The 57671-nt window shown below is 56.2% G+C and carries 50 protein-coding genes, 1 pseudogene and 1 other annotated feature (2 of these 52 cut by a window edge); of the genes and pseudogenes, 36 read left to right on the forward strand and 15 right to left on the reverse strand.

Features of this window, described 5'->3' with window-relative positions; all coding sequences use genetic code 11:
- From creB to creD, 3 genes are all read left to right on the forward strand, one after another.
- A protein-coding gene (gene creB / locus AQ981_RS12985; RefSeq protein WP_058912162.1) for a two-component system response regulator CreB crosses the window boundary here: on the forward strand, positions 1 to 495 show its 3' portion. 198 nt of this gene lie to the left of the window's left edge; the window shows 495 of its 693 coding nt (coding positions 199-693); its start codon lies beyond the left edge, outside the window; the stop codon is at positions 493 to 495.
- Positions 495 to 1910 (forward strand): two-component system sensor histidine kinase CreC, encoded by a 1416-nt coding sequence (gene creC, locus AQ981_RS12990; RefSeq protein ID WP_058912163.1) that lies wholly within the window; start codon positions 495 to 497, stop codon positions 1908 to 1910. Before creB ends, creC begins: the two co-directional genes overlap by 1 nt.
- 84 nt (positions 1911 to 1994) lie before the next feature.
- Complete coding sequence (creD, locus tag AQ981_RS12995; protein WP_058912164.1) at positions 1995 to 3338, forward strand: cell envelope integrity protein CreD; 1344 nt, start codon at positions 1995 to 1997, stop codon at positions 3336 to 3338.
- 62 nt (positions 3339 to 3400) lie between these two features.
- Here creD and arcA read toward each other — a convergent pair whose 3' ends face one another.
- Complete coding sequence (arcA, locus tag AQ981_RS13000) at positions 3401 to 4117, reverse strand: two-component system response regulator ArcA (protein ID WP_058912165.1); 717 nt, start codon at positions 4115 to 4117, stop codon at positions 3401 to 3403.
- Positions 4118 to 4214: 97 nt separating this feature from the next.
- On the opposite strand from arcA, the pseudogene yjjY reads away from it, so the two are divergent.
- From yjjY to thrC, 6 genes and pseudogenes are all read left to right on the forward strand, one after another.
- A pseudogene (gene yjjY, locus AQ981_RS27290) lies at positions 4215 to 4357 on the forward strand (YjjY family protein).
- 398 nt (positions 4358 to 4755) lie between these two features.
- Positions 4756 to 5442 carry a tRNA/rRNA methyltransferase gene (locus tag AQ981_RS13005; protein ID WP_058912166.1) on the forward strand — a complete coding sequence of 229 codons (687 nt, stop codon included), beginning with the start codon at positions 4756 to 4758 and terminating at the stop codon, positions 5440 to 5442.
- 207 nt (positions 5443 to 5649) lie between these two features.
- Positions 5650 to 5718, forward strand: coding sequence for a thr operon leader peptide (thrL, locus tag AQ981_RS27295; protein WP_249226319.1), 69 nt, complete (start codon positions 5650 to 5652; stop codon positions 5716 to 5718).
- Positions 5654 to 5775, forward strand: a sequence feature (Thr leader region). Its footprint overlaps the gene before it by 65 nt.
- A gap of 26 nt (positions 5776 to 5801) precedes the next feature.
- Entirely contained in the window at positions 5802 to 8264 is a 2463-nt protein-coding gene (gene thrA, locus AQ981_RS13010) for a bifunctional aspartate kinase/homoserine dehydrogenase I (RefSeq protein WP_058912167.1), read from the forward strand.
- Between the two features lies 1 nt (position 8265).
- Positions 8266 to 9195 (forward strand): homoserine kinase, encoded by a 930-nt coding sequence (gene thrB, locus AQ981_RS13015; protein WP_058912168.1) that lies wholly within the window; start codon positions 8266 to 8268, stop codon positions 9193 to 9195.
- Between the two features lie 3 nt (positions 9196 to 9198).
- Positions 9199 to 10485: a threonine synthase gene (gene thrC / locus AQ981_RS13020; protein WP_058912169.1), complete on the forward strand. Its 1287-nt coding sequence runs from the start codon at positions 9199 to 9201 to the stop codon at positions 10483 to 10485.
- A gap of 153 nt (positions 10486 to 10638) precedes the next feature.
- Here thrC and yaaA read toward each other — a convergent pair whose 3' ends face one another.
- The gene (yaaA, locus tag AQ981_RS13025) at positions 10639 to 11412 is read right to left on the reverse strand and encodes a peroxide stress protein YaaA (RefSeq protein WP_058912170.1); all 774 of its coding nucleotides are present in this window, start codon (positions 11410 to 11412) and stop codon (positions 10639 to 10641) included.
- Between the two features lie 75 nt (positions 11413 to 11487).
- Positions 11488 to 12912 (reverse strand): alanine/glycine:cation symporter family protein, encoded by a 1425-nt coding sequence (locus tag AQ981_RS13030; protein ID WP_058912171.1) that lies wholly within the window; start codon positions 12910 to 12912, stop codon positions 11488 to 11490.
- A gap of 204 nt (positions 12913 to 13116) precedes the next feature.
- On the opposite strand from AQ981_RS13030, the gene tal reads away from it, so the two are divergent.
- Both tal and mog read left to right on the forward strand, forming a co-directional pair.
- On the forward strand, positions 13117 to 14070 hold the full coding sequence (tal, locus tag AQ981_RS13035; protein WP_058912172.1) for a transaldolase: 954 nt from the start codon (positions 13117 to 13119) through the stop codon (positions 14068 to 14070).
- Between the two features lie 224 nt (positions 14071 to 14294).
- Complete coding sequence (gene mog, locus AQ981_RS13040; protein WP_058912173.1) at positions 14295 to 14885, forward strand: molybdopterin adenylyltransferase; 591 nt, start codon at positions 14295 to 14297, stop codon at positions 14883 to 14885.
- 59 nt (positions 14886 to 14944) lie between these two features.
- Here the strand turns inward: mog and AQ981_RS13045 are convergent, their stop codons facing one another.
- Both AQ981_RS13045 and satP read right to left on the reverse strand, forming a co-directional pair.
- A complete protein-coding gene (locus AQ981_RS13045; protein WP_058912174.1) occupies positions 14945 to 16222 on the reverse strand; it encodes an NRAMP family divalent metal transporter in 1278 nt (425 codons plus the stop codon).
- Between the two features lie 272 nt (positions 16223 to 16494).
- Positions 16495 to 17055, reverse strand: a complete 561-nt coding sequence (gene satP, locus AQ981_RS13050) for an acetate uptake transporter (RefSeq protein WP_058912175.1) — start codon at positions 17053 to 17055, stop codon at positions 16495 to 16497.
- 460 nt (positions 17056 to 17515) lie between these two features.
- Here satP and dnaK point away from each other — a divergent pair, with 460 nt between their 5' ends.
- The 4 genes from dnaK to nhaR all read left to right on the forward strand — a co-directional run bounded on the left by dnaK (position 17516) and on the right by nhaR (position 23398).
- Entirely contained in the window at positions 17516 to 19429 is a 1914-nt protein-coding gene (gene dnaK, locus AQ981_RS13055; RefSeq protein WP_058912176.1) for a molecular chaperone DnaK, read from the forward strand.
- A 265-nt stretch (positions 19430 to 19694) separates the two neighbouring features.
- On the forward strand, positions 19695 to 20837 hold the full coding sequence (gene dnaJ, locus AQ981_RS13060) for a molecular chaperone DnaJ (protein ID WP_058912177.1): 1143 nt from the start codon (positions 19695 to 19697) through the stop codon (positions 20835 to 20837).
- Between the two features lie 428 nt (positions 20838 to 21265).
- A complete protein-coding gene (nhaA, locus tag AQ981_RS13065) occupies positions 21266 to 22438 on the forward strand; it encodes a Na+/H+ antiporter NhaA (RefSeq protein WP_058912178.1) in 1173 nt (390 codons plus the stop codon).
- A gap of 66 nt (positions 22439 to 22504) precedes the next feature.
- Positions 22505 to 23398 (forward strand): transcriptional activator NhaR, encoded by an 894-nt coding sequence (gene nhaR / locus AQ981_RS13070; protein ID WP_058912179.1) that lies wholly within the window; start codon positions 22505 to 22507, stop codon positions 23396 to 23398.
- Positions 23399 to 23465: 67 nt separating this feature from the next.
- Here nhaR and rpsT read toward each other — a convergent pair whose 3' ends face one another.
- Complete coding sequence (gene rpsT, locus AQ981_RS13075; RefSeq protein WP_058912180.1) at positions 23466 to 23729, reverse strand: 30S ribosomal protein S20; 264 nt, start codon at positions 23727 to 23729, stop codon at positions 23466 to 23468.
- A gap of 324 nt (positions 23730 to 24053) precedes the next feature.
- Here rpsT and ribF point away from each other — a divergent pair, with 324 nt between their 5' ends.
- From ribF to AQ981_RS13115, 8 genes are all read left to right on the forward strand, one after another.
- Complete coding sequence (gene ribF / locus AQ981_RS13080) at positions 24054 to 24992, forward strand: bifunctional riboflavin kinase/FAD synthetase (RefSeq protein ID WP_058912181.1); 939 nt, start codon at positions 24054 to 24056, stop codon at positions 24990 to 24992.
- A gap of 37 nt (positions 24993 to 25029) precedes the next feature.
- Positions 25030 to 27879: an isoleucine--tRNA ligase gene (gene ileS / locus AQ981_RS13085; protein ID WP_058912182.1), complete on the forward strand. Its 2850-nt coding sequence runs from the start codon at positions 25030 to 25032 to the stop codon at positions 27877 to 27879.
- Positions 27879 to 28382, forward strand: a complete 504-nt coding sequence (gene lspA, locus AQ981_RS13090; RefSeq protein WP_058912183.1) for a signal peptidase II — start codon at positions 27879 to 27881, stop codon at positions 28380 to 28382. The genes ileS and lspA overlap by 1 nt, the downstream gene beginning before the upstream one ends.
- Positions 28383 to 28385: 3 nt before the next feature.
- Positions 28386 to 28856, forward strand: coding sequence for an FKBP-type peptidyl-prolyl cis-trans isomerase (gene fkpB / locus AQ981_RS13095; protein ID WP_058912184.1), 471 nt, complete (start codon positions 28386 to 28388; stop codon positions 28854 to 28856).
- Positions 28837 to 29787 (forward strand): 4-hydroxy-3-methylbut-2-enyl diphosphate reductase, encoded by a 951-nt coding sequence (gene ispH, locus AQ981_RS13100; RefSeq protein WP_058912185.1) that lies wholly within the window; start codon positions 28837 to 28839, stop codon positions 29785 to 29787. Before fkpB ends, ispH begins: the two co-directional genes overlap by 20 nt.
- 72 nt (positions 29788 to 29859) lie before the next feature.
- Positions 29860 to 30777 (forward strand): ribonucleoside hydrolase RihC, encoded by a 918-nt coding sequence (gene rihC, locus AQ981_RS13105; RefSeq protein ID WP_058912186.1) that lies wholly within the window; start codon positions 29860 to 29862, stop codon positions 30775 to 30777.
- Positions 30778 to 30794: 17 nt separating this feature from the next.
- Positions 30795 to 31994 (forward strand): XAC2610-related protein, encoded by a 1200-nt coding sequence (locus AQ981_RS13110; protein WP_058912187.1) that lies wholly within the window; start codon positions 30795 to 30797, stop codon positions 31992 to 31994.
- A complete protein-coding gene (locus tag AQ981_RS13115; protein WP_058912188.1) occupies positions 31991 to 32701 on the forward strand; it encodes an SDR family NAD(P)-dependent oxidoreductase in 711 nt (236 codons plus the stop codon). Before AQ981_RS13110 ends, AQ981_RS13115 begins: the two co-directional genes overlap by 4 nt.
- 142 nt (positions 32702 to 32843) lie before the next feature.
- On the opposite strand, the gene citB is transcribed toward AQ981_RS13115, so the two are convergent.
- The 6 genes from citB to citS form a co-directional block, all read right to left on the reverse strand.
- Positions 32844 to 33542, reverse strand: a complete 699-nt coding sequence (citB, locus tag AQ981_RS13120; RefSeq protein ID WP_058912189.1) for a citrate response regulator transcription factor CitB — start codon at positions 33540 to 33542, stop codon at positions 32844 to 32846.
- A complete protein-coding gene (gene citA / locus AQ981_RS13125) occupies positions 33535 to 35163 on the reverse strand; it encodes a citrate sensor histidine kinase CitA (RefSeq protein ID WP_058912374.1) in 1629 nt (542 codons plus the stop codon). Before citA ends, citB begins: the two co-directional genes overlap by 8 nt.
- Positions 35164 to 35239: 76 nt before the next feature.
- Complete coding sequence (locus AQ981_RS13130; protein ID WP_058912190.1) at positions 35240 to 36541, reverse strand: oxaloacetate decarboxylase subunit beta; 1302 nt, start codon at positions 36539 to 36541, stop codon at positions 35240 to 35242.
- A 10-nt stretch (positions 36542 to 36551) separates the two neighbouring features.
- Positions 36552 to 38336, reverse strand: a complete 1785-nt coding sequence (oadA, locus tag AQ981_RS13135) for a sodium-extruding oxaloacetate decarboxylase subunit alpha (RefSeq protein WP_058912375.1) — start codon at positions 38334 to 38336, stop codon at positions 36552 to 36554.
- 26 nt (positions 38337 to 38362) lie between these two features.
- The gene (locus tag AQ981_RS13140; RefSeq protein ID WP_058912191.1) at positions 38363 to 38611 is read right to left on the reverse strand and encodes an oxaloacetate decarboxylase subunit gamma; all 249 of its coding nucleotides are present in this window, start codon (positions 38609 to 38611) and stop codon (positions 38363 to 38365) included.
- Between the two features lie 143 nt (positions 38612 to 38754).
- A complete protein-coding gene (citS, locus tag AQ981_RS13145; protein WP_058912192.1) occupies positions 38755 to 40095 on the reverse strand; it encodes a citrate/sodium symporter CitS in 1341 nt (446 codons plus the stop codon).
- A 262-nt stretch (positions 40096 to 40357) separates the two neighbouring features.
- On the opposite strand from citS, the gene citC reads away from it, so the two are divergent.
- The 7 genes from citC (at position 40358) to dapB (ending at position 46642) form a co-directional block, all read left to right on the forward strand.
- Entirely contained in the window at positions 40358 to 41389 is a 1032-nt protein-coding gene (gene citC / locus AQ981_RS13150) for a [citrate (pro-3S)-lyase] ligase (RefSeq protein WP_058912193.1), read from the forward strand.
- 32 nt (positions 41390 to 41421) lie between these two features.
- Positions 41422 to 41715 (forward strand): citrate lyase acyl carrier protein, encoded by a 294-nt coding sequence (gene citD / locus AQ981_RS13155; protein ID WP_058912194.1) that lies wholly within the window; start codon positions 41422 to 41424, stop codon positions 41713 to 41715.
- Entirely contained in the window at positions 41712 to 42581 is an 870-nt protein-coding gene (gene citE, locus AQ981_RS13160) for a citrate (pro-3S)-lyase subunit beta (protein ID WP_058912195.1), read from the forward strand. Before citD ends, citE begins: the two co-directional genes overlap by 4 nt.
- 10 nt (positions 42582 to 42591) lie before the next feature.
- Positions 42592 to 44112, forward strand: a complete 1521-nt coding sequence (citF, locus tag AQ981_RS13165) for a citrate lyase subunit alpha (protein ID WP_058912196.1) — start codon at positions 42592 to 42594, stop codon at positions 44110 to 44112.
- Entirely contained in the window at positions 44112 to 44705 is a 594-nt protein-coding gene (gene citX / locus AQ981_RS13170; protein WP_058912197.1) for a citrate lyase holo-[acyl-carrier protein] synthase, read from the forward strand. The genes citF and citX overlap by 1 nt, the downstream gene beginning before the upstream one ends.
- Complete coding sequence (gene citG, locus AQ981_RS13175) at positions 44644 to 45549, forward strand: triphosphoribosyl-dephospho-CoA synthase CitG (protein ID WP_058912198.1); 906 nt, start codon at positions 44644 to 44646, stop codon at positions 45547 to 45549. Before citX ends, citG begins: the two co-directional genes overlap by 62 nt.
- A 271-nt stretch (positions 45550 to 45820) precedes the next feature.
- Entirely contained in the window at positions 45821 to 46642 is an 822-nt protein-coding gene (dapB, locus tag AQ981_RS13180) for a 4-hydroxy-tetrahydrodipicolinate reductase (protein ID WP_058912199.1), read from the forward strand.
- Between the two features lie 38 nt (positions 46643 to 46680).
- Here the strand turns inward: dapB and AQ981_RS27655 are convergent, their stop codons facing one another.
- The gene (locus tag AQ981_RS27655; protein WP_154675939.1) at positions 46681 to 46911 is read right to left on the reverse strand and encodes a hypothetical protein; all 231 of its coding nucleotides are present in this window, start codon (positions 46909 to 46911) and stop codon (positions 46681 to 46683) included.
- Between the two features lie 197 nt (positions 46912 to 47108).
- Between AQ981_RS27655 and carA the strand changes: the two genes are divergently transcribed.
- From carA to kefC, 4 genes are all read left to right on the forward strand, one after another.
- Positions 47109 to 48257 carry a glutamine-hydrolyzing carbamoyl-phosphate synthase small subunit gene (gene carA, locus AQ981_RS13185; protein WP_058912200.1) on the forward strand — a complete coding sequence of 383 codons (1149 nt, stop codon included), beginning with the start codon at positions 47109 to 47111 and terminating at the stop codon, positions 48255 to 48257.
- Between the two features lie 17 nt (positions 48258 to 48274).
- The gene (carB, locus tag AQ981_RS13190) at positions 48275 to 51505 is read left to right on the forward strand and encodes a carbamoyl-phosphate synthase large subunit (RefSeq protein ID WP_058912201.1); all 3231 of its coding nucleotides are present in this window, start codon (positions 48275 to 48277) and stop codon (positions 51503 to 51505) included.
- A gap of 325 nt (positions 51506 to 51830) precedes the next feature.
- Complete coding sequence (gene kefF, locus AQ981_RS13195; RefSeq protein ID WP_058912202.1) at positions 51831 to 52370, forward strand: glutathione-regulated potassium-efflux system oxidoreductase KefF; 540 nt, start codon at positions 51831 to 51833, stop codon at positions 52368 to 52370.
- On the forward strand, positions 52357 to 54219 hold the full coding sequence (gene kefC, locus AQ981_RS13200) for a glutathione-regulated potassium-efflux system protein KefC (protein ID WP_058912203.1): 1863 nt from the start codon (positions 52357 to 52359) through the stop codon (positions 54217 to 54219). The genes kefF and kefC overlap by 14 nt, the downstream gene beginning before the upstream one ends.
- A 45-nt stretch (positions 54220 to 54264) precedes the next feature.
- Here the strand turns inward: kefC and AQ981_RS13205 are convergent, their stop codons facing one another.
- Positions 54265 to 54879: a LysE family transporter gene (locus tag AQ981_RS13205; protein WP_058912204.1), complete on the reverse strand. Its 615-nt coding sequence runs from the start codon at positions 54877 to 54879 to the stop codon at positions 54265 to 54267.
- A 206-nt stretch (positions 54880 to 55085) separates the two neighbouring features.
- Between AQ981_RS13205 and folA the strand changes: the two genes are divergently transcribed.
- Positions 55086 to 55565, forward strand: a complete 480-nt coding sequence (gene folA, locus AQ981_RS13210; protein WP_058912205.1) for a type 3 dihydrofolate reductase — start codon at positions 55086 to 55088, stop codon at positions 55563 to 55565.
- 4 nt (positions 55566 to 55569) lie between these two features.
- Here folA and AQ981_RS13215 read toward each other — a convergent pair whose 3' ends face one another.
- On the reverse strand, positions 55570 to 56496 hold the full coding sequence (locus tag AQ981_RS13215; RefSeq protein WP_058912206.1) for a LysR family transcriptional regulator: 927 nt from the start codon (positions 56494 to 56496) through the stop codon (positions 55570 to 55572).
- A 208-nt stretch (positions 56497 to 56704) separates the two neighbouring features.
- On the opposite strand from AQ981_RS13215, the gene AQ981_RS13220 reads away from it, so the two are divergent.
- Positions 56705 to 57671 carry the 5' portion of a CitMHS family transporter gene (locus AQ981_RS13220; RefSeq protein ID WP_058912207.1) on the forward strand. It continues 353 nt past the right edge of the window, so only the first 967 of its 1320 coding nucleotides appear in the window; its start codon is at positions 56705 to 56707; its stop codon lies beyond the right edge, outside the window.

Below are 57671 nucleotides of genomic sequence, written 5' to 3' on the forward strand. Positions count from 1 at the left end.
CGCCGGTTGCTGGCGAACTGGCCGGATCTGCCGGTGTTATTTCTGACCGCCCGCTCTGATGAACTCGATAAGCTGATTGGCCTGGAAATCGGCGCCGACGACTATGTGGCGAAACCCTTTTCACCGCGCGAGGTGGCGGCCCGGGTGCGAACCATTCTGCGCCGGATGCACAAAGGCCAGGCGGCGTCTGGCGATGTGGTGCGTTTCGGGCAATTCGTGCTTAACGAACCCTGTGCGCAAATCAGCTGGTGCGGGCAACCTCTGGCGCTAACGCGTTATGAGTTCCTGCTACTGAAGACATTACTGGTCGCCCGGGGGCGGGTATTTTCCCGCCAGCAATTAATGGACTTGATCTGGACCGACGCGCCGGAAAGCTTCGACCGGACGGTGGATACCCATATCAAAACCCTGCGCGCCAAGCTGCGGGTGGTCAATCCGGATATTTGCCCAATCAACACCCACCGCGGGCTGGGCTATAGCCTGGGAGCACGCTGATGCGGCTCGGTATGCGGCTGTTGCTGGGATACTTCCTGATAGTGGCGGTGGCCGCCTGGTTTGTGTTGTCTATTTTTGTCAAAGAAATTAAGCCCGGCGTGCGGCGCGCGACCGAGGGAACGCTGATCGACACCGCTATGTTGCTTGCCGAACTGGCGCGCGAGGATTTACTCAGCGGTAATGCTCGCCACGGTCAGCTTGCCGACGCCTTTTCACGTCTGCATCTGCGTCAAATCAATGCCGATATCGGCGGTATCAACAAAGTTCGCAACGAATACCGGGTGTACCTGACGGATGCCGCCGGTATGGTGGTATTTGATTCCGCCGGGCGGGCGCTGGGCCTGGATTATTCGCGCTGGAATGACGTCTGGCTGACGCTGCGCGGCCAGTACGGCGCCCGTAGCTCCCCGGAAGATCCGCGGGATCCGGAGAATACGGTGATGTATGTGGCGGCGCCGGTACTTAACGACGGGCGGATCATTGGCGTGCTGAGCGTGGGGAAACCGAATAATACCATGACGCCGGTCATTCGCCGCAGCGAGCGGCGTATTCTGCTGGCCGGAGCGGCGCTGCTCGGGATCGCACTGCTGATTGGCGGGCTGGTGGTGTGGTGGATTAACCGTTCGATACGCAAACTGGTCGACTATGCGGATGCGGTCACCAGCGACTATCCGCTGCCGTTACCGGAAATGGGCAGTAGCGAGCTGCGCAAGCTTACCCAGGCGCTGGAGAGTATGCGTATTAAGCTGGAAGGTAAGAACTATATTGAACAGTACGTGCTGGCGCTGACCCATGAACTGAAAAGCCCGCTGGCGGCGATTCGCGGCGCGGCGGAGATCCTGCGTGAAAATCCGCCCCCTGCGGTGGTGGCGCGCTTCACCGGCAATATCCTTCAGCAGAATAACCGCATGCAGACTCTGATAGAGAAACTGCTGGCGCATGCCAGGCTGGAAAACCGCGCTGAGATTGTGCCGACAGCCATGACGGCAGAGCTGCTATTCAGTACGCTGCTGGACAGTCGCCAGGCGCTGATCGCCGAGAAATCTTTGCATGTCGCCGCGGATGGCGGCGATGTGCCAGTGACCGGGGACGCCGCGCTGCTGGAGCAGGCGCTGGGTAATCTGCTGGATAACGCCATTGACTTTACCCCGCCGGGCGGCGAGATCGCCCTGAGCGCGGCGCTGGAACAGGGATATGTGGCGCTGCGGGTCTGCGATACCGGCAGCGGTATTCCCGATTATGCGTTACCCCACCTTTTTGAACGCTTCTACTCGCTGCCGCGCAGTAGCGGACATAAGAGCAGCGGCCTCGGGCTGGCGTTTGTCCGGGAAGTGGCTCGCCTTCACCATGGCGATATTGTGCTGCAAAACCGCGCCTGCGGAGGCGCCGAGGCGATTTTACGGCTCCCGGCCTGATTCACTTCACCCGCACTTCACATAACTTCATCGGCTTCACATACGCCTTTTCTATGCTGCCGGCACTGGAAAAGGAGAATATCTATGTTGAAGTCCCCTCTGTTATTAAAAATGGTTGCCCTGCTGGGCTGTATGCTGCTGTTACTGGTACCGCTGTCAATGCTGCGCGGCTTAATCAATGAGCGGGCCGACTATCGGGAAAGCGTCGATCAGTCGCTGAGCCAGAGTACCAGCGGTGCGCAAAAGCTGGTGGGGCCGCTGATCGCCATTCCGGTGACCCGCCTGACAACGGTGCTGGAGAATGATAAGACCGTCACCCGGGAGAGAACCTCGATTTATTACTGGTTGCCGGAATCACTGATCGTTCAGGGTAACCAGGATGTAGAGAATCGCAATATCGGCATTTATCAGGGACAAATCTGGAATAATGCGCTGGAGATGAAGGCACGCTTTGATACCAGTCGCCTGAAAGATATTCAGGGATTGCGGCGGGGCAAACCCTGGGTGACATTTGCGGTCAGCGACTCCCGGGGTATCGGGCATGTCGGCGCGCTGACCATTAACGGCCAGACGCTGGATATTGAGCCCGGTAGCGGCCTGTCGCAGGGGGACGCGGGTATTCACGCTATGCTGGCGGAAGAAGCGCTGGAGGCGAAGCAACTGGATGTCGCGCTGTCGATGACCCTGAAAGGCACCGGGGAGTTTGCTCTGGTGCCGGTTGGGCGCAATAGTGAACTGGCGCTGATCAGTAACTGGCCGCACCCCGGTTTTCTCGGCAACTTTTTGCCCGAAAAGCGGGATATTTCGCCATCGGGCTTTTCCGCGCAGTGGAAGAGTAGCTGGCTGGCGAATAACCTCGATAGCCGCTTTAGCGCCAGTAAGCTGCAGCAGCTTCCTGCGTTCAGCGTGATGACCGCGACCCCGGTGGATCAGTATCAACTGACCGACCGGGCGGTGAAATATGCGGTGTTGCTGATTGCATTAACCTATATGGCGTTTTTTGTCTTTGAAACCCTGACCGCGCAGCGTCTGCACCCGGTGCAGTATTTGCTGGTTGGCACCTCGCTGGTGATGTTTTACCTGGTTCTGCTGGCGCTGTCGGAACATGTTGGCTTTAATCTGGCGTGGCTGATTGCCTGTCTGGCGTGCGTTGGTCTCAACGGTGTCTATCTGCAGGGGATTCTGAAGAGTCCCAAGTCGAGCCTGGCGTTCAGCGCTGGATTGCTGGCGCTGTACGGGGTCCTGTGGCTATTGCTGCGCTCGGAAGAGAGCGCTCTGCTGTTGGGTAGCCTGGTGTTGTTCGTGGCGCTGAGTGTGATTATGGTACTGACGCGACACTTTGACTGGTATGCGGTGACGTTACCAAAAGGTAAAGTACTGGCGGGGACAGAAAATGGCGATGACGATCGTCTGCGGTTGTGGGAGTAAAGCCTGTCACCAGTCACAAAAAAAGCCGGCAGAGTTGCCGGCTTTTTTGCATCCGGTAGCCATTATTCCTGCAGATCGCCACAGAAACGGTAGCCTTCGCCATGAATGGTGGCGATGATTTCCGGGGTATCCGGCGTGGATTCGAAATGCTTGCGGATACGGCGGATCGTGACGTCCACGGTACGGTCGTGGGGTTTCAGCTCACGGCCGGTCATCTTTTTAAGCAGCTCGGCGCGGGACTGAATTTTGCCCGGATTTTCGCAGAAGTGCAGCATAGCGCGGAACTCGCTGCGCGGCAGTTTGTACTGGTCGCCATTCGGGCTTATCAGCGAGCGGCTATTGATATCCAGCTCCCAGCCGTTGAATTTGTAGCTTTCAACGGAGCGGCGCTCTTCGCTGACGGTGCCCAGATTCATGGTACGCGACAGTAAGTTGCGGGCGCGGATGGTCAGTTCGCGCGGATTAAACGGCTTGGTGATATAGTCGTCGGCGCCAATCTCCAGGCCGAGGATTTTATCGACCTCATTATCGCGGCCGGTCAGAAACATCAGCGCTACATTCGCCTGTTCGCGCAGTTCACGTGCCAACAGCAGCCCGTTTTTGCCCGGCAGGTTGATGTCCATAATCACCAGGTTGATGTCATTGTCAGAGAGGATTTGATGCATCTCAGCGCCATCAGTCGCTTCAAAGACATCATAGCCTTCTGCTTCGAAAATACTCTTCAACGTGTTGCGTGTTACCAACTCGTCTTCAACAATAAGAATGTGCGGGGTCTGCATGTTTGCTACCTAAAATTGCCAACTAAATCGAAACAGGAAGTACAGAAGTCCCTGACCTGCCTGGTACATGTCGCAAATTAACATGTCCAGCTTCTACATGACTAAAGTACGTAATTGCGTTCTGGATGCACTTTACATCAACGTCAACAACATCATTAGCTTGGTCGGGGGTACTTGTTCCCTCTAGACCCGACGGTGTTAAAAACGGTTGTCATCCTAACCATTTTAACAGCAACATAACAGGCTGAGAGGGTTCCGACACTGAATAAAACTATGCTTCGTTGACATATATCAAATTCAATTGTAGCACGTTAACAGTTTCGTGAAATCCTCATAGCGTAATGCTAGCCTTCGTCACATTTTGTTAATGTGAAGACGCAGGCTCCTGATAATTAATAAACATTAATCGCCTTCCTGACAAGTGGTTATACCCCTAAATTTGTTTATGATAAACAGTAGGATATAGTCTCTGTGGTTATAGTTTAGCGATGTGTGATAAATCTGACATAGTTAAGCGTTGCTTACCTTCGATTGTAGCATAGCGTCATGTCGATAAGTTGCATTAAAGTAAATTTCTTAACATAAAATATACAAATTGCGCCATCGCAAATGAAATTCAAGAGGTGGGTTGAACCGTTATGCAAATAACGATAATTCTGGTGGCTCCGGCCAGGGCGGAGAACGTCGGTGCGGCAGCAAGGGCGATGAAAACCATGGGGTTTAGCCAGTTACGTATCGTCGACAGTGAGGCGCACCTGCAGCCGGCGGCGCGTTACGTTGCTCATGGGTCCGGCGATGTGCTGGATAATATCCAGACCTTTCCGACGCTGGCGTCGGCGTTGCACGATGCGCAGTTTACCGTGGCGACAACGGCGCGCAGCCGCGCCCGCTTCCACTATTATGCGACTCCGCAGGAATTACAGCCGTTGCTCGAAGAGAAAGCAGGCTGGATTAAAAGGGCAGCGCTGGTGTTTGGCCGCGAGGACTCCGGGCTGACTAATGAAGAACTGGCGCTGGCGGACATTCTCACCGGGGTTCCCATGGTGGCTGATTACCCGTCTCTGAATCTGGGGCAGGCGGTGATGGTTTACTGTTATCAACTGTCATCGCTGTTGCAGCATGCGTCGCCGGCAGCGAGCGAAATCGACGGCGGCCAGCTACAGGCGTTGCGCCGGCGGGCCGATCGTTTGCTGGACGTTCTTGGGGTGGCGGATGACCATAAAATGGCCGGCTGGTTACAGCAGCGCCTGGGCCAGTTGACTCACCGGGATACCGCTATGCTGCATCGTTTGTTGCATGATATTGAAAAAAAATTGCCGGGATAAAATGCTGTCTGCCCACTTTTGGGCGACTACGACGTTCGTCCTGGTCGCTGTTTTTGTTTGGTTTTGTGCTGTTCCTGCGCGGCGTGGTAGCGGGGAAATGGCTGGGGCGTCAGAGATAAAAAATCAAATATTCGTTGACTTAGGACGGCAGATACTTTAACCAATATAGGAACTTAATATTCAGTTTCAGAGCACACAACATTCATGATGCGTTTCAGCCCGGTGACCACCATTATTACAACCACCACCATTACCACAGGTAACGGGGCGGGCTGACGCGTACAGGAAAAAATAGAAAAAAGCCCGCACCTGAACAGTGTGGGCTTTTTTTTTGGTCAAAATATCAAGGGGTAACAACAATGAGAGTGTTGAAGTTCGGCGGTACGTCAGTGGCCAACGCGGAGCGTTTTCTTCGTGTCGCCGATATACTGGAGAGCAATGCCAGACAGGGACAAGTGGCGACAGTGCTGTCTGCCCCAGCGAAAATTACTAACCACTTGGTGGCGATGATTGAAAAGACCATCGCCGGCCAGGATGCTGTGCCGAACATCAGCGATGCCGAGCGCATTTTTGCTGAGTTGCTCGCCGGTCTGGCGGAAACTCAGCCGGGTTTTCCCCATGCTCAGCTTAAAACCATGGTGGATCATGAATTTGCCCAGATTAAACATGTGTTGCACGGTATCAGCCTGTTGGGGCAGTGCCCGGACAGCATCAATGCCAGCCTGATCTGCCGCGGTGAAAAACTGTCTATCGCTATCATGGCTGCTGTGTTGCAGGCGCGCGGACATAAAGTGACGGTGATTGATCCGGTGGAAAAACTGCTGGCGGTGGGTCACTATCTCGAGTCTACGGTGGACATCGCCGAATCCTCCCGGCGCATCGCTGCCAGCCGCATTCCGCAGGATCACATGGTGCTGATGGCCGGTTTTACCGCCGGTAATGAAAAAGGCGAGTTGGTGGTGCTGGGGCGCAACGGCTCTGATTATTCCGCCGCGGTGCTGGCTGCCTGCCTGCGCGCCGACTGCTGCGAAATCTGGACCGATGTGGACGGTGTTTATACCTGCGATCCGCGCCAGGTGCCGGATGCCAGGCTACTGAAGTCGATGTCCTATCAGGAGGCGATGGAACTCTCCTACTTTGGCGCCAAAGTTCTTCACCCGCGTACCATTACCCCCATCGCCCAGTTCCAGATCCCCTGCCTGATCAAAAACACCGGTAACCCCCAGGCGCCGGGTACTCTGATTGGCGCGAAAAGCGATGAAGACGGTCTACCGGTCAAAGGTATCAGTAATCTCAATAATATGGCGATGTTCAGCGTCTCCGGGCCGGGAATGAAGGGGATGGTCGGGATGGCGGCGCGGGTATTTGCCGCTATGTCGCGCAACGGGATTTCAGTCGTGCTGATCACGCAGTCCTCCTCTGAGTACAGCATCAGCTTCTGCGTACCGCAGAGTGACAGCCAGCGTGCCTGCCGGGCCCTGGAAGAAGAGTTCTACCTGGAACTGAAAGAGGAACTGCTGGAGCCGCTGGCGATTGTTGAACGTCTGGCGGTCATTTCGGTTGTCGGCGACGGTATGCGTACGCTGCGCGGTATTTCCGCCAAGTTCTTTGCGGCGCTGGCGCGGGCGAATATCAATATCGTGGCGATTGCCCAGGGCTCCTCAGAGCGGTCAATTTCGGTCGTGGTGAATAATGACGACGCCACTACAGGGGTGCGGGTCACCCATCAGATGCTGTTCAATACCGATCAGGTAATTGAAGTGTTTGTTATCGGTGTCGGCGGCGTCGGCGGCGCGCTGCTCGAACAGATCAAGCGTCAGCAGGCGTGGCTGAAGAAGAAGCATATCGATCTGCGGGTCTGCGGGGTGGCGAACTCCCGGGCGCTGTTGACCAATGTTCACGGCCTCGATCTGGAACGTTGGCAGGCGGAACTGGCGGAAGCCAAAGAGCCGTTTAACCTCGGGCGCCTGATCCGGCTGGTGAAAGAATACCATTTGCTAAACCCGGTGATTGTTGACTGTACTTCCAGCCAGGCGGTTGCCGATCAATATGCCGACTTCCTGAACGAAGGTTTCCACGTGGTGACGCCGAATAAAAAGGCCAACACTTCCTCCCTCAACTATTACCATCAACTGCGCAGCGCGGCGGAACGTTCACGCCGTAAGTTCCTGTATGACACCAACGTCGGGGCCGGACTGCCGGTCATTGAAAACCTGCAAAACCTGCTTAACGCAGGTGATGAGTTGCAGCGTTTCTCCGGTATCCTTTCCGGCTCATTATCGTTTATCTTTGGCAAACTGGACGAAGGCGTCAGCCTGTCTGAGGCGACCCGGCTGGCGCGGGAAATGGGCTATACCGAGCCCGATCCGCGCGACGATCTCTCCGGGATGGATGTGGCGCGTAAGCTGCTGATTCTGGCCCGTGAGACCGGCGCGGCTCTGGAGTTGAGCGATATCGTGATTGAACCGGTACTGCCGGCGGAGTTTGACGCAGACGGTGATGTCGAGAGCTTTATGTCGCGGCTGCCGCAGCTCGACGCCGCGTTTGCCGCCCGCGTTGCGCAGGCGCGCGATGAGGGGAAAGTGCTGCGCTATGTCGGTATGATCGATGAGTCCGGGCGCTGCGCGGTGAAAATCGCCGCCGTGGACGGTAACGATCCGCTGTATAAAGTGAAGAATGGCGAAAACGCGCTGGCGTTTTACAGCCACTATTATCAACCGCTTCCGCTGGTGCTGCGCGGCTATGGGGCCGGTAACGATGTCACCGCCGCCGGGGTATTTGCCGACTTACTGCGTACCCTGTCCTGGAAGTTAGGAGTTTAACATGGTCAAAGTGTATGCCCCGGCCTCGATTGGCAACGTGAGCGTTGGGTTTGATGTGCTGGGGGCGGCCGTGTCGCCGGTAGATGGTTCTCTGCTGGGGGATTGCGTCAGCGTGGAGGCGGCGGAGACGTTCAGCCTGCACAACGCCGGGCGTTTTGTCAGCAAATTGCCCGCCGATCCGCGCGAGAATATCGCCTGGCAGTGTTGGGAGCGGTTTTGTCAGGAGATGGGTAAAACCGTACCGGTGACCATGACGCTGGAAAAGAACATGCCGATCGGCTCCGGACTGGGCTCCAGCGCCTGTTCCGTCGTCGCCGGACTGATGGCTATGAATGAGTTCTGTGGCCGGCCGCTGGACGATAACCGGTTGTTGACTCTGATGGGCGAACTGGAAGGGCGCATCTCCGGCAGCGTACATTATGATAATGTGGCTCCCTGCTTTCTGGGCGGATTACAGCTAATGCTGGAAGAAAACGGCATTATTAGCCAGTCGGTGCCGGGTTTCGACGAGTGGTTCTGGGTGATGGCGTATCCGGGGATCAAGGTTTCGACCGCCGAGGCGCGGGCGATCCTCCCGGCACAGTATCGCCGCCAGGACTGCATTAGTCATGGCCGCTATCTGGCCGGGTTTATTCACGCCTGTCATACCCGCCAGCCGCAGTTAGCGGCAAAACTGATGAAAGATGTTATCGCCGAGCCGTATCGCACGAAGTTGCTGCCGGGCTTCAGCGACGCGCGCCGTGCCGCGGAAGATATCGGCGCGCTGGCCTGCGGGATTTCCGGCTCCGGCCCGACGTTGTTTGCCGTATGCGACAGCAGTGAAACCGCGCAGCGTATGGCCGATTGGCTTGGTCAGCATTACCTGCAAAATCAGGAAGGCTTTGTACATATTTGCCGTCTGGACACGACCGGCGCACGAGTACTGGGATAAAAGATGAAACTCTACAACTTAAAAGATCACAACGAACAGGTTAGCTTTGCGCAGGCGATTGTGCAGGGGCTGGGAAGGAATCAGGGGCTGTTTTTCCCCCATGAACTGCCGGAGTTTGAGCTGACGGACATTGATGAGCTGCTGAAACAGGATTTTGTCACCCGCAGCGCGCGCATTCTCGGCGCGTTTATCGGCGATGAAATTCCCCAACCAATCCTTGAGCAGCGAGTGCGGGCGGCGTTTGCTTTCCCGGCGCCGGTCGCGAAAGTCACCGACGATGTTTCCTGCCTGGAGCTGTTCCATGGTCCGACGCTGGCGTTCAAAGATTTCGGCGGCCGTTTTATGGCCCAGATGCTGGCGCAAATCAGCGGCGATAAGCCGGTCACTATTCTGACCGCCACTTCCGGCGACACCGGCGCGGCTGTCGCCCATGCGTTTTATGGCCTGAAGAATGTGCGGGTGGTGATCCTCTATCCGCACGGTAAGATCAGTCCGCTGCAGGAGAAACTGTTCTGTACGCTGGGGGGGAATATTGAAACCGTGGCGATCGACGGCGATTTCGATGCCTGTCAGGCGCTGGTCAAACAGGCGTTTGATGATGAAGAGCTGAAACAGAAGCTGGGGCTGAACTCTGCCAACTCTATCAATATCAGCCGTCTGCTGGCGCAGATCTGTTACTACTTCGAGGCGGTGGCTCAGTTACCCCAGCAGGCGCGTAATCAGCTGGTGGTTTCGGTGCCGAGCGGTAACTTCGGGGATTTAACCGCCGGCCTGCTGGCGAAATCGCTGGGTCTGCCGGTGAAACGCTTCATTGCCGCCACCAATGTCAATGATACCGTGCCGCGCTACCTGGCAAGCGGCGAGTGGACGCCGAAGGCGACACAGGCCACGCTGTCTAACGCCATGGATGTCAGTCAGCCGAATAACTGGCCGCGGGTCGAAGAGCTGTTTCGGCGTAAAATCTGGCGCCTGTCCGATTTGGGTTTCGCCGCGGTGGATGATGAAACCACGCAGGCGACCATGAAAGAGCTGAAGGCGCTGGGCTATGTGTCCGAGCCGCATGCGGCGGTGGCTTACCGCGCCCTGCGCGATCAGCTACAGCCCGGGGAGTATGGGCTGTTCCTTGGCACCGCTCATCCGGCGAAGTTTAAAGAGAGCGTCGAGGCGATCCTTGGCGAGCCGCTGGAACTGCCTGCGGCGCTGGCCGAACGCGCAGACCTGCCGCTGCTCTCGCATCATTTAGCGGCGGACTATACGGCGCTACGCCAGCTGATGATGAGCAAGGCCTGAGTTTTGCGCTGCGTTGAAAATCACCCGCCCGGGTGATTTTTTTTTGCCTGGCATCCGGGGAAAACGAAGAGAGGATCGTGGAAATTTCAGCGCACATCGCCAGCATGATGCTGGCGTTTTTGCTTATCAGTAGGGGCAGCGTCGCCCGGGCGTTTACCGTTCGTGGCGTTTGAAAACCAGTTCCCGATCGCTGGATAACCCATCATCATAGAAATACCCTTCGCTGTTAAAGCTTGTGAGCTGCTCCGGCCGGGTGAGCCGATTCTGGATGATGTAGCGGCTCATCAGGCCGCGCGCTTTCTTGGCGTAGAAACTAATGACTTTAAATTTGCCGTTTTTCTCATCGAGGAACACCGGTTTGATCATCTGGCCGCGTAATTTCCCGGTTTTAACCGCTTTGAAGTATTCATCAGAGGCGAGGTTGATAACCACATCATCGCCCTGGGCGCTCAGAGCATCGTTGAGTTTACTGGTGATAGTCTCGCCCCAGAAACCGTAGAGGTCCGGCGCTTTTTTATTGGCCAGTTTGATCCCCATCTCCAGACGATAAGGCTGCATTAAATCCAGCGGGCGTAGTACCCCATACAGACCGGAGAGCATCCGCAGGTGCTGCTGGGCGAAATCAAAATCCGCCTCGCTGAAGGTTTCAGCCTGCAGGCCGGTGTACACATCCCCTTTGAACGCCAGAATTGCCTGACGGGCATTATCCGGGGTGAAGTCGGGGTGCCAGTCGTGGAAACGCGTGGCGTTGAGGGAGGCGAGTTTATCGCTGATACCCATTAACGATGAGATTTGCGGCGCCGACAGCTTGCGCGCCACATCGATCAACTGTTGGGAATAGTCGAGCAATTCCGGTCTGGTGTAGCGCTCAGTCGCGAGCGTGCTCTGATAGTCCAGGGTTTTGGCAGGTGATAGCAGGATGAGCATGTTCGTTCCTTGCGATTTTATAAAAGCGCTACTGTAACAAATTTCCCGCGCTGCGGGGCCTATGGTTGTTATTGGCTATGACTCTGGCGCTTTCCAGACCCCGGGCACCAGTTGACCGCTAAGCTGTGGAAAACGGTCCGGATCGAACACCGGCGCCAGCCCAAGGCGGCGCTGGCGTCGGTAATCGGCGGCAAGGTCCTTGACGATCGGCGACAGCAGCAAGATAGCGGTCAGATTAGTGACCGCCATAAGCGCCATGACGATATCTGTGAACTGCCAGATCAGCGTCAGGCTACCCAGCGCGCCCAGCAGGACCGTCAGTAACACCATGGCGCGCAGCAGGCGAATTTTCCCCGGGGTGTTCTGGCGCAGGAAAACCAGATTATTTTCCGCATAGGCGTAGTTGGCGATGATTGATGTAAAGGCGAATAAAAAGACAATTGCGGCGATGAAGGCGCTGGCCCACTCCCCGGCGAGCAGGCTGAGCGACTGTTGGGCCAGAACGGTACCCTGGGCGCTACCGGGAGAGGCCAGACCGGACAGCAGAATCACCGCGGCGGTTGCCGAGCAGATAACTATCGTATCAATGAACACGCCGATCATCTGCACAATCCCCTGGGACACCGGATGCGGAGGCCACGAAGATGCCGCCGCCGCCGCGTTGGGCGCGGAGCCCAGGCCGGCTTCGTTGGAAAACATACCGCGCTGAAAACCGATGGTGATTGCCTGACCCAGGGTATAACTCATGGCGCCGGTGGCGACCTCATGCCAGCCGAAAGCGCTTTTCACAATCACCAGCAGAATGCCTGGTATCTGGTCGAAATGCATTACCATCAGAATAGCGCTGATACTTACCCACAGCAGACTCATTACCGGCACCAGCCACTGGGCGGTTCTGGCGACCAGCTTCAGGCCGCCGGCGATAACGATACCGGTCAGGAGCATTAGCACAATGCCGGTAGCCAGTTCAGGGATGGCAAAAGCATGCCTGAAGGCGTTGGCGATGGCTTTGGCCTGGACGGCATTGAAGGCCATCCCAAACCCGAATAACAGGAAAATCGCGAACATGATGCCCATCCAGCGCATCCCCAGCCCGCGTTCCATGTACCAGGCTGGACCGCCGCGAAAGTTTCCCTGCTGATCGCGCCCTTTATATAACTGCGCCAGGGTGCATTCAGCAAACGAGGTGGCCATCCCGATAATCCCCGTCACCCACATCCAGAATACGGCGCCCGGCCCGCCGACGGTAATCGCCAGCGCCACCCCGGCGAGATTACCGCTGCCTACCCGGGCTGCAAGGCTGGTGCAGAGCGCCTGAAACGCAGTAATGCCGTCAGGTGCCGGAATCAGGCTTTTTTTCAGGTTGCGGATAACGTGGTGAAAATAGCGAAACTGGATAAAACCGCTGCTCAGGGTGAACCAGATACCAGCGCCCAGCAAGAGATAAATCAGTACCGATCCCCACAGGAGATCGCTGATAAAGTTAAGAACATCCTGCATTAACGTCCCTCATTATTGCGTCTGAAAGGCAGAGAGACAGCGGTCCTCAATCAGACGGTCCTTAGAATAGCGAGCTAACAATTCAGGGAGTTTATCATAACCCCGGCGACTTATCCTGGATGGTTGCGCCGAAAGAGCGGCGTGATATTATCAGAACCAGACCGGTTACATCTCCCTTACATGTGTTTTAATGAGAAATTCAATATGACGGATAAATTGACCTCCCTGCGTCAGCTCACTACCGTTGTGGCCGACACCGGAGACATCGCGGCAATGAAACTATACCAGCCGCAGGATGCCACAACTAACCCCTCTCTGATTCTGAATGCCGCGCAAATTCCTGAATACCGTAAATTAATTGATGACGCCGTCACCTGGGCGCGCAGCCAGAGCAGCGATCGCGCGCAGCAGGTTATCGATGCGACTGACAAACTGGCGGTGAATATCGGTCTGGAAATCCTCAAACTGATTCCGGGTCGTATCTCTACTGAAGTCGATGCGCGTCTGTCCTACGATACCGCAGCCAGCGTGGCGAAGGCCAAGCGTTTGATCAAATTGTATAACGATGCTGGTATCAGCAATGAGCGTATTCTGATCAAGCTGGCATCCACCTGGCAGGGGATCCGCGCCGCAGAGCAACTGGAGAAAGAAGGGATCAACTGTAACCTGACTCTGCTGTTCTCTTTCGCCCAGGCTCGCGCCTGTGCTGAAGCCGGCGTATACCTGATTTCCCCGTTTGTCGGTCGCATTCTCGACTGGTACAAAGCGAATACCGACAAGAAAGAGTATGCCGCCCATGAAGACCCGGGCGTGGTATCGGTGAGCGAAATCTACCAGTACTACAAGCAGCACGGCTACGAGACCGTGGTGATGGGCGCCAGCTTCCGCAACGTGGGCGAAATTCTTGAGCTGGCGGGCTGCGATCGCCTGACGATTGCACCCGCGCTGCTCAAAGAGCTGTCTGAAAGTCAGGGTGAAGTGGTCCGTAAACTTTCTTACAGCGGCGAAATCAAAGCGCGTCCGCAGCGTTTGACCGAGTCTGAGTTCCTGTGGCAGCACAACCAGGATCCGATGGCAGTAGATAAACTGGCGGATGGGATCCGTAAGTTTGCCATTGACCAGGAAAAACTGGAAAAAATGGTTGGCGACTTGCTCTAATCCCGCTCTCCCACGCGTGGCGCATGTCGGCCACGCGGTATCCTCTCTCTCTGCCTTTCCCTTCCTGGCGCATCGCCGTCCTGTGACAAATGATAAGAACCCTTCACTCGCTCAGCCTGCGATGCTGCCCTCTTCGCCGCTCGCGATGGCGTTTTGTCCTGCAAGACGAATTATTTAGGGTATATTATGACGATTAAAGAGCAGATTACGTTTCCGGAATGACAATGAATACATTACGCATAGGCCTGGTTTCAGTATCCGATCGCGCGTCCAGCGGGGTTTATCAGGATAAAGGCATTCCTGCCCTGGAAAGCTGGCTGGAAGGGGCGCTGACCACGCCGTTTAAAATTCAAACCCGCCTGATCCCCGATGAGCAACTGACCATTGAGCAAACCCTGTGTGAGCTGGTGGATGAAATGGCCTGTCATCTGGTGCTGACCACTGGTGGAACGGGGCCTGCGCGCCGCGATGTGACGCCGGACGCCACGCTGGCTATCGCCGATCGGCTGATGCCAGGATTTGGGGAGCAGATGCGTCAGATTAGCCTGCATTACGTACCGACGGCGATTCTCTCCCGTCAGGTGGGGGCGATTCGTAAACAGGCGCTGATCCTCAATTTACCTGGCCAGCCGAAATCAATTCAGGAGACCCTGGAAGGGGTGAAGGATGAAAACGGTAACGTGTTGGTTCACGGTATCTTCGCCAGCGTACCTTACTGCATTCAGCTTCTTGAAGGGCCATATGTCGAAACCAATCCGGCGGTGGTCGCGGCATTTCGCCCGAAAAGCGCCAGACGTGAGAATACGCCATCCTGAGGGATAACATAACGTAATAGCCACAAAGCCAGGTTTTGCCTGGCTTTGTGGTTTTGGCATTACATTAAATAGCGCCACCAGAGAAACAGCAGGGCAAATCCGGTCAGGAAGAAGAGCCCCAGCCAGGCCAGCGCCACCAGCCAGAATGGCTGTGGGAATGGGCACTGTTTTGTATCGCGCACCAGGCTGAAGTTGAGCCATGCAAACAGCGGCGTGGTAAGGAATGACATCACCATGGCGAAGGTCAACATCGGCGAGAGCGCGCTCTTGAATTGCAAAATAATCAGCATGCCGCTGGCCGCCAGAAACAGAACCCACAGGCTTAAAGAACGCTGAGTGCGGACTTCTGAGCCGCGCAGCAGACGCATAGACTCATTGATTGTCCTGGCATAGCCATCAAGAACGGTCAGGGTGGTGCCGAACATACACAGGAAAGCTATCAGGGCGACCAGCAGGCGAGCCCATTCTCCGATAGTGGCGGCATACATCGAAATCAACTGGGAGGCGAAAGCCCCGCCAGCCATCTCCAGTTGCACTGGCGAACCGTGCTGAACCAGCGCCCCCAGTGAGAGGAATACCAGCGCCAACAGGGCGGTTAGCCAGTAACCGACATTGCAGTCGAAGAGCGCATTACGCAGGGAAACCGGAGTGAGACGCTGGCGAGAGATCAGCCACATTGAATTAATGGCCGAAATTTCAATTGGCGCCGGCATCCATCCGACCATCGGGACCAGAAACGCCAGTGCCGAAAGTGTCCAGGGGGAGGGGCTCTGGAAACCTTCCGGAGCCACCGGGCCGTTATACCAGGCTATGCAGGCTGCGATCACCGTGGTGACGGTGAGCATAAACATGATTAATTTCCCTGCGCGATCGAGAGCCTTATAGTGGCCGACCAGCACGATAACCAGCGATATGGCCAGCAGCAGCAGGCAGAGTACGGTCAGGCTTAACTCAATCGGAATAAAATATTGCAATAACGCGGCGGTCAGAATCAGTACCCCGGCCATATTGACCACCCCGGCGACCAGATTCAGCGCGGTAAATCCCAGAAGCCAGAAACGGCCTTTTTTCTGATATCCCTCTATCAGGCTGAGGCCAGTAGACAGCGTGTAATGGGTAGCGAAACGGAAGAAAGGGTATTTAAATAAGTTGGCAAGAATAATCAGTAACACCAGTTGCCAGCCATAGAGTGCCCCGGCCTGGGTTGATGCGACTAAATGCGAACCGCCGACGGCGGCGGTTGCCACCAGAATTCCGGGGCCCAGCGCTTGCATTCGCTGCTTCCAGCGCTGCCCGGGCGTTAAATTATCCCATTGCGGGGAGCTGATTTCCGACATAAAACGCTTTCCTTGTTATTTCATCCTGTTCAGGAGCTTGAATGAAGATTTGTATACTGTTCTCTGAATAACAGATGCGCCCGCGGATGACAAACCGACATTCAGGCACAGGATGCTAAAATAGCGCTAAAAACTAAGTGTGTGGCGTTATATGCCAGGTAATCTGGTCTGTTGTGCTGAGTTTTATTTGATGTCTGGAGTTTTTCCCTGTTTTGTAACACAGGGAAACGGGCCGGAATAAGACAGATACCGGCCCTGTGGATGAGGGTGATTTAGTCGCCAATCGGCAGTACGGTACGGCCAAACTGCTCGTTCAGTACTTCGCCCATCGCCAGATAAAATGCGCTGGCGCCGCAAATAATGCCCACCCAGCCGGCGATATGAATAATCGCTTCGCTACCAGCGATATTGCCGACAGCCAGCAGAGCGAACAGTACCGTCAGGCTACCAAAGACGAACTGCAGCATACGCGCCGCCTGCAGCGTGCCGAAGAACATAAACAGCGTGAAAATGCCCCACAGGCCAAGATAAACGCCCAGGAACTGGCCGCTCGGCGCATCGGTTAACCCCATTTTCGGCATCAGCAAAATGGCGACCAGGGTCAGCCAGAATGAGCCGTAGGAGGTGAAGGCGGTTAAACCGAAGGTATTGCCCTTTTTAAACTCCAGCAGGCCGGCGAAGATTTGCGCCATACCGCCGTAGAAAATCCCCATTGCCAGAATAACGCCGTCCAGCGGGAATAGACCCAAATTATGCAGATTGAGCAGAATGGTGGTCATACCAAAACCCATTAAGCCCAGGGGAGCTGGATTAGCCAACTGAGTGTTGCCCATAGTTCCTCTGAAAATCCCTGTTAATGATTAAGAACCAGCCCATCAGAGTGAGTTAATTGCCGTTTTGAACGCCGCTTGCGGCGGCCCGGGCAGCGAGCGTAGCGAGTCAATCCTTTAACGCATGACATGTACGTTGGGGTTTGCCGCGTTGCCAGTGTTCAAACTGCCGGAAGCAATAACTGCTGGCGGGTCAGGCCCTGAGTAAAGTCCCGAATGCGGCATGATGGCTGCACGGGGCGCGGCATCATAATCAGGTGCGAAACCCGAGTCTATGATCTAAAGGGGGGAAATGAAAAATTTTTTGTCTTGCCCCTTGATGGGGCCAATAGCGACCCCATCTTGTAGTCAACGAAAGTTGTGGACCGGAAAAAAAAGCCGCGTGGGCGCTTGAAAGCTGATGATTCGCCCCTATTACTGGTTCACAACCACATGATGACGAATTTTTAGTGGAGACGTTTAGATGGGTAAAATTATTGGTATCGACCTGGGCACAACCAACTCTTGTGTGGCGATTATGGATGGCACCACAGCACGCGTGCTGGAGAACGCCGAGGGCGATCGCACCACGCCTTCTATTATTGCTTATACCCAGGATGGTGAAACTCTGGTTGGTCAGCCGGCTAAACGTCAGGCAGTGACAAACCCGCAAAACACCCTGTTTGCGATCAAACGCCTGATTGGCCGCCGCTTCCAGGATGAAGAAGTTCAGCGTGATGAAGCCATCATGCCGTACAAAATCATCGGTGCTGAAAACGGTGATGCGTGGATTGATGTAAAAGGTCAGAAAATGGCGCCGCCGCAGATCTCTGCTGAAGTGCTGAAGAAAATGAAGAAAACGGCGGAAGATTACCTGGGCGAACCGGTAACTGAAGCGGTTATCACCGTACCGGCGTACTTTAACGATGCGCAGCGTCAGGCGACCAAAGACGCCGGTCGTATCGCTGGCCTGGAAGTCAAACGTATCATCAACGAACCGACAGCTGCCGCGCTGGCTTATGGTCTGGATAAAGAAGTCGGCAACCGTACTATCGCGGTTTACGACCTCGGTGGCGGTACTTTCGATATCTCTATTATCGAAATCGACGAAGTTGACGGCGAAAAAACCTTCGAAGTTCTGGCAACCAATGGTGATACCCACCTCGGCGGTGAAGACTTCGATAGCCGTATGATCAACTACCTGGTTGATGAATTTAAGAAAGATCAGGGCATTGATCTGCGTAACGATCCGCTGGCCATGCAGCGCCTGAAAGAAGCGGCGGAAAAAGCCAAAATCGAGTTGTCTTCCGCTCAGCAGACCGACGTGAACCTGCCGTACATCACTGCAGACGCCACCGGTCCGAAACACATGAACATCAAAGTGACGCGTGCGAAACTGGAAAGCCTGGTCGAAGACCTGGTGAACCGTTCCATCGAGCCGCTGAAAGTCGCTCTGCAGGACGCCGGCCTGTCGGTTTCTGATATCAACGACGTGATCCTCGTTGGTGGTCAGACGCGTATGCCGATGGTGCAGAAGAAAGTGGCAGAGTTCTTTGGCAAAGAACCGCGTAAAGACGTTAACCCGGATGAAGCCGTAGCCATTGGCGCCGCCGTTCAGGGTGGCGTACTGACCGGTGATGTAAAAGACGTGCTGTTGCTGGATGTGACTCCGCTGTCGCTGGGGATTGAAACCATGGGTGGCGTAATGACGCCGCTGATTACTAAAAACACCACTATCCCGACCAGGCACAGCCAGGTGTTCTCGACGGCGGAAGATAACCAGTCCGCGGTCACCATCCATGTGCTGCAGGGCGAGCGTAAACGTTCCGGCGATAACAAGTCTCTGGGCCAGTTTAACCTTGATGGTATCAGCCCGGCGCCGCGCGGCATGCCGCAGATCGAAGTCACGTTCGACATCGATGCCGATGGTATTCTGCATGTCTCCGCGAAAGACAAAAACAGCGGTAAAGAGCAGAATATCACCATTAAAGCCTCTTCTGGTCTGAATGAAGAAGAAATCCAGAAAATGGTACGTGAAGCAGAAGCCAACGCTGAAGCGGACCGTAAGTTTGAAGAGCTGGTACAGACCCGTAACCAGGCGGATCACCTGGTGCATAGCACCCGTAAGCAGGTTGAAGAAGCCGGCGAGCAACTGCCGGCAGACGACAAATCTGCCATCGAGTCAGCACTCAGCGCGCTGGAAACGTCTCTGAAAGGCGAAGATAAAGCCGATATCGAAGCGAAAATGCAGGCGCTGGCGCAGGTTTCCGCCAAACTGATGGAAATCGCTCAGCAGCAGCATGCTCAGCAGCAGGCTGGCGCCTCTGCCGATGCCGGCGCAGCCAAAGATGACGATGTGGTCGATGCTGAATTCGAAGAAGTGAAAGACAAAAAATAATCGCCCTTTATGAGGGTGGTATACCTGAACCCTGCGGCGGCAAGGCCGCAGGAAAAGGGTAGATAACCAGCACGGGCGTCGGGGGTTTCCTCTACGCCCGTGCACGCATGTTAAGAGCCTGGTTTTCCAGTCTATTTATTTGTCAGTCTGGGCCTGGAAAGTCGTCACTCTCACGAGTGTTGTCGATAGATATCCGTGCCTGGCGCATGCAGACTGGCTGTAACGATTATGCCTGGATAACAGGCTCTGAGGGCAGATAGAAGAGATGGCGAAGAAAGACTATTACGAGGTTTTAGGCGTTCCGAAGACCGCGGAAGAGCGTGAAATCAAGAAGGCCTATAAGCGCCTGGCAATGAAATATCACCCTGACCGTAATCAGGGGGATAAAGAAGCTGAAGCGAAATTCAAAGAGATCAAAGAAGCCTATGAGATTCTGACCGATGCGCAAAAGCGCGCTGCCTATGATCAATATGGTCATGCGGCGTTTGAGCAGGGCGGCATGGGCGGCGGCGGTTTCGGCGGTGGATTTGGCGGCGGCGGCGCGGATTTCAGCGACATTTTCGGCGATGTGTTCGGCGATATTTTTGGCGGTGGTCGTCGCCAGCGCGCGGCGCGCGGCGCGGATTTGCGCTACAACATGGAACTGACGCTGGAAGAAGCGGTGCGCGGCGTGACCCGGGAAATTCGTATTCCAACCCTGGAAGAGTGCGACGTTTGCCACGGCAGTGGAGCGAAAGCCGGTTCTCAGCCGCAGACCTGTCCTACCTGTCACGGTTCTGGCCAGGTACAGATGCGCCAGGGGTTCTTTACTGTCCAGCAGGCCTGTCCGCACTGCCAGGGACGCGGGACCATCATCAAAGATCCCTGCAATAACTGCCATGGCCATGGCCGCGTAGAGAAGACCAAAACGCTGTCGGTAAAAATCCCCGCCGGGGTGGATACCGGAGATCGTATTCGGCTGGCCGGCGAGGGCGAGGCCGGGGAGCATGGCGCACCAGCCGGCGATCTGTACGTTCAGGTTCAGGTCAAATCGCACCCGATCTTTGAGCGCGAAGGTAATAACCTGTACTGCGAAGTGCCGATCAACTTTGCGATGGCGGCGCTGGGCGGTGAAATCGAAGTCCCGACCCTTGATGGACGCGTGAAACTGAAAATACCGAGTGAAACCCAGACTGGTAAGCTGTTCCGCATGCGCGGCAAAGGCGTTAAATCGGTGCGCGGCGGAGCGCAGGGCGATCTGCTGTGCCGTGTGGTCGTGGAAACGCCGGTTGGCCTGAACGACAAACAGAAGAAATTGCTGCAGGAGTTGCAGGAAAGTTTCGGCGGTCCCACCGGGGAGAAAAACAGCCCGCGTTCAAAGAGCTTCTTTGACGGCGTGAAGAAATTTTTCGATGACCTGACGCGCTGAGTTTCGCTGAGCCGCAGTAAATAGCCTGGGGTGCGGTGCGCCCCGGGCTTTTTTTTGCTGCGAGGACCATTTTCGGCGCTGTGTGGTCTGTGTTTGCCTGGTTCAGACTTTTATCGGTTCCGGCGGCTATCGTCACGCCCGGGATAGCTGACGATAGTTTTATTTTTTTACAGGATTAGCGCCTGTCTGGTGGGCGGGTTGATGCTTTCTGATTATTTCACTTCCTGGTCTCTCTTCGGTTTCTCTGAGCTTTCCATCTGTGATTTCATTTGAAATAGGATTTGATTTCGTTTATGGCGATCTAAATGCCTTTTTAATTCGTTTTTATCGAGTTAATTGGCCGCGATAAACTGTTTTTAACGAGTGATTTCTTTGTCTATCCTTATCATTAATAACTATGAATGATTAACGAATGATGAGATTTAAGAATGGCTAAACTGTTGCAACGTTTTTTCAGTAGCGAAGCTTCTTCGGGAGTGGTGCTGATTGTTGCCGCCGTGATGGCGATGGTGCTGGCGAATTTCAGCCCGACGGCGCTGTTTTACCACGCATTTCTTTCCACGCCGGTGGAACTCAGGGTCGGCGCCTTAGAGATCAATAAAAACATGCTGTTGTGGATCAACGATGCCCTGATGGCGGTGTTCTTTTTGCTTATCGGCCTGGAAGTCAAGCGTGAAATGGTGTTGGGATCGCTGGCCAGTCTGCGTCAGGCGGCGTTTCCGGTGATTGCCGCCATCGGCGGTATGGTGGTGCCTGCGGCCATCTATCTGGCCTTTAACTTTCAGGATCCGATTACCCGCGAGGGCTGGGCGATCCCGGCGGCGACCGATATCGCGTTTGCGCTGGGGATTCTGGCATTGTTGGGCAATCGGGTTCCGGTGGCGTTAAAGATATTCCTGATGGCGCTGGCAATCATCGACGACCTGGGGGCCATCGTCATTATCGCGCTGTTTTATACCAATGATTTGTCGGTGCTGTCGCTGGTGATTGCCGCTATCGCCATTGCGGTGCTGGTACTGCTTAATGTGATGAATGTGCGGCGTATCGGTATTTACATCATGGTTGGGGCGATTCTGTGGACCGCCGTGCTGAAGTCCGGCGTTCATGCGACCCTCGCGGGGGTGATTGTCGGTTTCCTGGTGCCGTTGCAGGCGAAGGACGGCCACTCTCCGGCGGAAACGCTGGAGCATGTGCTGGAGCCGTGGGTGGCGTTTCTGATTCTGCCGCTGTTCGCGTTCGCTAATGCTGGCGTATCGCTGGCGGGCATGTCAGTCGCCGGGCTGGCCTCTTTACTGCCGATGGGCATCATCGCCGGTTTATTGATCGGCAAACCGCTGGGCATCAGCCTGTTTTGCTGGCTGGCGCTGAAAATGAAGTGGGCCACGCTGCCGCAGGGCACAACCTGTCGTGATATTGTGGCGGTTGGCGTGCTGTGCGGCATTGGTTTCACGATGTCCATTTTTATCTCAACGCTGGCCTTCGCCAGTGTGGATCCGCAACTGATTAACTGGGCAAAACTGGGGATACTTATCGGTTCTGTATTATCCGCAGTGATAGGCTACGGAATGTTGCGTAAGCGTTTTTCATCGCCGTCAGTGTAATCGGGCGATTGACTACCGCGGCTCAGGTGAGGGCCGCGGTGGCGTATTTTCAGGGAGCGACTAAGCATGTCTCACATTAATTTCAATCACCTTTATTATTTCTGGCATGTCTGTAAGGAAGGCTCTGTGGTCGGCGCCGCCGAAGCGCTGTATCTGACGCCGCAGACCATTACCGGCCAGATTAAGGCGCTGGAAGAGCGTCTACAGGGGAAATTGTTTAAGCGCAAGGGACGCGGGCTGGAGCCTTCAGAACTGGGACAACTGGTGTTTCGCTACGCGGATCGGATGTTCACCCTTAGCCAGGAGATGCTGGATATTGTCAATTACCGCAAGGAGTCGCACCTGCTGTTCGATGTCGGCGTCGCGGATGCCCTGTCAAAAAGTCTGGTCAGCGGCGTGCTTGATGCGGCGGTATTCTCTGACGAGCAGATTCACCTGCGCTGTTTTGAATCCACCCATGAAATGCTGCTTGAGCAGCTCAGCCAGCATAAGCTGGATATGATCATTTCCGATTGCCCTATCGATTCCACTCAGCAGGAAGGGCTGTTTTCGGTGAAGATTGGCGAGTGCGGCGTCAGCTTCTGGTGTCGTTCGCCAGTACCGGAAAAACCCTTTCCCGCCTGCCTGGAAGAGCGGCGTCTGCTGATTCCGGGCCGCCGTTCGATGCTGGGTCGTAAGCTATTAAACTGGATTAACTCTCAGGGATTGAAGGTCGAGATTCTCGGCGAATTTGACGATGCGGCGCTGATGAAGGCGTTTGGCGCGGCGCATAACGCGATTTTCGTCGCGCCGACGTTGTATCTGCATGATTTTTACGATGATGACAAAATCGTCGAAATTGGCCGGGTGGATAACGTGATGGAGGAGTATCATGCGATTTTTGCCGAGCGTATGATTCAGCATCCGGCGGTGCAGCGCATCTGTAATCAGGACTATTCGGCGCTGTTCGGGATGGAATAGCGCGGTACTGCAGGCGTAAAAAAACCCGCCAGGCGGGTTTTTTTATCAGGCTGATAACAAATGGCGATTAAGCCAGTTTGTTGATCTGAGCGGTCAGATTAGCTTTATGACGCGCAGCCTTGTTTTTGTGGATCAGACCTTTGCTGGCCTGACGATCCACGATCGGTTGCATTTCGTTAAATGCTTTCTGAGCAGCTTCTTTATCGCCTGCTGCAATCGCCGCGTATACCTTTTTGATGAAGGTACGCATCATGGAGCGACGGCTAGCGTTATGCTTGCGGCGCTTCTCAGACTGTACGGCGCGTTTCTTAGCTGATTTGATATTAGCCAAGGTCCAACTCCCAAATAATCTATGTGGACAATTCAAAGGCCGAGGAATATGCCCGTTTAGCCTTCTTTTGTCAATGGATTTGTGCAAATAAGCGCCGTTAAAAAATCGGCACCCGTTACGTAGTGATGGCGCAGGATTCTAACAGTTTGCCGTCCCCGAATACAGACCTGAAACGACAAAAACCGTCATTTACGCACATAAAAGGTTGAAAGCGCCTTAGCTGAATGAAATTCTTACACCTTTCCTGCGCGGCGCGTAATCCCCGGTTAACCTTGAACGCTGTACAAGGTATAATCCGCCGATTTCCACTGTTTTGAGCCTGTCATGAAGCTGATACGCGGTATACATAATCTCGGTCCGGCCCACCATGGCTGTGTACTGACTATTGGTAATTTTGACGGCGTCCACCGTGGTCACCAGGCATTGCTGCAGGGGCTGTGCGCGGAAGGGCGGGCCCGTGGTTTGCCGGTCATGGTGATGATTTTTGAACCCCAGCCGCTGGAACTGTTTGCGGCGGATAAAGCCCCGGCGCGCCTGACCCGGCTGCGGGAAAAGCTGCGCTATCTCGCCGGTTGCGGCGTGGATTATGTGCTGTGCGTGAACTTCAATCGCCGCTTTGCCGCGCTGACTGCCCAGAGTTTTGTCTCCGGGCTGCTGGTGGAAAAACTGGGGGTGAAATTCCTCGCCGTGGGGGATGATTTCCGCTTTGGCGCTGGTCGGCAGGGGGATTTCTTGTTATTACAGAAGGCGGGGCAGGAATATGGTTTTGCCGTGACCAGCAGCGAAACCTTCTGCCACGGCGGCGCGCGTATCAGCAGTACCGCGGTGCGTCAGGCGCTGCAGCAGGACGATTTAGCGCTGGCGGAAAAACTGTTGGGGCATCCCTTCACCATTTCCGGCCGCGTAGTGCACGGCGACGAACTGGGGAGAACGATCGGTTTTCCTACCGCCAACCTGCCGCTGCGCCGCCAGGTTTCGCCGATTAAAGGCGTTTTCGCCGTCGATGTGCTGGGGCTGGGTGAGAAATCGCTGCCCGGCGTGGCGAATATCGGCACCCGGCCGACGGTGTCGGGAGTACGCCAGCAGTTAGAGGTTCATCTACTGGATGTTGCAATGGACCTGTATGGACGCCACATAGATGTGGTACTGCGTAAAAAATTACGCAATGAGCAGCGTTTCGCTTCGCTTGATGAGCTGAAAGCGCAAATCGCCAGAGATGTGGAGACAGCCCGGGCATTTTTTGGGCTTCAGACACCGGCTTAATACTATTTGCTAACCGAAATACGGAACTGAGAATCTGATGAGTGACTATAAATCTACCCTGAATTTGCCGGAAACAGGGTTCCCGATGCGCGGCGATCTCGCTAAGCGCGAACCGGGTATGCTGGCGCGCTGGAATGGTGATGACCTGTACGGCATCATCCGTAATGCGAAGAAAGGCAAAAAGACCTTTATTCTGCATGATGGCCCTCCGTATGCGAACGGCAGCATTCATATTGGTCACGCGGTTAACAAGATTCTCAAAGACATTATCGTTAAGTCCAAAGGGCTGGCGGGCTATGATTCGCCTTATGTTCCGGGCTGGGACTGCCATGGGTTGCCTATCGAACTGAAAGTAGAACAGCTTATCGGCAAACCGGGCGAGAAAGTTTCCGCCAGCGAATTTCGCGCCGCCTGCCGTAAATATGCCGCCGAGCAGGTGGAAGGCCAGCGTAACGACTTTATCCGCCTGGGCGTGCTGGGAGACTGGGCGCATCCGTATCTGACCATGGAATACCAGACGGAAGCGAACATCATCCGCGCGCTGGGCAAGATAATCGCCAACGGCCATCTGCATAAAGGGGCCAAACCGGTGCACTGGTGTGTGGACTGCCGATCGGCGCTGGCTGAGGCGGAAGTGGAGTACTACGACAAAACCTCCCCGTCTGTCTATGTCGCTTTCCACGCCGTGGATAGCGCCGCAGTGGCGGCGAAATTCGGCGTATCTGCCGTAGACGGCCCGCTGTCGCTGGTTATCTGGACCACCACCCCGTGGACTCTGCCGGCTAACCGCGCTATCTCGCTGCATCCGGAGTTTGACTATGCGCTGGTGCAGGCCAAAGGCCAGGCGCTGATTGTCGCCAAAGATTTAGTGGAAAGCGTGATGAAGAGCGCGCAGATCGACGACTGGCAAATCCTCGGGACCGCTAAAGGCGCAGAGCTGGAACTGCTGCGCTTTACGCATCCGTTTATGGGTTTTGATGTGCCGGTGATCCTTGGCGATCACGTCACTCTCGATGCCGGTACCGGCGCGGTGCATACCGCGGGCGGCCACGGTCCGGATGACTATAATATCAGTCTCAAGTACGGTCTGGAGATAGCTAACCCGGTGGGGCCGGACGGCTGTTTCCTGCCGGGAACTTACCCGACGCTGGACGGCGTAATGGTCTTTAAGGCCAATGACGTTATCGTGGAACTGCTGCGCGAAAAAGGCGTGCTGCTGCATGTTGAAAAACTGCTGCACAGCTACCCGCACTGCTGGCGCCACAAAACGCCGATCATTTTCCGCGCCACGCCGCAGTGGTTTATCAGCATGGATCAGAAAGGGCTACGCATTCAGTCCCTGAAAGAAATCGATCGCATCGAGCAGCAAGGGCTGGCGCAGCAGAACCTCAGCGGTTGGATCCCGGCCTGGGGTAAGGCGCGTATCGAATCCATGGTCGCCAACCGTCCGGACTGGTGTATCTCTCGCCAGCGTACCTGGGGCGTGCCGATGGCGCTGTTTGTCCATAAAGATACCGAAGAGCTGCATCCGCGCACTCAGGAACTGATGGAAGCGGTCGCCCAACGCGTGGAGCAGGGCGGCATTCAGGCGTGGTGGGATCTGGATCCAAAAGAGATTCTCGGCGACGAAGCCGACAGTTACGTGAAAGTGCCGGACACGCTCGATGTCTGGTTCGACTCCGGCTCTACCAGCTTCTCGGTGGTGGATGCGCGTCCGGAGTTTGGCGGCCATCCGGCGGATATGTATCTGGAAGGCTCCGATCAGCATCGCGGCTGGTTTATGTCCTCGCTGATGATCGGCGTGGCGATGAAAGGCAAAGCGCCGTATCGCCAGGTCCTGACCCACGGCTTTACCGTCGACGGTCAGGGCCGCAAGATGTCCAAATCGATCGGGAATACCGTGTCGCCGCAGGATGTGATGAACAAACTGGGCGCGGATATCCTGCGTCTGTGGGTAGCCTCCACCGACTACACCGGCGAAATGGCGGTATCTGACGAGATCCTCAAGCGTGCGGCGGATGCCTATCGCCGTATCCGCAATACCGCCCGCTTCCTGTTGGCTAATCTCAACGGTTTCGATCCGCGTAAAGATATGGTGAAACCGGAAGAGATGGTGGTGCTGGATCGCTGGGCGGTGGGTTGCGCACAGGCGGCGCAGGCGGACATTGTTCAGTCCTATGAGGATTATGATTTCCACGAAGTGGTACAGCGTCTGATGCGCTTCTGCTCGGTGGAAATGGGCTCGTTCTACCTCGACATCATTAAAGACCGTCAGTACACCGCGAAGGCCGACAGTGTGGCGCGCCGCAGTTGCCAGACCGCGCTGTATCATATCGCCGAAGCGCTGGTGCGCTGGATGGCGCCGATCCTGTCGTTTACCGCCGACGAGATCTGGAGCTACCTGCCTGGCGAACGCGACCAGTATGTCTTCACTGGCGAGTGGTACGATGGCCTGTTCGGACTGTCGGAAAATGAAGCCATGAACGACAATTACTGGGACGAGCTGCTGCAAGTGCGCGGCGAAGTGAACAAGGTCATCGAACAGGCGCGCGCCGACAAACGTCTCGGCGGTTCGCTGGAAGCGGCGGTAACACTGTATGCGCAGCCGGAGCTGGCGGCGAAGCTGACGGCGCTGGGCGATGAACTGCGATTTGTCCTGTTGACGTCCGGGGCGCAGGTTGCCGATTATGCTGCGGCGCCGGCCGATGCCCAACAGAGCGAACTGCTCAAAGGGCTGAAAGTCGCGCTGCAAAAAGCCGAAGGTGAGAAGTGCCCGCGCTGCTGGCACTATACCACCGATGTCGGCAAGGTTGCGGGGCACGCAGATATCTGCGGTCGCTGTGTCAGTAACGTCGCCGGCGACGGCGAAAAACGTAAGTTTGCCTGATGAGTAAACCGATTCTTTCTACCGGGTTGCGCTGGCTGTGGCTGGCGCTGTTAGTACTGGCAGTGGACCTGGGGGTCAAACAGTGGGTCATGAATAATTTCCAGCTGTATGAAACCCGGGCGCTGATTCCGTTTTTCAACCTGCATTATGCGCATAACCCGGGGGCGGCATTCAGTTTCCTGGCCGGTGAAGATGGCTGGCAGCGCTGGTTCTTCGCCGGTATCGCCATCGGTATTGCGCTGGTGCTGCTGGTGTTGATGTACCGGGCGAAGGGAAGTCAGAAGCTGAATAATATTGCCTATGCGCTGATTATTGGCGGCGCGCTGGGTAATCTGTTCGATCGTATGGTGCACGGCTTTGTGGTCGATATGATCGATTTTTATGTCGGCAACTGGCATTTCCCGACCTTTAACATCGCTGATACCGCCATCTGTATTGGCGCGGCGCTGATTGTGCTGGAAGGTTTTTTTGTCCCTTCCACGAAAACTGAACAAAAAGGGTAAGTCATGGCAGAGTCGATACAGAGCAACAGCGCGGTGCTGGTGCATTTCACGCTGAAACTCGACGATGGCTCCACCGCCGAGTCAACCCGCAATAACGGCAAACCGGCGCTGTTCCGCCTTGGGGACAGCAGCCTGTCGGAAGGTCTGGAGCAGCATTTGTTGGGGCTGAAAGTCGGCGCCAAAACTGACTTTACCCTGCCTCCGGAGGCGGCTTTCGGCGTGCCGAGTCCGGACCTGATCCAGTATTTTTCGCGCCGCGATTTTATTGATGCCGGCGAGCCGGAAATCGGCGCGATCATGTTGTTTACCGCTATGGATGGCAGCGAAATGCCCGGCGTGGTACGGGAAATCAGCGGCGACTCGGTCACCGTGGATTTCAACCATCCGCTGGCCGGGCACACCGTCCATTTTGATATTGAAGTACTGGAGATAGACCCGGTACTGGAGGCAGTGAATGCAGATTCTGTTGGCTAATCCCCGGGGCTTTTGTGCCGGGGTTGACCGCGCTATCAGCATCGTGGAGAACGCGCTGGCGATTTACGGCGCGCCTATCTATGTTCGCCATGAGGTGGTACACAACCGCTACGTGGTGGACAGCCTGCGCCAGCGCGGCGCCATCTTTATTGAGCAAATCAGCGAAGTGCCGGATGGCTCGATCCTGATTTTCTCAGCCCACGGCGTCTCCCAGGCGGTGCGCAATGAGGCGAAAAACCGCGATCTGACGGTGTTCGACGCTACCTGCCCACTGGTAACCAAAGTCCATATGGAAGTGGCGCGCGCCAGCCGCCGTGGGGAAGAATCGATTCTCATTGGTCACGCCGGCCACCCGGAAGTTGAAGGCACCATGGGCCAGTACAGTAATCCGCAAGGGGGCATGTACCTGGTGGAGTCGCCGGAAGATGTCTGGAAGTTAACCGTCAAAGATGAGGCGAACCTCTCTTTTATGACCCAGACCACGCTGTCGGTGGACGATACGTCTGATGTTATCGACGCCCTGCGCCAGCGTTTCCCGAAGATCGTCGGGCCGCGTAAAGACGACATCTGCTATGCCACCACTAACCGTCAGGAAGCTGTACGGGCGCTGGCGGCGCAAGCGGATGTGGTGCTGGTGGTCGGTTCCAAAAATTCGTCGAACTCCAACCGGCTGGCGGAACTGGCGCAGCGGATGGGCAAAACAGCCTGGCTTATCGACGACGCTTCGGATATCCAGCCTTCGTGGATTGCCGGCGCCGCCTGCGTCGGGGTAACCGCCGGGGCATCGGCGCCGGATATTCTGGTGCAGAATGTCCTGGCGCGTCTGCGTAACCTGGGGGGCACCGAGGTGCAGGAATTGACCGGTCGCGAAGAGAACATTGTTTTTGAAGTACCCAAAGAACTGCGTGTGGATGTTCGTGAAGTAGAGTAACGCTTTACGTTCTGCGATATGAGAAGATGCCAGGCGATGTGATGTCGCCTGGCATTTTTTATGGAGGATGTAATGAGCAGGATCCCCGTTATTCTGGATACCGACCCCGGCATTGACGATGCCGCGGCCATCGCCGCCGCGCTGTTTGCCCCGCAACTGGATGTCCGGTTGTTGACCACTGTCGCCGGTAATGTCGGTATAGAAAAAACCACCCGCAACGCGCTGCAACTGCTTCATTTCTGGAACCGGGACATTCCGGTCGCCAGAGGGGCGGCATCACCGCTGGTTCGTGCGCCGGGGGATGCCGCCAGTGTGCACGGCGAATCCGGAATGGAAGGCTATGCATTTGTTGAGCATCAGCGCCAGCCGCTGGCGCTGCCGGCGTTCGAAGCGATTTATCAGCAACTGCAGGCCAGCGATGAGCCGCTGACGCTGGTGGCGATTGGTCCGTTGACCAATATTGCTCTGCTGCTGATTCAGTACCCGGACTGCGTGGCGAAAATTAAACGCCTGGTGATTATGGGCGGCTCGGCGGGGCGCGGTAACTACACGCCGAATGCCGAGTTTAATATCGCTATCGATCCGGAAGCGGCGGCGAAAGTCTTCGCCAGCGGCCTGGAAATAGTCATGTGCGGTCTGGATGTGACCAACCACGCGCTGCTGGATCCGCTATATCTGGCGCAACTGCCGGAGATTAACCGTACCGGGAAAATGCTCCACGCGTTGTTCAGCCACTATCGCAGCGGCAGTATGAGCCGTGGACTGAAGATGCATGACCTGTGCGCCATCGCCTGGCTGGTAAAACCGGAGCTGTTCACGCTGCAGCCCTGCTTTGTGGCGGTAGAAACCCACGGTGAATACACCGCAGGGACCACGGTGGTGGATATTGAGAATCGCCTGAAGCGCCCGGCGAATGTCCAGGTTGCGCTACAACTGGATGTCGCTGGATTTCAGGCGTGGGTCGCGCAGGTCATTGCGTTGGCGCCCTGAGGGACGGGAGAGCAGGGATGTTGGATTTGAAACGCGTGCTGTTGATGTGGCTGGCGATACCGGCGGTGTGCGGCGCGCAGAGCGTGGAATTTCCGGTATGGAGTAAAACGTTTCCCGGTCTGGTGGCGGGGAAAAAGGTCGAAGTTAACCTCGACAGGCGCGGTCCGCTGATTTCCGGCTACTACTGTTACGCTCCCTGCGCTGCGCAGAAGCGCTATGCCCTGAGACTGAGTGGCACCATTGACGGAAATGCCATCAATCTTGAAGAGCGCGATGAGAGCCGTAATGGCGCCCCTCTGACCGGATACTGGGCGCTGGCGCGCAATGGCGACGTCCTGACCGGCAACTGGAGTGACGCTGCGCGCTCCCGGCAGTCGGAAGTGGCGCTGAAGGAGCAGGTAGCGGCAAACGATCCCGGGCTGGAAATTCATCTGGTGGCGGACGCGTTGCCTGACCGGGAGCAGCAGGCGCGCTGTGGTGAGCCGCCGACAGTGTCGGCGATTAAGCTGTATAAAGACGGTCAATTGCTACAGACCCTGGAGACGGTGTCGCAGGGAACCTGCGATATGTTCCTTCCCGAATGGCAGGATGTGAATTTTGACGGCATACCGGACCTGATATTGGCGCAGTTTCTGCCTGCCGGGCCGAATATTCCTTACCAGACGTGGATCAATGATGGCCAGCGCTTTGTCGACGCGCCGCCCGATTTCCAGGAGATCACCTCGCCGGATTTTGATGCGCAGCATCAGCGGATCACCAGTTTCTGGCGCGGCAGTTGTTGCAGCCATGGGGTGAATGTGTACCGCTGGAATGGTGATGATGTTGAACTGGTGGAGGAAGGGAGCAGCTATACTCAGCCTGTATTGATCGAGGGAGTCGCGTATGGCTGTTACGTGGTTCCCGGATATCGCCAGGGCCATGTGATTTGGCCGCTACAGGAGCGTAATGGCAAATTAACGCCGTTTCCTCTTGATAAAGAAGTGTGTGACGAACTGATAGACATCATGGGCGTTCAGACGGTGATCCAGCGCGCTGACGATCCGCTCGTGGTACGTACCGAGACGCCGGGCTGGCAGAAAACCGACAGCGCCGATGGGCCGCGCTGGTGTCCGGAGGTGCCGTTCCTCGATGGCGATAAGATCACCCGCAAAGTGTTAAACCAGCCTGCAGATCTGGAAAAGTTCTGCCAGACCGAAAATCCACAGGGGGGATCATGACCGGGTTTGAGCATAAAGTGGCCGTGGTGACCGGCGGTGCGAGCGGTATCGGTAAAACCATTGCCGATGAGTTTGCGCGCGCCGGCGCGACGGTGTGTGTCATCGACCGGCAGCCGGGGCCGTGGTTCAGCGGCGATCTGGCGGATGAAGCGGTGCTTAATCGCTTTGCCGATGAGGTCATCGATCGTCACGGCGCGGTGGATTTCCTGATCAATAACGCGATGATGATGAATGGCGGTATTGAAAACCTGAGCTGGGCGCAGTTTAACGAGGCGCTGCACGTCGGCGTCAGCGCGCCATTCTGGCTGACCAAACGCTTTGCGGCGCACTTTCGCCCCGGGGCATCCATCGTCAATATCTCTTCTTCCCGGGATCGGATGAGTCAGCCGAACACCGAGAGCTATACCGCCGCCAAAGGCGGGATCGCCGCTCTGACGCATGCGCTGGCGGTGAGTCTGGCGGGGCGGGTCAGAGTGAACTCCATTTCGCCAGGCTGGATAGATACCGGTTTTCGCCACTACAGCGGGCCGGACGCCAGCCAGCATCCGGCGGGCAGGGTGGGTAATCCGCTGGATATTGCCCATATGGTGCTGTTTCTGTGCAGTGAGAAGGCGGGATTTATTACCGGCGAGAATATCTGTATTGATGGCGGGATGACCCGCCAGATGATTTATCACAATGATTTCGACTGGACGCTGAACCGCTAATGACGGCGCGACGCCGTCGACTGTCGCACGCATGCCGGATCGCAGAGGGCGCCCGGACGACCGTCGTCGCGATGACTGGCGGAGTTGCTGGCGATAAACTCCCGATTCGCCGGCGCCCGGGACGGGGCGCTGGCGTAGCGCTTCATTGCGTCACGCTACTTTTTCCCCGGTAGATGCGTTCCGGCCTACCGACTTTACCGTAATGGATTTCCGCTTCCAGAAAATCGTCTTTGATTCCCTGTTCGAGATAGCGGCGAGCGGTGGTTTTGCTGCTGCCCAGCAGCCTGGCCAGCGACTCGGCGGTGTGTTCGGTTTCCTCGTCGCGGAATAACTGGCGAACCCGCGCCAGGGTGGTCTCATCAATTCCGCGCATCATCGGTGATGGAGACAGCGGGCACTCCTTAGCCTGGATGTTGAACAGCGCATCGACATGAGTCTGACTGGCCTGTTCGCTGGAACGCAGGGAACTGCGGTAACGGGCAAAGCGTTCCAGCGCGTGCTGCAGGCGCTGATAATGCACCGGCTTAATCAGGTAATCAAAAACGCCAAGACGTATTGCTTCACTGATGGTGTCCATATGATTGTCGGCGGTAATAAAAATGATTCGCCCGGTGTAATTGTTGCTGACCGTATATTTAATTAATTCGAGGCCTTTACCGTCAGGTAAAAAGTTGTCCAGCAGAATCAACTGGGGCTGGTAGATACGCAATAATTTTTGGGCGCTTTCCAGCTTGTCAGCGATTCCGACCACCTGATACTGGGAAAACTGTTTGATGGTATCGACCAGGATTTCCGCCAGCAGTGGCTCATCCTCTACAATGAGCGTGGTAATACTATCCATGATGATTTTCTCTGGTGTGGGGAATATACAGGGTGAAGATGGTTCCATGCGGTATATTGTCTTCGATGACGATGGCGCCGCCAGCCTGAGTGACATAGCTGTGCACCAGCCAAAGTCCAATACCGTGATCGCCGTTGCCGCTGGTGGTGACGCCGCGTTCAAAAATGCGTTCGCGAATGCGGTTATCAATGCCGGTCCCCTGGTCGGCCACTTCAATCACCACTTCCGGTCCTTCACTATTGATCAGGCACTCAATTTGCTTATTGCTCCCCGGGCGACGCAGGGTGGCGTTGTAGGCATTGTCCAGTAGATTACCGACAATCGAAATCCACTCATTATTGCTCAGACTGCCCGGTAGGGTATCGATGTAACAACCAGGATCAAAAATCAGCTCCAGCCCCAGTTCTTTGGCCCGGTAATACTTGCCTATCAACAGACCCGCCAGGTGGTTGTTACGGAAATGGCGGGCAATGAAATCCAGCACCTTCTGGTGATGCTCAGACTGTTGCTGGATCAGCGCCAGCGCGTGATCGTAACGACGCAGATAGAGCAGGCCGGCGATGGTGGAGATCAGGTTGCGGTGTTCGTGGTGGACGGCGCGCAGGTTGTCGGCATATTGCTGGATTTGGCTGAGTTGCAGGCTCAGGGTATTGATATCGTCCTTACTGCGAAAACTGATCACCCAACCGTGCGGGACCCCGCTGAGGAACACCCCCATACGACTGGCGATCACTTTGATTTGGTTGAAGACCGCGATTTCATCTTTTTTATTGGCTTCTGAATGGCTGTGAAAAAAGCTGGCGGGCTGCACCACGCTGTCAATCGATTCGCCGATCAGCGCCTGCTCCGGTTGCGAAAGATTGAGCAAACGGCGAGCGGTTTGATTGATGGCCGTAATACGATGCCGGGAGTCGATAGCGATAAGCCCCTCAAATACCGATTCAAACAGCACACTTTGCTGGCGCACCAGGCGGGCGAGCTGCCGGGGCTCCATATTCAACATTTGCTTTTTGATGTGCACCGAGAACATCCAGCTACACAACAGCAGAAATAACAGCAACGCAGCCATTGGCATCACCAGGGAACTGAGCTGGAGATTGAGCCAGTTCTCCAGTTGTTCCATGGTATAGCCTACCGAAACAATACCGATAACTTTGCCGCTGGCGTCCTGGATTGGCGATTTGCCGCGCAGCGACGATCCCAGCGATCCTTTGCGCACGGAGACGTAGCTTTGCGCTTTTACCAGTGCCGCCTCGTTGTCGCCGCCCTCCATGGGATTGCCAATCTTTTCCGGTTCGACGTGGTACAGGCGACGGCCAAATTCATCACCCACGGTAATGTAGGTGGCGTCGGAAAACGAACGCATGGGTTCGATCAGCGCTTTGATGCTCGCCAGGTTATCCTCCTGCACCGCTTTTACCAGTTCCGGCATGGCGGAGATTTGCATGGCCTGAATCAGCGCCCGCTGCCCGACCTGGTAGTGGAGCCGTTCTTTAGTGGTATCCGTCAGATACCATGTGATAGCCAGAATCACTACCGCAGAGGTAAAAAGCAGCAGTAAAAAGATTCGGCTCTGGAAAGAGCGTTGGGTAAACCATGCTGTGATGCTTTTTTTCAACATATCTGCACAGAATTCGCATTTCTGCCCTGGATAGTACCTGAATGCCGGAGAAGTGGCGGCGACAGCCACCATGTTTTTACATATTGAGAATGTATTTGAGCATCACTCCTGCGGCAATCGCGGAACCTATCACGCCGGCGACATTCGGCCCCATCGCATGCATCAACAGGAAGTTCTGGGCGTCCGCCTCAAGGCCGACTTTGTTCGCTACCCGCGCGGCCATGGGGACGGCCGACACCCCGGCGGCGCCAATCAGCGGATTAATGGCGGTACGGCTGAATCTGTTCATCAACTTCGCCATCAGAACTCCGGCCGCGGTACCGATAGCAAACGCCACCACGCCCAGCAGCAGAATACCGAGGGTTTGCGGTTGCAGGAACTTATCCGCCACCAGTTTAGCCCCCACCGATAGCCCAAGGAAGATAGTGACAATATTGATCAAGGCGTTCTGCACGGTATCGCTCAGTCGCTCCACCACACCGCTTTCACGCATCAGGTTGCCAAAGCAGAACATCCCCAGTAGCGGCGCAGCATCCGGCAGCAGCAGTGCGACCAGCAGCAACAAAACCACCGGAAACAGAATCTTCTCCCGCCTGCCCACGGTGCGCAACTGCACCATCCTGATTTTCCGCTCCTGATGAGTGGTCAGCAGTTTCATGATCGGCGGCTGGATCATCGGCACCAGCGCCATGTAGGAGTAGGCGGCAACCGCAATGGCGCCGAGCAGTTCCGGCGCCAGTTTGCTGGACAGATAAATCGCCGTCGGGCCGTCGGCGCCGCCGATAATACCGATCGACGCCGCCTGCGGCAGGGTAAAGTGGATGAAACCCAGCGCATTGAGCGCCAGTGCGCCCAGCACCGTGGCGAAAATACCGAATTGCGCTGCCGCGCCGAGGAGCAGAGTGCGCGGGTTGGCCAGCAGAGGCCCGAAATCGGTCATCGCCCCGACGCCCATAAAGATCACCAGCGGCGCGATACCGGAACCGATAGCCACCTGGTAGAAGACCGCCAGTACGCCAGAGGTATACCCCATATCCGCCGCCAGCGACTCCGCCTGGTAGTGAAGCGATGGCAGCGCCATGGCCAGCGCGTCTTTGATGGCGTGGGCGTCCGGGGCACAGTTGAGCAGCCCCGCCACCTTCGTCAGTTGATCCGGTCCGCCATGGATCAGCAGATTTTCCAGCGCCGTCATCGCCAGCCCGGCATCCGGGATATTGGCCAATAGACCGCCGAAACCGATCGGCAGCAGCAATAGCGGCTCAAATTTTTTGGCTATCGCCAGCCACAGCAACAGCAGACTGATTAGCAGCATGACTGCCTGGCCGGCTGAGAGATGCATCAGGCCGGTTCCGCTCAGCAGCGCATAAATACTTTCCATAGTCGCTCCATTACCCCAGATTCAGCAGACGATCGCCCACCGCAACCGCGTCACCGGCCTTCACGGTAATCGCGCTCGCCACACCGCTCTGCGCGGCGCGAATTTCGGTTTCCATCTTCATGGCTTCCAGAATCAGCAGGACATCGCCTTCCGCCACGTGTTGCCCGTCATTCACCAGCACCTTCCAGATATTGCCTGCCAGCGGCGCAGTGACCGGGGTACCTGCGCTGCCGGAGGATGCCGCCGGAGTTGCCGGGGTTGCCGCGACCGGAGCAAGACTTGCGATGTCTCCACCCTCACTCACTTTGACGGTGAAAGCCTTACCTTCCAGTTCGACGGTATAGAGACAGGGACCGACGGCGGGAGGTTTCTCCCCTGCCTGGCGCTCAGGACGTGCCTCTTCCACCTGAGGGACGGCTTCAAAAGCCGCCGGATTGCCGCGGTTTTCCAGAAATTTCAGGCCGATTTGTGGGAACAGCGCGACGGTAAGTACGTCATCAATAGCCTGCTGAGCAAGAGTGATGCCTTTTTCCGCCGCCTGGCGTTTGATATCCGCTTCCAGCGTCGCCAGCTCCGGCTGCAACAGATCCGCCGGGCGACAGGAGATAGGCTGTGCGCCATCCAGCACTCTGGCCTGTAGTGCGGAATTGACCGGCGCCGGGGTATGACCATACTCGCCTTTCAGAATACCGGCGGTCTCTCTGGCGATAGTTTTGTAGCGTTCTCCGGTCAGAACATTGAGCACCGCCTGGGTTCCGACAATCTGGGAGGTCGGGGTAACCAGGGGAATATAACCGAGATCCTCGCGAACCCGTGGGATCTCCGCCAGTACTTCGTCGAGACGCGATGCGGCGTTCTGCTGCTTCAACTGGCTTTCCAGGTTAGTGAGCATCCCGCCCGGCACCTGAGCGACCAGAATACGGCTGTCGACTCCTCGCAACTGGCCTTCAAAGGCGTGGTACTTCTTACGCACTTCCCGGAACCAGGCGGCGATATTTTCCAGTGCGGCGATATTCAGACCGGTGTCGCGCGGCGTGCCGGCGAGTGTCGCCACCAGCGCTTCGGTTGCCGGATGGCCGTAGGTGGCGCTCATTGATGAGATTGCGGTGTCGACGCCGTCAATACCGGCTTCAATGGCTTTCAGCAGGGCCATTTCCGCCATACCGGTGGTGGCGTGGCAGTGCAGATGCAGCACCACGTCATAGCGCTTTTTAATCTCGCTGACCAGTTCAAAGGCGGCTCCCGGGGTGAGGATACCGGACATATCTTTGATGGCGATGGAGTCGACGCCTGTCTCCAGTAGCTGTTCGGTCAGGTCGAGCCAGGTTTGCAGGGTGTGGACCGGGCTGGTGGTGTAACTGAGGGTACCCTGGGCGTGAGCGCCGTTGCGGCGTACGGCGCGCAGGGCGGCCTGCATGTTGCGCGGATCGTTCATGGCGTCGAAGACGCGGAAAACATCCATACCGTTGCTGACGGCGCGCTCAACAAAACGTTCCACTACATCGTCGGCATAATGGCGATAGCCCAGCAGATTCTGGCCGCGCAGCAGCATTTGCAGAGGCGTGCGCGGCATGGCTTTTTTAAGTTCGCGCAGGCGGACCCAGGGATCTTCGCCGAGAAAGCGGATACAGGCATCAAAGGTGGCGCCGCCCCAGCATTCGAGGGAGCGGTAGCCGATGCTATCGAGGCGCTCTGCGACGGGTAGCATGTCATCAAGCCGCAGACGGGTGGCGAAAAGAGACTGGTGGGCGTCGCGCAGTACAACATCGGTGATCGCGACAGGATGGTGAGGCATAGTCATGAGAAAACGGCTCCCTGAAATTACTGTATGCCGCGCAGGCGGCGATGGTGATGAATGGCGGCGGCGATGATTGGGCGTAGTCGCGCGGTGTCATCTTGCGGCCCGGAGCAGGCAGGCTGTGCGGGCGTAACCGGTTCGGGGAAGAACCGGCTTACGACGCCGGACATCAGCCGGATCGCCAGAATAAGAAGCAGAAGGAAGGACAGTACGAAGCCCATCCCGGAAAACATTAGCGTGAAACCTTCACGCAGTAGCGCTGCATCTGTCATGGTGAGTCTGGTTGAACCTCAGATTATGGGGCACGGGAGCGGGGAAGCCGTCAGCGGCAGAGCCCCAGGCTAAGGAGTGGGGATCGCGTTCCCCTTGAGACTGCAACCGGCCTTTGGCGCCCCGTCCCGTGCAAAATTCACATTTACACAAACATGCCGAATACCACGCTGGCGATAACCAGCACGATGCCGCCGCCCAGACGGGAGGAGATTTGGGCATAGGAGATAAGCTGCATTCGATTACAGGCCGACAGCACTTCCAGGTCGCCGGAACCGCCGCGGTTAGCCATACACAGCCCGGCGGTGATAGAGGCTTCGACCGGGTAGAAGCCGATCAACCAGCCGCCGACCGCCGCGCCGATGATGGCGCCGATGACGATGACCGCGGCGATAATGACGTTGGCAAAAGAGATGGCGTCGATGATTTCCTGCAGGTCGGTATAACAGACCCCGACGCCGACCATCAGCACCCATAACAACTGTTTAGAGAAGAAATTCGACAGCCGCTTCGCGCCCTCTTTAATTTCCGCGCTACACAAGCCGGAGGCGTTAAGGGCCGCGACGATCAGCACCATCCACGCGAAAGTATGGATCTTGATAGTACCGAAGCCCGGCAGGAGTTTTTTGGATAATACATAGGCCAGTACAAAACAGGTGGTGGACAGCAACAGGCCGATGGCGATTTCGCGATGGGTGACCTGACCCGCTTTTTCGTCTTCTTCAACCCGGAAAGAGGCTTTGCGCACCAGTTCTCCTTCGCCGCTCATCGCCGGGTATTTTTTACCGATAATATCGAGCAGGGCGGCAAAAACGATGGCGAAAATGTTGGCGATAGTCAGAATCGCAATTGCGGTCGAATAGTACTCTTCTTTAGAGCGGCCAGTTACCGAATGATAGATCTCCGACAGCGGGATCGCCCCGGCGCCGTTGCCGCCGCCCATGATCGGTAATACATACAGCATCAGGATGCGATCGATGGAAATACCAAAGCACAGGCCAATGGTAATCCCGAACAGCGCCGCGCCCAGTACACCCGCCAGAATGGTCGGTATATAGCCCAGCAGTGAGCGCACCAGTAATTTACGGTTTACCGACAAAATCGAACCGGTAATTAATACCGCAATAAATAAATTCAGGAAATTACTGACATCCATCACATTGGTGATGGCCTGTACTTCTTTTTCACTGAAAATGCCGGCATAGACAAACCATGCCGCTACCAGAAAAATCATTACCGGCGCGCCGCCGATGTATTTATTAAATACTGGCAGCCGCTTACCTATTTCGCCAAAAATAGCGCCAATAATAAACATCAGGCAAAAGCCGCCGACCAGATCGCCGGGTAGCGCATCATTAAAATGGGAAAGCAGCAGCGTGATTAGTGCAAATCCGTATAATGGCAGCGGCATACCAAAGATTCTGAATCCCAGTAAATCCGCTAAGCCTTTTTTCTCCACCGAGGGAGCCTGGCTCATGTTGGTCATAAGACATTATCCTGTAAATGAGATAAATAGAAACAGCGTGGCACCAGGATGGTAATAAAAGTAACTGCTGGGATGATGTGATTTTCTTCACTTTACTGTCGTGTTTTTAATTAATTTAATTTTTTTATTTTCCCGAATTAATTAACAACATAAAAACCATAAAGTGATTTAAAATAGCATGGTAATTGTGACTGACATAAAAGAACCCATTGTTGAAGGATGGCGAAATATCGCCAGTCTCAATTAGCGAATCAGAAATATAATGAATATTGTCCTGAATCGTGTAGCGCCGCTACATAATACGTTGTCTCGCCAGGTGATAAGCGATTTTCTGGTCGACGCCGGGCTGCGTCTGGAAGAGGACTGCGAGGCGGCGGTCATTGCCCGGGCCGGCGGCGCCATTGTCGGCTGTGGGGCGATCGCCGGGAATGTCCTGAAGTGCATTGCTGTCGATCCTGCGCTTCACGGGGAGGGCCTTGGCCTGAAGCTCCTGACGGAATTGCTGACGCTGGCGTATGAGTGGCAGCGCAGTGAACTGTTTCTGTTTACCCGGCCAAAAAACATCCGTCTGTTCTCCGGCGCCGGTTTCTGGCCTATCGCCCGGGCCGGGGATGAGGCGGTGCTGATGGAAAACAGCAGCGAGCGGCTATCGCGCTACTGCCGTCAACTGGCGCTGTATCGCCAGCCCGGTAAAAAGATTGGCGCCATTGTGATGAACGCCAACCCGTTTACGCTCGGTCATCGCTGGCTGGTGGAGCAGGCCGCCCGGGACTGCGACTGGCTGCATTTGTTTGTGGTGAAAGAGGATGCGTCGTTTTTCCGCTATGTCGACCGCTGGCGTTTGATTGAAGAGGGCGTTAGCGGTATTGAAAATCTGACTCTCCATCCCGGATCCGCTTATCTCATCTCACGCGCTACCTTCCCGGGTTACTTCCTCAAGGACAGCGGCGTGGTGGACGACTGCCACTGCCGCATAGACCTGCAACTGTTTCGCGAGCGCCTGGCGCCGGCGCTGGGAATTACCCACCGCTATGTAGGCGATGAGCCGCTGTGTGCGTTGACCCGCGCCTATAACCGCCGTATGCGGCAACAGCTGTTACTGACCGACTGTTCGGCAGCGCCTGTCGACGTAGTGGAATTGAAGCGCCTGGCATTGAACGGCGCGCCGGTTTCCGCATCGCGGGTGCGCGCGCTCTATGCGCAGCGCGACTGGCGGGCTATTGCTCCGCTGGTGCCTGATACCACGCTGAGTTTTCTGCAGCGTCTGGCCGCCAGCCAGACGCAGACTGCCTGATATGTTCTCCGTTAATTCAAGGAACCGTACCTATGGAAATCATTAAAGACGCCCTTGCCGGCACGCTGGAATCCAGCGATGCGCTGGTCAGGATCGGCCCTGGCGCCAGTCAGGGTATCCACCTTGAGCTGGAAAGCCTGGTGATTAAACAGTTTGGCGCTGCGATTGAGCAGGTGGTGCGCGACACCCTGGCGCGACTGGGCGTTACCTGCGCCCAGGTGGCGGTCAACGACAAAGGGGCGCTGGAGTGTGTACTACGCGCCCGGGTACAGGCCGCCGCGCTGCGCGCCGCCGATATCGCTCAGCCGCAGTGGGAGGTGTTATGAAATTACGTCGTAGCATGTTGTTTATTCCGGGGGCCAATGCCGCGATGTTGAGCACCTCGTTTGTTTACGGCGCTGACGCCGTGATGTTCGATCTTGAAGACGCGGTAGCGTTACGTGAAAAAGACAGTGCCCGCCTGCTGGTGTACCACGCGCTACAGCACCCCTTTTATCAAAACATTGAAACGGTCGTGCGTATTAATCCACTGGATACGCCGTTCGGGCTGGACGATCTGGAGGCCGTGGTGCGCGCCGGGGTGGACATGGTGCGTTTGCCGAAAACCAACACTAAAGAGGATGTCTTGACCCTTGAGGCGCATATCGCCCGGATTGAAGAGCAATGCGGACGTGTGCCCGGCAGTACCCGAATTATGGCGGCGGTGGAGTCAGCGCAGGGGGTGGTGAACGCCGTGGAGATCGCCACTTGTAGCGCGCGAATGAGCGCGATTGCGCTGGCGGCGTTTGATTATGTGATGGATATGGGCACCAGTCGCGGCGATGGCTCAGAACTGTTTTATGCCCGCTGCGCTGTTCTGCATGCCGCCCGGGTGGCCGGTATCGCCGCTTATGACGTGGTGTGGTCCGACATCAATGATGAAGCCGGTTTCCTGAAAGAGGTACAACTGATTCGCGGGCTGGGATTCGACGGAAAATCGTTGGTGAATCCGCGCCAGATTGAGCTGTTGCATAACGCGTATGCCCCGAGCCGCCAGGAGGTCAGTCATGCCCATGACGTGATTGCCGCCGCGCAGGAAGCGCAGGAGCGTGGACTGGGCGTCGTGTCGCTGAACGGCAAGATGGTGGACGGTCCGATTATTGAACATGCCCGCAAGGTGGTGGCCCTGTCGGCGTTCGGCGTTCGTGATTAAGGAGCTAAAAATGAAACCAACCGTAGAGATGCTGAACCAGCAGTATGTAATGCCGCAGGGACTGGAACCTTATCAGGGGGTCACTGCGCGCAGTCCGTGGCTGGTGGACGAAGCGCAAAAGCGCCAGCGCAAAGTGTGCGACTCCCTGGAAACAGCGATCCGTCGCTCAGGATTGCAGAACGGTATGACTATCTCTTTCCACCATGCGTTTCGCGGTGGGGATAAAGTGGTCAATCTGGTGGTGGCGAAGCTGGCGGAGATGGGGTTTCGCGATCTGACCCTGGCTTCCAGTTCGTTGATTGATGCCCACTGGCCGCTGATCGAACATATTAAAAATGGCGTTATTCGTCAGATCTACACTTCCGGACTGCGCGGTGAGCTCGGGGAGGCTATCTCGGCCGGGTTGATGGAAAACCCGGTGCAAATTCACTCTCACGGCGGTCGGGTGCATTTGATCCACAGCGGCGAGTTGCAGATTGATGTCGCTTTTCTTGGGGTACCGTGCTGCGATGAATTCGGCAATGCCAACGGCTTTAGCGGCAAGTCGCGTTGCGGTTCTTTGGGATACGCCCGGGTGGATGCGCAGTATGCCCGCCGTGTGGTGTTACTGACCGAAGCCTGGGTGGATTACCCCAACTATCCGGCGAGCATTTCCCAGGACCAGGTGGATTTGATTGTGCAGGTGGACGAAGTGGGCGATCCGGCGAAAATCATGGCCGGGGCGATCCGGCTGTCCAGTAACCCGCGCGAGCTGCTGATTGCCCGACAGGCGGCGGAGGTTATCGAGCATTCCGGTTACTTTACCCATGGCTTCTCTCTGCAAACCGGTACCGGCGGTGCTTCGCTGGCGGTGACCCGTTTTCTGGAAGAGAAAATGCGCCGTCACGGCATTTGCGCCGGCTTTGGCCTGGGCGGTATCACTGGCACGATGGTGGATTTACATGAGAAAGGGCTGATCAAAGCGTTACTTGATACTCAGTCTTTTGATGCCGATGCCGCCCGTTCCCTGAGCCAGAATCCGCATCATATTGAAATCTCCGCCAATCAGTATGCCTGCCCGAGTTCTAAAGGCGCGGCCTGTGAGCGGTTGAATGTGGTGATGCTCAGCGCGCTGGAGATCGACGTGAATTTCAATGTCAATGTGATGACCGGCTCAAACGGTGTGCTGCGCGGCGCTTCAGGCGGCCATAGTGATACCGCGGCTGGCGCCGACCTCACCATTATCACCGCGCCGCTGGTGCGTGGTCGTATTCCCACGGTGGTGGAAAAGGTGCTCACCACCATTACTCCGGGCGCCAGCGTGGATGTGCTGGTTACCGATCACGGTATTGCCGTCAACCCGGCGCGCCAGGATCTGATTGACAGGCTGCGTGCGGCGGAGATCCCCCTGTACACCATTGAAGCGCTGCAACAACGGGCCGAACAATTGACCGGCAAACCGCAACCGATCGCCTTCAGCGATCGCATCGTGGCGGTAGTGCGCTACCGCGATGGATCGGTGCTGGATGTGATTCGCCAGGTTAAACCGTGATGGCGGACGTCAGTACAGCGCAGCCCCAGGGGCGCGCTGTCACGTTGCAGGAGATGTTGCGCGCCAGAGAGCGGCGCGTGGCCCGTCAGCATCATGCGCTGCAATGTTATCGGCTACCGCTAATCTCGCTGTCGCTGGTGACCCCCGGCCCGGTCAAGGATAGCGCCGTGTATCGGCGCCTGATGGGCTACGGCATCGGGGCGATAACCCACTGCTGCCGGCAAATGGGCTGGACAACGGTGTGGGAAGAGGCCTTTTACGCCGATAGCGGGTCTGAGTGGATGTGCGCGCTGTGCGCGCCGGCAAAGGCTATCAAGCAGCAAATGGCGGCGCTGGAGGACCACCATTTTTTGGGGCGGCTATGGGATATCGACGTCGTGGATATTGACGGCGCGGGTGTGTCGCGCCGTTGCCTTGGACATTCGCCGCGCCGCTGCCTGATCTGCCAGGACGAGGCGCACGCCTGCGCCCGCAGCCAGCGCCATAAGTTATCCCTGTTACTGGATGAGATTGCCGGGAGGATAAATCAGTATGAGCGAAATTTGTGTAACCAGGAACCCGTTCAGAACACGAGCTTCACTGAACGCGAGTGAAACGGCCAGTCTGGTCAATCAGGCATTACTTAGCGAATTGCGCCTGACCCCGAAGCCCGGGCTTGTGGACCTGCGCAATAGTGGTGCGCACCGGGATATGGATGTCGCCAGTTTTGAGTGCAGCACCGCGGCGATTACGCCGTGGATGGAAAAATTTTGGGAATTGGGATTTGATGCGGCAGGTGTGGCGCCGGAACAAGTACTGGTGATGCTGCGTCCGGTAGGGATGGCCTGTGAGCACGATATGCTGGCCGCTACCGGCGGTGTGAATACGCACCGGGGCGCTATTTTTTCCTTTGGGCTGTTGAGCGCTGCCGCCGGGCGGCTGACTGCCCAGGGGCAGCCAATAGAGCAAAACCGCCTGTGCGATCAGGTGGCGCGTTTTTGTCGCCATATTGTTGCCCGTGAACTATCCGGCGCGGAAGGTGGGGCCAGCCTGGGGGAAACCCTGTTTTTACGCTTTGGTCTCACCGGCGCGCGCGGCGAGGCCGAAAGCGGTTTTCGTACGGTTCGTACCCAGGCGCTGCCGGTCTTTAACCGGGTGCTGGAACAGCATGGCGACGGTAATCTGGCGCTGCTGCAGACACTGCTGCATCTGATGGCGTGGAACGATGATACCCGGCTGGCGGCGCGGGGCGGACTTGAGGGGCTTTACTTTGTCCAGCAGCAGGCTCAGCGCTTGCTGTGGAAGGGTGGAGTCTGTAGCGAAAAGGGGATTGAGGCGATACAACAACTGGATGATGTGCTGATCTCCCGTCATCTCAGCCCGGGCGGTAGCGCCGATCTGCTGGCGGTGACCTGGTTTTTAAGCCACTTTCCTGCCGGCGCTTTATTTGTGAACTGATATCGACGCCTCTGTCCAGGGGCGTTCCTTTCCGGATGGTGTACTCTCCCCGGGCGCCGCGTTTGTTGTTTGTTTCTCCCGTTACGGTATTTAATGCCCGCCTCCGACGTTTTATATCCCTTTTTTTATTAAGGGAATAAAGGCTTTTACTGATATTAGCGTCGTTTTGTCATAAATTTCTAATTATCGGTGTTTTCGGCTGGCGGCCTGTGGTTGGGCTGGGTAACCTGAGAACGTTTTCTAAGCATTCATTCATAAAAAGAGTATAGCTATGCAAGATGGACAAATCCGCGTTGCGATTGCCGGCGCGGGCGGACGCATGGGGCGCCAGCTGATTCAGGCTGCGCTACAGATGGATGGCGTGGCGCTGGGCGCGGCGCTGGAGCGCGAAGGGTCGTCTCTGCTGGGCAGCGATGCCGGGGAACTGGCCGGGGTCGGGAAAACCGGCGTGGTGGTACACAGCAGCCTGGCGGCGGTCGCCGACGATTTCGACGTATTTATTGATTTTACCCGCCCGGAGGGCACGCTGGCGCATCTGGCGTTCTGCCGCGATCGTGGTAAAGGCATGGTGATTGGCACTACCGGGTTTGATGAGGCGGGGAAACAGGCGATTCGCGACGCCAGCCAGTCGATCCCGATTGTCTTCGCCGCTAACTTCAGTGTCGGCGTAAATGTGATGCTCAGGCTGCTTGAGAAAGCCGCCAGAGTGATGGGTGACTATACCGATATCGAAATTATTGAAGCGCATCACCGTCATAAAGTGGATGCGCCGTCCGGCACCGCGCTGGCGATGGGGGAAGCGATTGCCGGAGCGCTGAATAAAGATCTGCGCGACTGTGCGGTGTATGCCCGGGAAGGCCATACCGGCGAGCGGGTACCGGGAAGTATCGGTTTTGCGACGGTACGCGCCGGGGATATTGTCGGTGAACATACCGCGATGTTTGCCGATATCGGCGAACGTATTGAGATTTCCCATAAGGCTTCCAGCCGGATGACGTTTGCTAATGGCGCAGTTCGCTCCGCGCTGTGGCTTAAAGCGCGAAAAGAAGGTCTTTATGACATGCGCGATGTGCTGGGATTGAATGATTTATAATTTTTTAAACGAACGTGATGTGGTTATTTCAATCATAATTATTTGATTGGCAGGGTAATATTTATTGCCCTTTTATTTTTATTGTATTTATATGGGTTTTGGTTATATTTTTGCTTTAATGGCTTGAAATTAGGTGTTTCTGGTGGTTTTAATGTTGCTTTATTGTAAATTTTGACCATGTGGTCTGCTTTTTTACCCTCCTGTCGGGCAATTTTGCATTTTTCTGGCCAGGCAAACGGTTTTTTTACCCGGTTTATTGTATTTTTCACCGGGCTACCCCGCAGTTTTTCATCTGTTTGCCAAAAAACAGTGAAAAAGTTGTCTTAAGGATGGACTTTTGCACCTCTTGTCTCTAGAATGCCGCCGTTTGCCAAAAATTCGCCTGGTAAGCACTTTTGCGTTGATTCATGGCTGCGAAATGAATTAATATGCAAATAAAATGAGTGAATATTCTCTGGAGGGTGTTTTGATTAAGTCAGCGCTATTGGTTCTGGAAGACGGAACCCAGTTTTATGGTCGGGCCATAGGAGCATCGGGCACGGCAGTTGGGGAAGTCGTTTTCAATACCTCAATGACCGGTTATCAAGAAATCCTTACTGATCCTTCCTACTCCCGCCAAATCGTCACTCTCACTTATCCCCATATTGGTAATGTCGGCACTAACGACGCTGATGAAGAATCTTCCCGGGTACATGCGCAAGGCCTCGTCATTCGTGACCTGCCGCTTATCGCCAGCAACTACCGCAATACCGAAGACCTCTCTTCATACCTTAAGCGCCATAACATTGTGGCGATTGCCGATATCGATACCCGTAAGTTGACTCGTCTGCTGGCGGAGAAGGGCGCCCAGAACGGCTGCATCATCGCCGGAGATAACCCGGATGCCGCACTGGCGCTGGAAAAAGCGCAAGCCTTCGCCGGCCTTAACGGGATGGATCTGGCAAAAGAAGTCACTACCGCCGCGTCATACTCCTGGACTCAGGGAAGCTGGACGCTGAAAGGCGGCCTGCCGGAAGCGCGCAGCGAAAGCGAGCTGCCGTTCCACGTGGTGGCCTACGACTTTGGCGCCAAGCGCAATATCCTGCGCATGCTGGTGGACAGAGGGTGTCGCCTGACGGTGGTGCCGGCCCAGACCCCGGCGGAAGAGGTACTGAAAATGAATCCGGACGGTATTTTCCTGTCCAACGGTCCTGGCGACCCGGCGCCGTGCGATTACGCTATCGCGGCGATTCAGTCTTTCCTGGAAACCGACATCCCGGTATTCGGCATCTGCCTCGGCCACCAGTTACTGGCGCTGGCCAGCGGCGCGAAAACCGTCAAGATGAAGTTCGGTCACCACGGCGGCAACCATCCGGTCAAAGATTTGGATAACAATACCGTGATGATTACCGCTCAGAACCATGGCTTTGCCGTGGATGAAGCCACTCTGCCGGCCACGCTGCGCGCCACGCACAAATCGCTGTTTGACGGCACCCTGCAGGGTATCCATCGCACCGATAAACCGGCGTTCAGCTTCCAGGGACACCCGGAAGCCAGCCCCGGACCGCACGATGCCGCGCCGCTGTTCGACCATTTTATTGAGTTAATCCAGCAGTACCGTAAAAACGCTAAGTAATCGGGAGCCAAACAACCATGCCAAAACGTACAGATATAAAAAGCATCCTGATTCTTGGCGCTGGTCCGATCGTCATCGGCCAGGCCTGTGAATTCGATTACTCCGGCGCCCAGGCCTGTAAAGCGCTGCGCGAAGAGGGTTACCGGGTGATTCTGGTCAACTCCAACCCGGCCACCATCATGACCGACCCGGAAATGGCCGATGCGACTTATATTGAGCCGATCCACTGGGAAGTGGTGCGCAAAATTATCGAAAAAGAGCGTCCGGACGCTGTGCTGCCGACCATGGGCGGCCAGACGGCGTTGAACTGCGCGCTGGAGCTGGAACGTCAGGGCGTGCTGGCCGAATTCGGCGTCACCATGATTGGCGCCACCGCTGACGCGATTGATAAAGCTGAAGACCGCCGCCGTTTCGACGTGGCGATGAAGAAAATCGGTCTTGAAACCGCGCGTTCCGGTATCGCTCACACCATGGAAGAGGCGCTGGCGGTTGCCGCTGATGTCGGCTTCCCGTGCATTATCCGTCCCTCCTTTACCATGGGCGGCACCGGCGGCGGTATCGCTTATAACCGCGAAGAGTTCGAAGAGATTTGCGAACGCGGCCTGGATCTCTCGCCGACCAACGAACTGCTGATTGATGAATCGCTGATTGGCTGGAAAGAGTACGAGATGGAAGTGGTGCGCGATAAGAACGATAACTGCATTATCGTCTGCTCCATCGAAAACTTTGATGCCATGGGGATTCATACCGGTGACTCCATCACCGTGGCACCAGCTCAGACCCTGACCGACAAAGAGTATCAAATCATGCGTAACGCCTCGATGGCGGTACTGCGTGAAATCGGCGTTGAAACCGGCGGCTCTAACGTACAGTTCGCGGTAAACCCGAAAAATGGTCGTCTGATCGTTATTGAAATGAACCCGCGCGTGTCGCGCTCTTCGGCGCTGGCCTCGAAAGCCACCGGCTTCCCGATTGCCAAAGTCGCGGCCAAGCTGGCGGTGGGCTACACCCTTGATGAGCTGATGAACGATATCACCGGCGGTCGTACGCCGGCGTCGTTTGAGCCGTCTATCGACTATGTGGTTACCAAAATTCCGCGCTTTAACTTCGAAAAATTCGCCGGCGCCAACGACCGTCTGACCACTCAGATGAAATCGGTCGGCGAGGTGATGGCGATTGGCCGCACCCAGCAGGAATCGATGCAGAAAGCGCTGCGCGGCCTGGAGGTGGGCGCCACCGGCTTTGATCCGAAAGTCAGCCTTGACGATCCGGAAGCGCTGACCAAAATCCGCCGCGAGCTGAAAGATGCCGGCGCTGAGCGTATCTGGTACATCGCTGACGCTTTCCGCGCCGGTCTGTCCGTCGACGGCGTCTTCAACCTGACCAATATCGATCGCTGGTTCCTGGTACAGATTGAAGAGCTGGTGCGTCTGGAAGAGCAAGTGGCTGAGGTGGGTATCACCGGCCTCGACGCGGATTTCCTGCGTATGCTCAAGCGTAAAGGGTTTGCCGATGCGCGTCTGGCGAAGCTTGCCGGGGTGCGCGAAGCGGAAATCCGCAAGCTGCGCGAGAAATTCGATCTGCATCCGGTCTATAAGCGCGTCGACACCTGTGCGGCGGAGTTTGCTACCGATACCGCTTATATGTACTCCACTTATGAAGAGGAGTGCGAAGCCCGGCCGAATCAGGATCGCGACAAGATTATGGTGCTGGGCGGCGGTCCGAACCGTATCGGCCAGGGGATTGAGTTTGACTACTGCTGTGTGCACGCCGCGCTGGCGCTGCGTGAAGACGGTTACGAAACCATCATGGTCAACTGTAACCCGGAAACCGTGTCTACTGACTACGATACCTCTGACCGTCTGTACTTTGAGCCGGTGACGCTGGAAGACGTGCTGGAAATCGTGCGTATCGAGAAGCCGAAAGGCGTTATCGTGCAGTACGGCGGCCAGACTCCGCTGAAGCTGGCCCGCGCCCTGGAAGCTGCCGGCGTACCGGTTATCGGCACCAGCCCGGATGCAATCGACCGCGCCGAAGACCGCGAACGTTTCCAGCAGGCGGTGGAACGCCTGAAGCTGAAACAGCCGGCCAACGCCACTGTCACCACTATCGAACAGGCAGTTGAAAAAGCGAAAGAGATTGGCTACCCGCTGGTGGTGCGTCCGTCCTATGTGCTGGGCGGCCGGGCGATGGAAATCGTCTATGACGAAGCCGACCTTAAGCGCTATTTCCAGACTGCGGTGAGCGTTTCTAACGATGCGCCGGTGCTGCTGGACCGTTTCCTGGATGACGCGGTGGAAGTGGATGTGGACGCGATCTGCGACGGCGACATGGTGCTGATTGGCGGCATCATGGAGCATATCGAGCAGGCGGGCGTGCACTCCGGCGATTCGGCCTGTTCGCTGCCGGCCTATACCCTGAGCAAAGAGATCCAGGATGTGATGCGCCAGCAGGTGCAGAAACTGGCCTTTGAACTGCAGGTGCGCGGTCTGATGAACGTCCAGTTCGCCGTCAAGGACAACGAAGTTTACCTGATTGAGGTTAACCCGCGGGCGGCGCGTACCGTACCGTTTGTCTCGAAAGCCACCGGTGTGCAACTGGCGAAAGTTGCTGCCCGGGTCATGGCCGGCCGTACGCTGACGCAGCAGGGCATTACCAGAGAGGTGATCCCGCCGTATTACTCGGTAAAAGAAGTGGTGCTGCCGTTCAATAAATTCCCGGGCGTCGACCCGCTGCTGGGGCCGGAAATGCGCTCCACCGGGGAAGTGATGGGGGTTGGCCGTACCTTCGCAGAAGCATTCGCCAAGGCACAACTGGGCAGTAACTCCACCATGAAAAAATCCGGCCGTGCGCTGCTGTCGGTGCGCGAAGGGGATAAAGAGCGAGTGGTGGATCTGGCCGCCAAGCTGCTCAAGCACGGCTTCGAACTCGACGCCACCCACGGCACGGCAATTGTGCTCGGCGAAGCGGGCATTAATCCACGGCTGGTGAACAAGGTGCATGAAGGCCGTCCGCACATTCAGGACCGTATCAAGAATGGCGAGTATACCTACATCATCAACACCACCGCGGGCCGCCAGGCGATTGAAGACTCCAGGGTGATTCGCCGTAGCGCGCTGCAGTACAAAGTGCACTACGACACGACCCTGAACGGCGGTTTCGCCACCACCATGGCGCTCAATGCGGACGCCGCGGAGAAGGTGACCTCGGTGCAGGAGATGCATGCTTCCCTGAAGGCGAAAAGCTGACAGGTATACAGCACAAATATAAAGGGCCTGCGGGCCCTTTGATATTGATGGCAAACCCTATCTCACTGGCGAACTTGCCGGTATCGCCAGATAACCAACAAGCAAAATCAATCTATTGATTTGCGGCTGATAACGACAAAGGAGGAAAAACCACGTTTTTTCCTCCTTTGTCAGCAGATGAAGGGCCTGCGGGCCCTTTTTTCATGCCCGGAGGATACCGCGCCCCGGCACAGCGTCAGGTCGCCGGGGTCATGAAGGGGATTCATTTTGCTTTTTCCAACAGTGGCATATCATTAGGGGGATGTTATCTCGTTAAGAGCCACCCATGATTCTGATTATCTATGCGCATCCCTACCCGCAGCATTCCCATGCCAATCGTCGCATGCTGGAGCAAATCTCCGCGCTGCCGGATGTAGAAGTCCGTTCGCTGTATCAGCTGTACCCGGATTTTAATATCAATATTGCCGCCGAGCAGGCCGCCGTCAGCCGCGCCAGTCTGGTGGTATGGCAGCACCCGATGCAGTGGTACAGCATCCCCCCTTTGCTGAAACTGTGGATCGATAAAGTGCTGTCTCACGGCTGGGCCTATGGCCATGGCGGTAATGCGCTGCATGGTAAGTCGCTGCTGTGGGCGGTAACCACCGGCGGCAGCGAGCATCACTTTGATATTGGCGATTATCCCGGTTTTGAAGTGCTGGCCCAGCCGCTGCAGGCGACTGCCGTCTACTGTGGGATGACGTGGCTACCGCCGTTTGCCATGCACTGTACCTTTGTGTGCGACGATGAGACCCTTTCCGCCCATGCGCGCCGCTATAAACAGTGCCTGATGAACTGGCTGGAGGAGGAACAGCATGGACAGTCATAGCATGATTCAGGCGCTGATCTATCTGGGGTCGGCGGCGCTGATTGTCCCGATCGCGGTACGTCTGGGGCTGGGATCGGTGCTCGGGTACCTGATCGCCGGTTGCATTATCGGTCCGTGGGGGCTACGGCTGGTGACCGATGCTGAAGCAATTCTCCATTTTGCTGAAATCGGCGTGGTGCTGATGCTGTTTGTCATAGGGCTGGAGCTCGATCCGCGCCGCCTGTGGACGCTGCGCATTCCGGTGTTTGGCGGCGGTATATTACAGATGGCGGCCTGCGGGATATTGCTCGGCCTGTTCTGTATGGCGCTGGGACTACGCTGGCAGGTGGCGGTGCTGATTGGTCTGACACTGGCGCTGTCGTCCACCGCCATCGCCATGCAGGCGATGAACGAGCGTAACCTGACCCTGTCGCCGATGGGGCGCAGCGCGTTTGCGGTACTGCTGTTCCAGGATATTGCGGCGATCCCGCTGGTGGCGATGATTCCGCTGCTGGCCAGCAGCGGAGCCAGTACGACCCTCGGGGCGTTTCTGATTTCGGCGCTGAAAGTGGTGGGGGCGCTGGTGCTGGTGGTGTTGCTCGGACGTTATGTCACCCGGCCAGCCCTGCGCTTTGTGGCGCGCTCCGGGCTGCGTGAAGTGTTCAGCGCCGTGGCGCTGTTTCTGGTCTTCGGTTTCGGACTGTTGCTGGAGGAGGCCGGGCTGTCGATGGCGATGGGCGCGTTTCTCGCCGGCGTACTGCTCGCCAGTTCGGAATATCGCCATGCGCTGGAAAGCGATATCGAACCGTTTAAAGGCTTGCTGCTGGGGCTATTTTTCATCGGCGTCGGTATGTCGATTGACTTCGGCACTCTGGTGCATGACCCGCTGCGCATTATTCTCCTGCTGGTCGGTTTCCTGGCGATCAAAACCCTGATGCTGTGGCTTATTACCCGTCCGCTGCGGGTGCCGGGCAAACAGCGGCGCTGGTTTGCGATATTGCTCGGTCAGGGCAGCGAGTTCGCTTTCGTGGTGTTCGGCGCCGCGCAGATGGCGCAGGTACTGGATCCCGAGTGGGCGAAAGCGCTGACTCTGGCGGTGGCGCTGTCGATGGCTGCCACGCCGCTGCTGTTGATCGTGCTGGCCAGTCTGGAAAAGAGCGGCAGCGAGCAGTCTCAGGAAGCCGATGAGATCGATGAAGAGCAGCCGCGGGTGATTGTCGCCGGTTTCGGGCGCTTCGGGCAGATAGCCGGCCGCCTGCTGCTGTCCAGCGGCGTGAAGATGGTGGTACTCGATCACGATCCGGACCATATCGAAACGCTGCGCAAATTCGGTATGAAAGTGTTCTACGGCGACGCCACGCGTATCGATCTGCTGGAATCTGCCGGGGCGGCGAAGGCGGAGGTGCTGATTAACGCCATCGACGACCCGCAAACCAGCCTGCAGCTCACGGAACTGGTAAAAGAGTATTTCCCGGATCTGCAGATTATCGCCAGGGCCCGCGATGTCGACCACTATCTGCGCCTGCGTCAGGCGGGGGTTGAAAAGCCGGAGCGTGAAACTTTTGAGAGCGCGCTGATGGTTGGGCGTCATGCCCTGGAGTCGCTGGGGGTCGGGCGCTACGAAGCGCGCGAGCGCGCCGATCACTTCCGGCGGTTTAACCTGCAGATGATGGAAGAGTTGCTGGGCGGCGAGCGGGATATTTCTTCACGGGCCGCCGCCCTGAAACGCACCAGTACTATGCTGACGGAAATCATCAGCGAGGATCGTAACCATCTGGATGTGGTGCAGCGTCACGGCTGGCAGGGAACGGAAGAGGGGAAACACAGCGGTAACCCGGCAGACGAGCCGGAAGAAAAACCGGCGCTGTAAACCGCAGGCGGGGGCGCATCAGGCGCTCCCGCCGCCGGACGATGGCTAACCGAGAGCCACTTTGATGCCCAGCGCCAGCAAAACGCCGCCGAGCAGTTTGTCGACAATTTTTTGGGTGCTGGCCAGCCCGCGCCGTACCGGCTCGCTCTGAATCAGTACCACCAGCAGCGGCCACCAGATAACCGCCAGTCCGGTGATGATGCTGGCATACCACAGTTTTTCGCCCAGTCCGGACTGGATATTCAATACCTGAGTAAACACCGCCAGAAAGAACAGCGTCGCTTTCGGGTTGAGCAGGTTGCACAGGTAGCCCTGTAAAAACGCCTTGCTCAGCGAAATATCCTGACGGGCGGTCCGGGTCACGTCCAGCTTACTGCCGCCTTTGGCCAGCAGCGCCTGAATGCCCAGCCAGATCAGATAGGCCGCTCCGGCATATTTCAACAGACCAAACAGCCATGGGGTGGTGGTGATCACGACCGCCAGCCCGGCGACACAATAAGACATATGGGTGGCGACGCCGGCGATAACGCCCGCGGTGGTCATCATGGCTGCGCTGCGGGGATAGCGCGCCGCATTGCGGATCACCAGAAAGAAATCCGGACCGGGGGAGATCATACCAAGGGTCGCGATAGTGGTAACGAAAAGCGTGGTTTCTAACATCATTATCTTCTTCAGGCTGTGTTTGCCAGAGCACTATAACACGCCGCCGGGCTACAGGGGCGGGGCTCTGGCGGGTTGGCTACAATTGGGCGGCGATTTCTCTGCGCAAAAGCGAAAAAAAACCGTTTTCACCTTGTGTCACCCGTCGACTAAAGAATGTCCTTTCCGTATAGTGGCGGCAATTTTTTCCATCTGGGATTTTTCACATGATCAGTCTGATTGCCGCGCTGGCGGTAGATCGCGTTATCGGCATGGAAAACGCCATGCCATGGGATCTGCCTGCCGATCTTGCCTGGTTTAAACGCAACACCCTGAATAAACCGGTGGTCATGGGACGCCTGACCTGGGAGTCTATCGGCCGCCCGCTGCCCGGCAGGCAGAATATCGTTATCAGCCGTCGACCTGGCGATGACGATCGGGTCATCTGGGTGAGTTCGCCAGAGGAGGCGATTCGCGCCTGTGGCGAGGCTGAGGAAATCATGGTGATTGGCGGCGGGCGTATTTATCAGCAGTTTCTGCCGCAGGCGCAGCGCCTGTACCTGACCCACATTGATGCGGAAGTGGAGGGCGATACCCATTTCCCCGAGTACGAACCGGATGAGTGGCAGTCGGTGTTCAGTGAATTCCATGATGCGGACGCCAATAATTCGCACAGTTACTGTTTTGAGATTCTGGAACGTCGTTAAGCGATCATTTTTGGTGGCCGGCGGCCAACGCCGCGGTTTGCCGATCGGGATGGCGGGATTGCTCCAGCATAAAATCGTAAAACTGTTGGCTCTGGCCGGGGAGTATTTTCCCCGGCTTTTTAATCAGGTACAGATCTCTGGTCAATGGACTGCCGCGCAGCGGGCGTACAATAATATCCGGATGCTGAAACATATATAATGTCAGTTCCGGCAGAAAGGTAATACCGGCGTCGGAAAGCAGTAACCCAAACAGCGTACTGAGCTGTTCGACTTCGATATATTTAATGTCCTGATTTGGCCATTCCATCATTTGCAGTGACTGATAAATACTGGTCGAGGGGGCAAAGCGAATCACCGTATGGTGGCTGATATCTTTTAACTCAACCTGTTTTTTTTGCGCCAGTGGATGATGTTTGTTGAGGACCAGATAAAACTTTTCGCTGAGCAGTTTATGGTGCTCAAGGGCGCTGTCCCTGGGGAGGTAACCAACAATTCCCATATCAAAATGTTCATTAATCACTGCCGCCAGACAGTGTTCAGAGGGCAAGTCTTTGATATCGAAACGGCTACCGGCATGCTGTAAGGTAAAACGCTGGATATATTCCGGCAGCAGTTTAGCCATTATTGAAGGCAGGGTAACGATAGAGATCTGGCTCTGCGCCTGGTGCAGATAGTCGCGCCATTCCCTGACGCCGCGATTAAATTCATGAATAATATTACTGGCAATACGTTGAAATATCTCGCCATCCGCCGTGAGATCGACTTTTTTAGAACTACGGGTAAATAATTTTACGCCGGCGGAGCATTCAAGGGTGTAGATAAGCTGACTAAATGCCGGCTGTGACAGATAAACCGACTCCGCCGCTCGGGTGAAATTACGGTACTTGCACAACGCCATAAAGGCTTTGCACTGTTTTATGGTTAGATTCATCATCATCCCCTGATTATTTTTAATGATATAACATCATCCTGAGCTTTATGCTGTGAGGAATGCCACAGAATGCTCCCGGAATTATTGGAGTTTCAAATGGTACTATTTAATTATTGAATTTTCGCCGACAAATTAATAAAGATATCCTGCCTCTACATAATTATAAATTAACTACAGACTTTATTTTATGGTTCAGGAGAACTAAACGATGATTGCGTTATTTGGTCTGTTAACCATAATTGTCGTCCTGGCGACAATTATGACTAAAAAGATGTCGCCGATGGCGGCGCTAATTGCTGTTCCGATCATAATGGCGTTACTGGCGGGTTTCGATCTTACCGAAGTGAATAAGTTTGCGGTTGGCGGGGTGAAAAATATCGCGCCGGTGATCGGCATGTTTGTTTTCGCCATTCTGTTTTTTGGCATTCTGACTGATGCCGGAATGCTCGATCCGATTATCGACCGGGTGCTAAAAGTGGTGGGAAACCGCCCGGCGCGTATTGTGCTGGGAAGCGCAATCCTCGCGTCGGTGGTACATCTCGACGGTTCCGGGGCGGTGACGTTTCTGGTTACCGTACCGGCCATGCTGCCGCTCTATAAGCGTCTGAACATGGACCCGCGTATCCTCGCCTGCGCCGTGGCGATGGCGGCAGGGGTATGTAATATGCTGCCGTGGGGCGGCCCTACTCTGCGGGCGGCCTCGTCATTACAGGTCCCGGTGATGGAGCTGTTCCTGCCGGTATTACCGGCCATGCTGTCCGGGCTGGCGTTTGTCTACCTGTGTGCCTGGCTGCTGGGCAAGCGTGAAGAAAAACGCCTTGGCTACAGCCGCCATAGCGTACCGACGGGCATGGACAATAGCGTACTGACGGCGAAAACGCTGACCCCGGAGGAGCAGGCGATGCGGCGCCCGCATCTCTTCCCGGTGAATGTGCTGCTGGTGCTGGTGGTGATAGGCAGCATGATCAGCGGAAAAGTCGATCCGATTATCTGTTTTATGCTGGGTACTATCGCCGCGTTATTAATTAATTACCGCCGGCCGGATCAGCAGAAGGCGCGTATTGACGCCCACGCGAAATCAGCGCTGATGATGGCCGGTATTCTTTTCGCCGCGGGAATTTTTACCGGCGTGATGAAAGAATCCGGCATGCTTAAAGAGATGGCCGGCTATATGG

Origin of the sequence: Entomohabitans teleogrylli, assembly GCF_001484765.1 — a bacterium.
Lineage (GTDB): Bacteria > Pseudomonadota > Gammaproteobacteria > Enterobacterales > Enterobacteriaceae > Entomohabitans > Entomohabitans teleogrylli.

Excerpts from the sequence above, each read along its gene's own strand:
- creC (WP_058912163.1), top strand. The coding sequence starts at position 495 with ATGCGGCTCGGTATGCGGCTGTTGCTGGGATACTTCCTGATAGTGGCG.
- creD (WP_058912164.1), top strand. The coding sequence starts at position 1,995 with ATGTTGAAGTCCCCTCTGTTATTAAAAATGGTTGCCCTGCTGGGCTGT.
- arcA (WP_058912165.1), bottom strand. The coding sequence starts at position 4,117 with ATGCAGACCCCGCACATTCTTATTGTTGAAGACGAGTTGGTAACACGC.
- AQ981_RS13005 (WP_058912166.1), top strand. The coding sequence starts at position 4,756 with ATGCAAATAACGATAATTCTGGTGGCTCCGGCCAGGGCGGAGAACGTC.
- thrA (WP_058912167.1), top strand. The coding sequence starts at position 5,802 with ATGAGAGTGTTGAAGTTCGGCGGTACGTCAGTGGCCAACGCGGAGCGT.
- thrB (WP_058912168.1), top strand. The coding sequence starts at position 8,266 with ATGGTCAAAGTGTATGCCCCGGCCTCGATTGGCAACGTGAGCGTTGGG.
- thrC (WP_058912169.1), top strand. The coding sequence starts at position 9,199 with ATGAAACTCTACAACTTAAAAGATCACAACGAACAGGTTAGCTTTGCG.
- yaaA (WP_058912170.1), bottom strand. The coding sequence starts at position 11,412 with ATGCTCATCCTGCTATCACCTGCCAAAACCCTGGACTATCAGAGCACG.
- AQ981_RS13030 (WP_058912171.1), bottom strand. The coding sequence starts at position 12,912 with ATGCAGGATGTTCTTAACTTTATCAGCGATCTCCTGTGGGGATCGGTA.
- tal (WP_058912172.1), top strand. The coding sequence starts at position 13,117 with ATGACGGATAAATTGACCTCCCTGCGTCAGCTCACTACCGTTGTGGCC.
- mog (WP_058912173.1), top strand. The coding sequence starts at position 14,295 with ATGAATACATTACGCATAGGCCTGGTTTCAGTATCCGATCGCGCGTCC.
- AQ981_RS13045 (WP_058912174.1), bottom strand. The coding sequence starts at position 16,222 with ATGTCGGAAATCAGCTCCCCGCAATGGGATAATTTAACGCCCGGGCAG.
- satP (WP_058912175.1), bottom strand. The coding sequence starts at position 17,055 with ATGGGCAACACTCAGTTGGCTAATCCAGCTCCCCTGGGCTTAATGGGT.
- dnaK (WP_058912176.1), top strand. The coding sequence starts at position 17,516 with ATGGGTAAAATTATTGGTATCGACCTGGGCACAACCAACTCTTGTGTG.
- dnaJ (WP_058912177.1), top strand. The coding sequence starts at position 19,695 with ATGGCGAAGAAAGACTATTACGAGGTTTTAGGCGTTCCGAAGACCGCG.
- nhaA (WP_058912178.1), top strand. The coding sequence starts at position 21,266 with ATGGCTAAACTGTTGCAACGTTTTTTCAGTAGCGAAGCTTCTTCGGGA.
- nhaR (WP_058912179.1), top strand. The coding sequence starts at position 22,505 with ATGTCTCACATTAATTTCAATCACCTTTATTATTTCTGGCATGTCTGT.
- ribF (WP_058912181.1), top strand. The coding sequence starts at position 24,054 with ATGAAGCTGATACGCGGTATACATAATCTCGGTCCGGCCCACCATGGC.
- ileS (WP_058912182.1), top strand. The coding sequence starts at position 25,030 with ATGAGTGACTATAAATCTACCCTGAATTTGCCGGAAACAGGGTTCCCG.
- lspA (WP_058912183.1), top strand. The coding sequence starts at position 27,879 with ATGAGTAAACCGATTCTTTCTACCGGGTTGCGCTGGCTGTGGCTGGCG.
- fkpB (WP_058912184.1), top strand. The coding sequence starts at position 28,386 with ATGGCAGAGTCGATACAGAGCAACAGCGCGGTGCTGGTGCATTTCACG.
- ispH (WP_058912185.1), top strand. The coding sequence starts at position 28,837 with ATGCAGATTCTGTTGGCTAATCCCCGGGGCTTTTGTGCCGGGGTTGAC.
- rihC (WP_058912186.1), top strand. The coding sequence starts at position 29,860 with ATGAGCAGGATCCCCGTTATTCTGGATACCGACCCCGGCATTGACGAT.
- AQ981_RS13110 (WP_058912187.1), top strand. The coding sequence starts at position 30,795 with ATGTTGGATTTGAAACGCGTGCTGTTGATGTGGCTGGCGATACCGGCG.
- AQ981_RS13115 (WP_058912188.1), top strand. The coding sequence starts at position 31,991 with ATGACCGGGTTTGAGCATAAAGTGGCCGTGGTGACCGGCGGTGCGAGC.
- citB (WP_058912189.1), bottom strand. The coding sequence starts at position 33,542 with ATGGATAGTATTACCACGCTCATTGTAGAGGATGAGCCACTGCTGGCG.
- citA (WP_058912374.1), bottom strand. The coding sequence starts at position 35,163 with ATGTTGAAAAAAAGCATCACAGCATGGTTTACCCAACGCTCTTTCCAG.
- AQ981_RS13130 (WP_058912190.1), bottom strand. The coding sequence starts at position 36,541 with ATGGAAAGTATTTATGCGCTGCTGAGCGGAACCGGCCTGATGCATCTC.
- oadA (WP_058912375.1), bottom strand. The coding sequence starts at position 38,336 with ATGCCTCACCATCCTGTCGCGATCACCGATGTTGTACTGCGCGACGCC.
- AQ981_RS13140 (WP_058912191.1), bottom strand. The coding sequence starts at position 38,611 with ATGACAGATGCAGCGCTACTGCGTGAAGGTTTCACGCTAATGTTTTCC.
- citS (WP_058912192.1), bottom strand. The coding sequence starts at position 40,095 with ATGACCAACATGAGCCAGGCTCCCTCGGTGGAGAAAAAAGGCTTAGCG.
- citC (WP_058912193.1), top strand. The coding sequence starts at position 40,358 with ATGAATATTGTCCTGAATCGTGTAGCGCCGCTACATAATACGTTGTCT.
- citD (WP_058912194.1), top strand. The coding sequence starts at position 41,422 with ATGGAAATCATTAAAGACGCCCTTGCCGGCACGCTGGAATCCAGCGAT.
- citE (WP_058912195.1), top strand. The coding sequence starts at position 41,712 with ATGAAATTACGTCGTAGCATGTTGTTTATTCCGGGGGCCAATGCCGCG.
- citF (WP_058912196.1), top strand. The coding sequence starts at position 42,592 with ATGAAACCAACCGTAGAGATGCTGAACCAGCAGTATGTAATGCCGCAG.
- citX (WP_058912197.1), top strand. The coding sequence starts at position 44,112 with ATGGCGGACGTCAGTACAGCGCAGCCCCAGGGGCGCGCTGTCACGTTG.
- citG (WP_058912198.1), top strand. The coding sequence starts at position 44,644 with ATGAGCGAAATTTGTGTAACCAGGAACCCGTTCAGAACACGAGCTTCA.
- dapB (WP_058912199.1), top strand. The coding sequence starts at position 45,821 with ATGCAAGATGGACAAATCCGCGTTGCGATTGCCGGCGCGGGCGGACGC.
- carB (WP_058912201.1), top strand. The coding sequence starts at position 48,275 with ATGCCAAAACGTACAGATATAAAAAGCATCCTGATTCTTGGCGCTGGT.
- kefF (WP_058912202.1), top strand. The coding sequence starts at position 51,831 with ATGATTCTGATTATCTATGCGCATCCCTACCCGCAGCATTCCCATGCC.
- kefC (WP_058912203.1), top strand. The coding sequence starts at position 52,357 with ATGGACAGTCATAGCATGATTCAGGCGCTGATCTATCTGGGGTCGGCG.
- AQ981_RS13205 (WP_058912204.1), bottom strand. The coding sequence starts at position 54,879 with ATGTTAGAAACCACGCTTTTCGTTACCACTATCGCGACCCTTGGTATG.
- folA (WP_058912205.1), top strand. The coding sequence starts at position 55,086 with ATGATCAGTCTGATTGCCGCGCTGGCGGTAGATCGCGTTATCGGCATG.
- AQ981_RS13215 (WP_058912206.1), bottom strand. The coding sequence starts at position 56,496 with ATGAATCTAACCATAAAACAGTGCAAAGCCTTTATGGCGTTGTGCAAG.